General features: G+C 67.4%; 40 protein-coding genes. 13 read left to right on the forward strand and 27 right to left on the reverse strand.

Annotation, left to right across the window (positions count from 1 at the left end; translation table 11 throughout):
- Positions 1-1154 (forward strand): alpha-hydroxy acid oxidase (locus tag CAM01S_RS13835; RefSeq protein WP_066523045.1); only part of this gene is annotated, 1154 nt, incomplete at its 5' end.
- A 10-nt stretch (positions 1155-1164) separates the two neighbouring features.
- Here CAM01S_RS13835 and pnuC read toward each other — a convergent pair.
- Positions 1165-1830, reverse strand: coding sequence for a nicotinamide riboside transporter PnuC (gene pnuC / locus CAM01S_RS13840; RefSeq protein WP_066523049.1), 666 nt, complete (start codon positions 1828-1830; stop codon positions 1165-1167).
- A 68-nt stretch (positions 1831-1898) separates the two neighbouring features.
- Between pnuC and CAM01S_RS13845 the strand changes: the two genes are divergently transcribed.
- On the forward strand, positions 1899-2420 hold the full coding sequence (locus tag CAM01S_RS13845) for a hypothetical protein (RefSeq protein WP_157071593.1): 522 nt from the start codon (positions 1899-1901) through the stop codon (positions 2418-2420).
- A gap of 16 nt (positions 2421-2436) precedes the next feature.
- Here the strand turns inward: CAM01S_RS13845 and CAM01S_RS13850 are convergent, their stop codons facing one another.
- Both CAM01S_RS13850 and CAM01S_RS13855 read right to left on the reverse strand, forming a co-directional pair.
- Entirely contained in the window at positions 2437-2700 is a 264-nt protein-coding gene (locus CAM01S_RS13850) for a type II toxin-antitoxin system RelE family toxin (protein WP_066523053.1), read from the reverse strand.
- Positions 2697-2957, reverse strand: a complete 261-nt coding sequence (locus tag CAM01S_RS13855; RefSeq protein ID WP_066523054.1) for a type II toxin-antitoxin system Phd/YefM family antitoxin — start codon at positions 2955-2957, stop codon at positions 2697-2699. The genes CAM01S_RS13850 and CAM01S_RS13855 overlap by 4 nt, the downstream gene beginning before the upstream one ends.
- 68 nt (positions 2958-3025) lie before the next feature.
- On the opposite strand from CAM01S_RS13855, the gene CAM01S_RS13860 reads away from it, so the two are divergent.
- The 3 genes from CAM01S_RS13860 (at position 3026) to CAM01S_RS13870 (ending at position 5034) form a co-directional block, all read left to right on the forward strand.
- Entirely contained in the window at positions 3026-4321 is a 1296-nt protein-coding gene (locus CAM01S_RS13860; protein ID WP_066523055.1) for a GNAT family N-acetyltransferase, read from the forward strand.
- Positions 4322-4456: 135 nt separating this feature from the next.
- A complete protein-coding gene (locus CAM01S_RS13865; RefSeq protein ID WP_066523059.1) occupies positions 4457-4648 on the forward strand; it encodes a hypothetical protein in 192 nt (63 codons plus the stop codon).
- Positions 4645-5034: a type II toxin-antitoxin system death-on-curing family toxin gene (locus CAM01S_RS13870; RefSeq protein WP_066523063.1), complete on the forward strand. Its 390-nt coding sequence runs from the start codon at positions 4645-4647 to the stop codon at positions 5032-5034. Before CAM01S_RS13865 ends, CAM01S_RS13870 begins: the two co-directional genes overlap by 4 nt.
- 16 nt (positions 5035-5050) lie before the next feature.
- Here CAM01S_RS13870 and CAM01S_RS13875 read toward each other — a convergent pair whose 3' ends face one another.
- The 7 genes from CAM01S_RS13875 to cofD form a co-directional block, all read right to left on the reverse strand.
- Positions 5051-6049: an ABC transporter permease gene (locus tag CAM01S_RS13875; protein ID WP_066523070.1), complete on the reverse strand. Its 999-nt coding sequence runs from the start codon at positions 6047-6049 to the stop codon at positions 5051-5053.
- On the reverse strand, positions 6046-6999 hold the full coding sequence (locus CAM01S_RS13880; protein ID WP_066523071.1) for an ABC transporter permease: 954 nt from the start codon (positions 6997-6999) through the stop codon (positions 6046-6048). Before CAM01S_RS13880 ends, CAM01S_RS13875 begins: the two co-directional genes overlap by 4 nt.
- Positions 6996-8672 (reverse strand): dipeptide ABC transporter ATP-binding protein, encoded by a 1677-nt coding sequence (locus CAM01S_RS13885; protein ID WP_083528080.1) that lies wholly within the window; start codon positions 8670-8672, stop codon positions 6996-6998. The genes CAM01S_RS13880 and CAM01S_RS13885 overlap by 4 nt, the downstream gene beginning before the upstream one ends.
- Positions 8669-10333, reverse strand: coding sequence for an ABC transporter substrate-binding protein (locus CAM01S_RS13890; protein ID WP_066523074.1), 1665 nt, complete (start codon positions 10331-10333; stop codon positions 8669-8671). The genes CAM01S_RS13885 and CAM01S_RS13890 overlap by 4 nt, the downstream gene beginning before the upstream one ends.
- 93 nt (positions 10334-10426) lie before the next feature.
- Positions 10427-11026 carry a 2-phospho-L-lactate guanylyltransferase gene (gene cofC / locus CAM01S_RS13895; RefSeq protein ID WP_066523083.1) on the reverse strand — a complete coding sequence of 200 codons (600 nt, stop codon included), beginning with the start codon at positions 11024-11026 and terminating at the stop codon, positions 10427-10429.
- Complete coding sequence (gene cofE / locus CAM01S_RS13900; RefSeq protein ID WP_066523085.1) at positions 11023-11796, reverse strand: coenzyme F420-0:L-glutamate ligase; 774 nt, start codon at positions 11794-11796, stop codon at positions 11023-11025. The genes cofC and cofE overlap by 4 nt, the downstream gene beginning before the upstream one ends.
- Positions 11793-12791, reverse strand: coding sequence for a 2-phospho-L-lactate transferase (gene cofD / locus CAM01S_RS13905; protein ID WP_066523089.1), 999 nt, complete (start codon positions 12789-12791; stop codon positions 11793-11795). Before cofD ends, cofE begins: the two co-directional genes overlap by 4 nt.
- 116 nt (positions 12792-12907) lie before the next feature.
- On the opposite strand from cofD, the gene CAM01S_RS13910 reads away from it, so the two are divergent.
- From CAM01S_RS13910 to CAM01S_RS13920, 3 genes are all read left to right on the forward strand, one after another.
- Positions 12908-14563 (forward strand): DHA2 family efflux MFS transporter permease subunit, encoded by a 1656-nt coding sequence (locus tag CAM01S_RS13910; protein ID WP_066523091.1) that lies wholly within the window; start codon positions 12908-12910, stop codon positions 14561-14563.
- A gap of 54 nt (positions 14564-14617) precedes the next feature.
- Positions 14618-15253: a TetR/AcrR family transcriptional regulator gene (locus tag CAM01S_RS13915; RefSeq protein WP_066523093.1), complete on the forward strand. Its 636-nt coding sequence runs from the start codon at positions 14618-14620 to the stop codon at positions 15251-15253.
- Positions 15254-15340: 87 nt separating this feature from the next.
- The gene (locus CAM01S_RS13920) at positions 15341-18004 is read left to right on the forward strand and encodes an MMPL family transporter (RefSeq protein WP_083528082.1); all 2664 of its coding nucleotides are present in this window, start codon (positions 15341-15343) and stop codon (positions 18002-18004) included.
- Between the two features lie 68 nt (positions 18005-18072).
- Here the strand turns inward: CAM01S_RS13920 and CAM01S_RS13925 are convergent, their stop codons facing one another.
- The 7 genes from CAM01S_RS13925 to CAM01S_RS13955 all read right to left on the reverse strand — a co-directional run bounded on the left by CAM01S_RS13925 (position 18073) and on the right by CAM01S_RS13955 (position 26927).
- Positions 18073-18807: a class E sortase gene (locus CAM01S_RS13925; protein WP_066523097.1), complete on the reverse strand. Its 735-nt coding sequence runs from the start codon at positions 18805-18807 to the stop codon at positions 18073-18075.
- A gap of 95 nt (positions 18808-18902) precedes the next feature.
- The gene (locus tag CAM01S_RS13930; RefSeq protein ID WP_083528088.1) at positions 18903-21413 is read right to left on the reverse strand and encodes a phosphoketolase family protein; all 2511 of its coding nucleotides are present in this window, start codon (positions 21411-21413) and stop codon (positions 18903-18905) included.
- A gap of 14 nt (positions 21414-21427) precedes the next feature.
- Complete coding sequence (locus CAM01S_RS13935) at positions 21428-22153, reverse strand: DUF4396 domain-containing protein (protein ID WP_217999748.1); 726 nt, start codon at positions 22151-22153, stop codon at positions 21428-21430.
- A 41-nt stretch (positions 22154-22194) separates the two neighbouring features.
- Positions 22195-23694, reverse strand: coding sequence for an arabinosylfuranosidase ArfA (gene arfA, locus CAM01S_RS13940; RefSeq protein ID WP_066523103.1), 1500 nt, complete (start codon positions 23692-23694; stop codon positions 22195-22197).
- A gap of 10 nt (positions 23695-23704) precedes the next feature.
- Entirely contained in the window at positions 23705-24598 is an 894-nt protein-coding gene (locus CAM01S_RS13945; RefSeq protein WP_066523104.1) for a carbohydrate ABC transporter permease, read from the reverse strand.
- Positions 24598-25620, reverse strand: coding sequence for a carbohydrate ABC transporter permease (locus tag CAM01S_RS13950; protein ID WP_066523105.1), 1023 nt, complete (start codon positions 25618-25620; stop codon positions 24598-24600). Before CAM01S_RS13950 ends, CAM01S_RS13945 begins: the two co-directional genes overlap by 1 nt.
- A gap of 8 nt (positions 25621-25628) precedes the next feature.
- A complete protein-coding gene (locus CAM01S_RS13955; RefSeq protein ID WP_066523151.1) occupies positions 25629-26927 on the reverse strand; it encodes an extracellular solute-binding protein in 1299 nt (432 codons plus the stop codon).
- 166 nt (positions 26928-27093) lie between these two features.
- On the opposite strand from CAM01S_RS13955, the gene CAM01S_RS13960 reads away from it, so the two are divergent.
- Positions 27094-28137, forward strand: coding sequence for a LacI family DNA-binding transcriptional regulator (locus tag CAM01S_RS13960; protein WP_066523113.1), 1044 nt, complete (start codon positions 27094-27096; stop codon positions 28135-28137).
- A 20-nt stretch (positions 28138-28157) separates the two neighbouring features.
- Here CAM01S_RS13960 and CAM01S_RS14465 read toward each other — a convergent pair whose 3' ends face one another.
- The 6 genes from CAM01S_RS14465 to CAM01S_RS13990 all read right to left on the reverse strand — a co-directional run bounded on the left by CAM01S_RS14465 (position 28158) and on the right by CAM01S_RS13990 (position 35186).
- Positions 28158-29789 (reverse strand): inositol monophosphatase family protein, encoded by a 1632-nt coding sequence (locus CAM01S_RS14465; protein ID WP_083528084.1) that lies wholly within the window; start codon positions 29787-29789, stop codon positions 28158-28160.
- Positions 29786-30874, reverse strand: coding sequence for an ABC transporter ATP-binding protein (locus tag CAM01S_RS13970; protein ID WP_083528085.1), 1089 nt, complete (start codon positions 30872-30874; stop codon positions 29786-29788). The genes CAM01S_RS14465 and CAM01S_RS13970 overlap by 4 nt, the downstream gene beginning before the upstream one ends.
- A gap of 67 nt (positions 30875-30941) precedes the next feature.
- Positions 30942-31811, reverse strand: a complete 870-nt coding sequence (locus CAM01S_RS13975) for an ABC transporter permease (RefSeq protein ID WP_083528089.1) — start codon at positions 31809-31811, stop codon at positions 30942-30944.
- Entirely contained in the window at positions 31808-32827 is a 1020-nt protein-coding gene (locus tag CAM01S_RS13980; protein WP_245631656.1) for an ABC transporter permease, read from the reverse strand. The genes CAM01S_RS13975 and CAM01S_RS13980 overlap by 4 nt, the downstream gene beginning before the upstream one ends.
- Positions 32824-33990: an extracellular solute-binding protein gene (locus CAM01S_RS13985; RefSeq protein WP_066523121.1), complete on the reverse strand. Its 1167-nt coding sequence runs from the start codon at positions 33988-33990 to the stop codon at positions 32824-32826. Before CAM01S_RS13985 ends, CAM01S_RS13980 begins: the two co-directional genes overlap by 4 nt.
- Positions 33991-34145: 155 nt before the next feature.
- Positions 34146-35186 (reverse strand): LacI family DNA-binding transcriptional regulator, encoded by a 1041-nt coding sequence (locus CAM01S_RS13990; protein WP_066523127.1) that lies wholly within the window; start codon positions 35184-35186, stop codon positions 34146-34148.
- 68 nt (positions 35187-35254) lie between these two features.
- On the opposite strand from CAM01S_RS13990, the gene CAM01S_RS13995 reads away from it, so the two are divergent.
- Complete coding sequence (locus tag CAM01S_RS13995; RefSeq protein ID WP_066523128.1) at positions 35255-36181, forward strand: cation diffusion facilitator family transporter; 927 nt, start codon at positions 35255-35257, stop codon at positions 36179-36181.
- Positions 36182-36831: 650 nt separating this feature from the next.
- Here the strand turns inward: CAM01S_RS13995 and CAM01S_RS14000 are convergent.
- From CAM01S_RS14000 to CAM01S_RS14010, 3 genes are all read right to left on the reverse strand, one after another.
- Positions 36832-37686 (reverse strand): metallophosphoesterase family protein, encoded by an 855-nt coding sequence (locus CAM01S_RS14000; RefSeq protein ID WP_066523129.1) that lies wholly within the window; start codon positions 37684-37686, stop codon positions 36832-36834.
- Between the two features lie 119 nt (positions 37687-37805).
- Positions 37806-38735 (reverse strand): hypothetical protein, encoded by a 930-nt coding sequence (locus CAM01S_RS14005; protein WP_157071594.1) that lies wholly within the window; start codon positions 38733-38735, stop codon positions 37806-37808.
- Positions 38736-39698: 963 nt separating this feature from the next.
- A complete protein-coding gene (locus tag CAM01S_RS14010; RefSeq protein WP_083528086.1) occupies positions 39699-40856 on the reverse strand; it encodes an IS3 family transposase in 1158 nt (385 codons plus the stop codon).
- A 1435-nt stretch (positions 40857-42291) separates the two neighbouring features.
- On the opposite strand from CAM01S_RS14010, the gene CAM01S_RS14015 reads away from it, so the two are divergent.
- Positions 42292-42783 carry an HIT family protein gene (locus tag CAM01S_RS14015; protein ID WP_066523141.1) on the forward strand — a complete coding sequence of 164 codons (492 nt, stop codon included), beginning with the start codon at positions 42292-42294 and terminating at the stop codon, positions 42781-42783.
- On the opposite strand, the gene CAM01S_RS14760 is transcribed toward CAM01S_RS14015, so the two are convergent.
- Positions 42773-43670, reverse strand: a protein-coding gene (locus tag CAM01S_RS14760) for an IS5 family transposase (protein ID WP_157071595.1) whose coding sequence is annotated in 2 segments (ribosomal slippage) — positions 42773-43318 and positions 43320-43670 — 897 coding nt in all. Because the reading frame shifts where the segments join, the coding sequence is not laid out codon by codon here. The genes CAM01S_RS14015 and CAM01S_RS14760 overlap by 11 nt on opposite strands.
- Positions 43671-44346: 676 nt before the next feature.
- Between CAM01S_RS14760 and CAM01S_RS15325 the strand changes: the two genes are divergently transcribed.
- A complete protein-coding gene (locus CAM01S_RS15325) occupies positions 44347-45018 on the forward strand; it encodes a helix-turn-helix domain-containing protein (RefSeq protein WP_217999750.1) in 672 nt (223 codons plus the stop codon).
- Positions 44982-45410, forward strand: coding sequence for an IS30 family transposase (locus CAM01S_RS15330; RefSeq protein WP_373277716.1), 429 nt, complete (start codon positions 44982-44984; stop codon positions 45408-45410). The genes CAM01S_RS15325 and CAM01S_RS15330 overlap by 37 nt, the downstream gene beginning before the upstream one ends.
- Positions 45411-45513: the final 103 nt, after the last annotated feature.

Raw genomic sequence — 45513 nt, forward strand, 5'->3', positions numbered from 1 at the left:
GGCTCGACAACGCGTTGACGATCTGGGACCTCCGCGCGATCGCGGCGCGACGCACACCGCGCGCCGCGTTCGACTACACCGAGGGCGCCGCCGAGGCAGAGATCTCGCTTGCGCGCGCCCGGCAGGCGTTCGAGGACATCGAGTTCACCCCGGCGATCCTGCGCGACGTCTCCAACGTCTCGACATCGTGGGATGTCCTCGGTGCACCCGTGGCGTATCCGTTCGGAATCGCGCCGACCGGGTTCACCCGGATGATGCAGACCGAGGGGGAACGCGCCGGAGCGCACGCGGCCGGACGCGCGGGTATCCCGTTCGCGCTGTCCACGATGGGCACCACCGCGATCGAGGACGTGCGCGATGCGAATCCGCACGGCCGGAACTGGTTCCAGCTCTACATGTGGAAGGACCGCGAGAAGTCCATGGCGCTGGTCTCCCGCGCCGAGAAGGCCGGGTTCGACACGCTCCTCGTCACCGTCGACGTCCCGGTCGCGGGGGCGCGCCTCAGGGACAAGCGCAACGGCTTCTCGATCCCGCCGGCCCTCACCCCCAAGACCATCATCAACGCGATCCCCCGGCCCTGGTGGTGGTTCGACTTCCTGACGACGGAGCCGCTGGCGTTCGCATCGCTCGACCGCTGGTCCGGTACCGTCGGCGAACTGCTCGACGCGATGTTCGACCCGACCGTGACCTACGAGGACCTGCAATGGATCCGGTCGCAGTGGAAGGGGAAGGTCGTCGTCAAGGGCGTTCAGTCGCTCGCCGACGCCCGGCGCCTTGCCGACGCGGGCGTCGACGGGATCACGCTGTCGAACCACGGAGGCCGTCAGCTGGACCGCGCGCCGGTCCCGTTCCATCTCCTGCCGCAGGTCGTGCGGGAGGTCGGGTCCTCGCTCGAGGTGCACTTGGACACCGGCATCATGTCCGGTGCGGACATCGTCGCCGCGGTCGCGCTCGGCGCACGGTTCACGATGGTGGGCCGCGCCTACCTGTACGGGCTGATGGCCGGCGGCGAGGCGGGCGTGGATCGGATGATCCAGATCCTGTCGGAGCAGATCGAACGCACCATGCGCCTCCTGGGCGTCGCGACCCTCGAGGAGCTCGAACCCGGGCATGTCACGCAGCTGGCGCGACTCGTGCCGCTGCAGGGGCACTGAGTCCGCGGGGTCAGCCGACAGTGACGACGGCGGGCGTGCGCTCCCGTTGCGTCCGCATCCAGACGAAGAACCCGGTCAGCGTGAACGCGCCGTAGAACACGTACATCAGACCCGACGCGTAGTACCCGGCGGAAAACAGGAGCGGCACGCCGACGATGTCGACCGCGACCCAGATCAGCCAGAACTCCACCCACCCCTTCGCCATGCCGTAGGTGGCGAGGAGTGACCCGACGAAGATCCACGCGTCGCTCCAGACCGGGGCGTACGAGCCGAGGGCTCGGAAGATCGGCGTCAGGATGAGCGTGCCGCCGACCATGCCGACGGCGAGGAGCACCCGCGTGCGCCACGATGCCCAGCGGATCTCGACCGCGGGCGCGTCCGCGTCGGGGCGGCGGGTCCAGCGCCACCATCCGTAGACCGACACGATGATGAACATGACCTGGCGGCCGGCCTGGCCGAGCAGGTTCACCGGGTTCGGCGTGCCGAACACGGCCCCGAGGAACACCGTGAACAGCAGGGCATTGCCGACGATGCCGACCGGCCATGCCCACACCTTGCGTCGCATCCCGCCGAGCGCACTGAGCAGGCCGAACACGTTGCCGATGACCTCGCGCCAGAGCACGGTCTGGTGACCGATGACGATCTGCGCGTTGAACAGCCACTCGATCACGTTCATACGCCCATGCAACCGTATGAAGAGGGCGATGCATTCCCAGCGACGTCGGATCGTGCACGATGGGTGATGTGAGCGACGACCCAGGAGTGCAGGCGGCGCGTGCGCTCCTCGGCGCAGCGGCCGCAGCGCTCGCGGACGCGGACGTGCGCGACGAGGCGCTCGGCGTGTACGAGTCGGCCAAGACCCGCCTCGGCGTGCGGCGCGACGCGATCATCCGGCAGACGGGTCGGGTCTGGAGGCTCGGCGCGCTCCTCCTGGACCGGTCCGGCTCCGTCTGGGCGACCGCTGCGATCACGCGCGTCACGGATCCCGGCCGATCCCAGTTCGTGGCGCGCTCGATGGAGCTGCGCCGCGCCTACCGCGCCGCAGCGGTTCGCGGGCGAATCCCTTTCGGCGACACGGTGAATCACGGTGCGGTTGCGATCCCGCTCGACGACTCGCTCATCGGCGCGACCGGACCGCTGTTCGTGCGCGACGGTGCGCCGTACGTGCGATGGAGTCCCACGTCAGATGTCGCGGTCCCCCTCGCCGACTACCTGCGGGATCGGGTCGAATTGCTCCTGCATCCGCCGCAGGGATCGACGGACTGATGCAGGAACGCGGCATTCAACGACGGTCTTCGTAAACGCTGCGACGGTGCCCGGCGTCGACCACCACGATTGTCAGCCGCTCGTCTTCGATTCGGTAGAGCACTCGGTAATCGCCCGAGCGCACTCGCCATTCCGGCCGAGCGATGAGCTTTCGGGCCGTCGGAGGTCGAGGATCGGTCGCCAACAGTTCGATCATGGCTTGCACCCGCCGTTTGCCTTCGGGCGGTAGCTTCTTGACCGAGCGTGCCGCGCCTGGCAGCAATGCGACCTGATACGTCATGACAGACCCAGGTCGTGCTTCACCTCATCCCACGGAACAGGCAGCTCGCTCAGGCGCTCTGCTTCTGCCCACGCCGCGTCGACGGCACGGATGTCGGCGAGTTCCTCGGCGTCCTCCATCAGATGGGCGAGCAGATCTACGTCCACAATTGCAGCTACGGGTCGATGGTGCTTCAGCAGGTACACCGGCTCGCGATGCGCATCGTCGACGATCGTGGAGAGCCTGTTACGGGCGTCGGTCAACGCGACTTCGGACATGAAGACAGTTTAGCCAAATGTTCCAAAAATCGGTGAATTGTGCATTCGCGTGGGGATAGGGTCGCAGGGTGAGCGACGCCGACTTCGACGCACGATACGAACTCCGTTGGGGCGCTCCCGCCCTTGATACGACCGGCAAGCCCGACGCGGCGACGATGGCCCATATCGAGGCGATCGCGCTCGGGTTCCTGCAGGACGCCCCCGACCGCGATGCCCTGGCCGCCGACGTCCGCGATCACATGGAGGAGCACGAGGTCACGCTCGACGTGTTCCGCCGCGAACCGGCCCCCGATTCGATGGACGCTGCGGCACCGGTGGGCACCTTCGGTGCGCTGCCGAAGCCGATGAGCTGGGGTGACGGCACAAGCGTCGACACGTTCGCGATCCGCGCGGTCACGGTTCGGCCGACCGAGCGGCGCCGTGGGATTCTCCGCCGAATGATGACGGACGCGCTGCAGTATGCAGCCGCGCAGGAGTTTCCGCTCGCGAGCCTGACGGCGAGCGAGGGCACGATCTACCGGCGCTTCGGCTTCGGTCCGGCGATCCGGGAGCGCAAGGTCACCGTGCAGCGATCGAGGGCGCTCCCGCTCCTCGTCGCGCCGCGCGGTGAGGTCGTGGTGGTTCCGCCGGCATCGCTTCGCGATGGGCTGGCACGGGCGGTGTTCGACCGGTTCCACAGCCGGACGCTCGGTTCCATGGTGCGCAATGTGGGCGCGTGGGGGTCGCTGCTCGGCCACCGCCTCAGCGATCCCACGCCTGACCGCTCGATCCGCGCCGCCGTTCACCGGCTCGATAGCCACGTCGACGGATACGTGACCTACCGCGTGCACGAGCAGGACGGGTCACCGACGACTGTCGAGATCGTCGACCTCATCGCCGTGGACGAGCAGGCTTACCTCGGTCTGTGGGAGTTCCTGCTCTCGATCGACCTGACCGACCGCGTGATCTATCCGTTCGCTCGTATCGAAGATCCGCTGCCCCTCGTCCTCGCAGACACCCGGGCCTTCGACATCGACCATGAGGAGGACCATGTCTGGCTCCGCATCCTCGACCCCGCGGCAACACTCGAATCCCGACCCTTCGCCGCGGACGGATCGGTCACGCTGCACGTTCACGACACGCTGGGATACGCCGACGGAACCTATCGGCTGACCGTCCTGGGCGGCCGTGGGCGCGTCGACCGGATCGAGGGCGCCGGCGAGCTCGAGCTCGATGTCTCGACGCTCGGCTCGCTCCTGCTCGGCGCGGTGGACCCGGTCGTGCTGCACGATGTCGGCTTGGTCACCGGCAGCGCCGCAGCGGCCGAGACCCTCCGCTCCCTGCTGCGGCCAGCGCGAACGCCGCACGGGATGACGTACTTCTGAGCGTCCCATCCCTGGGGGTTCTCACCCGCTCGTGCGCCAGGGCGGTCCGGAACAGCGCGTGGGACTCGGTCCCTCGGGCCGCGCGACCGAGTCATCGCGGTACCGATCTTGGTACTCACTCCGTAAGCTAGGAGTATGCCGTCCCTCAACGTCACCTTCACTGAGGCCGAGCTGGAGGAAATCCGGACGGCATCCGCGGAGCAGTCCCTGAAGTCCTACGTGCATGACACCGCTCTCAACGCGGCTCGCAGCCGAAAAGCGCTGGTTGCGCAGTTGGCGCAGCGGGTCGCGGCAACCTCGGCCGAGCTGAACGCTCGCTTGGCGTGACCTACTTTCTGGATCGCGATGACGTCCTGACTGCCGCAGCTGCCGCCTTTGGGAGCTCGGTGTCGGTGCGTGACGTTGGCTTGCTTGACGCAGCCGTCGCCCGGCCCCGGAGCAGCGTTTTCGGCGTGGACGCGTATCCGGATGACTGGCAGAAGGCAGCAGCCCTGCTGCATTCTTTGGCGCGAAATCACGCTCTGATCGACGGCAACAAGCGTGCCGCCTGGGCTGCGGCATGGGTATTCCTCGGCTGCAACGGCGTGGAACTCCGGCCGAACTTCGATGTGGACGCTGCATTCAATCTCATGATCGACGCAGCTACCGGGCGCGCGGACGTTCCACAGATCGCCCGGGCGCTGGCCCAATTTGGCAGCACCAAGCTAGCCTGACAACTGGGTCGGATGGTTACGCTCGCCGCCGCACCCGCGGATCGACGACGCTGTAGACGATGTCGACGATGACGTTCGCGACGACGATCAGGAATGCGGCGAACACCGTGAAGCCGACGACGACCTGCAGGTCGAGCGAGTGCACGGCGTCGATGAGGAGCGCGCCGAGACCCTGCATCGAGAACACCTTCTCGGTGATGATCGCGCCGCCGAGCAGCGACCCGAGGTCAAGGCCGAACAGCGTGACGACCGGCAGGATCGCGGTGCGGAGACCATGCCGTACGACCACCTGACGTTCACTGATGCCCTTGGCGCGCGCGGTGCGGATGAAGTCCTGCCCCATCGACTCGAGCATCTCGCCGCGCGTGAGCCGTGCGTAGATCGCGCCGCTGACGAACGCGATCGTGACCCAGGGCAGGATCAGATGCGTGAACCAGGCGACGGGATCCTCGGTGAACGGCACATATCCGCTGGCCGGCAGGATGTGGAGCACGAACCCGAACAGCAGGATCAGCAGCAGCCCGACGAGATAGGTCGGTGCGGACACTCCCGCGACCGCGAACGTCATCACCGAGCGGTCGAGCGCGCTTCCTCGTTTCAGGGCGGATGTCGTCCCCCCGGCGACGCCGACGACGAGCCACAGCACCGCGGCGCCGACGGCGATCGAGGCCGTGACGGGCAGGCGGGACAGGATGAGCGTCGTCACGCTCTCGTGCAGCTGGAACGAGTACCCGAAGCACGGCGCGCCGCATACGAGCGCCGAGGAACCGGTGCCGAATGACCGGCCCGCGAAGATGCCGCCGAGATAGGCGAGGAACTGCATGATCCACGGCTTGTCCGTGCCGAGGAATGCCTTGACCTCCGCCAGCCGGTCCGGCGTGCACGGCTTGTCGCAGATCGCGCGCGCCGGGTTGGTGGGCAGGAGCGTGAACAGCGCGTACGTCACCGCGGCCACGATGAGCAGCACGAGCAGTGCACCGAGGATACGAACGACGATGAATCGGGCGAGCGTCAAGCCGGGCCTCCCGTCCGGGTCGGGCGACGCGGATCGATCGCATCGCGCAGCGCGTCGCCGAGCACGTTGAACGCGAGCGTGATGATGAACAGCGCCGCGCCCGGGAACACCAGGTACATCGGGTCGGTCTGCACCCACGCGATCGCGTCGCCGATCGTTCGGCCCCAGGAGGGGGTTGGCGGGGTGACACCGACACTCAGGAACGAGAGCGCGGCCTCCGCTCCGATCATCGACGGGATCGAGATCGTCGCGTACACGGTGATCGTCGCCGCGAGGTTCGGGAGCAGCTGCGTCCGCATCACGTGCCACGCGCCGGCACCCATCGCGGTCGATGCCACGACGAAATTGCGTTCGCGGAGCGACAGCGTCTGCCCGCGGATCACCCGCGCCACGCTCGGCCACCCGAAGAAGCCGATCACGAGTACCACGAGAATCGGCGCCGGGAACGTGCGCGGCACGATCGCCGTCAGGGCGATCATGAAGATCAGCGACGGGAACCCGAACAGCACGTCGACGACGCGACTGAGGATGCGGTCGTACCAGCCGCCGAGGAATCCGGTGGACACACCGACGAGCACGCCGATGACGATCGACAGGATCGTCGCGGCGACTCCGATCCCCAGCGAGGTCCGCGCGCCGTAGATGACGATGGCGAACAGGTCGCGCCCGCTGAGCGGCTCGAGCCCGAACCAGTGCTTCGGACTGATCCCGCCGCCGGCGCCGGTCGGGGCCCCGAAGCCGTTCAGCGCGTCGGTGTGGTACGAGTACGGATTCTGGCCGCTCAGCGCGCCGATGAGCGGTGCGAAGATCGCGACCACAGCGTAGACGCCGATGATGATCGCCGCCGCCAGCGCCCACCGGTCCTGGAACACGCGCCGAAGCACGGCACGGAGGCCCGTGGTCCGAGGGGCCGCGACCGCCGGTTCGTCGAGCATGTGCGTCGTCGTCATGCTGCCGTCTCCCCTGCCTGCTCGTCGGCTGCGAACGCCTGCCACGCCTCCCGGCGCTCGGCTTGACGCGCCGGGTCCGCGACCGGTGCGGCGGCGAGGAGCATGCGCGTGTACTCGCTCGTCGGCTGCGAGAGCACCTGCTCCGTCGCGCCGTGCTCGACGATGCGCCCCTGACGCAGCACGACGACCTCGGTCGCGAGCGAGCGCACGACGGCGAGGTCGTGACTGATGAGCAGACACGCGAACCCGAGCTCGGCCTGCAGAGCCCGAAGCAGGTCGAGCACAGCGGCCTGCACGGTCACGTCGAGGGCGCTCGTCGGCTCGTCCGCGATCACGAGCGTCGGTCGGAGCGCGAGTGCGCGAGCCACCGCGACGCGCTGCCGCTGCCCACCCGACAGCTCGTGCGGAAATCGCGTCGCCATCGCCGGGTCGAGCTGGACGGCCGCGAGCAGTTCGGCAACGCGCGCGCGGCGCGCAGCCTCGTCGAGGTCGGTGTGCAGCGTGAGCGGCTCCGCGATGCTCCAGCCGATCGTCGCGCGCGGGTTCAGCGACGACGCGGGATCCTGGAACACCAGTCCGACGCGACTGCGAATTGCGCGCAGCGCGCGTCCGCGGGCCCGCGCGATGTCCTGACCGCCGACCATCACCGTGCCGGACACGACCGGCACGAGGCCCGCGAGCGCCCGCCCGATCGTCGACTTCCCCGAGCCGGACTCCCCGACGAGCCCGAGCGTCTCCCCGGCGCGGAGCGTCAGGTCGATGTCCGCCACGGTGGGCTCGCCGGTCCGCGCGTAGCGGATCGACACATGCTGGAGGCTCGCGGCAGTCGATCGCGCGACCGCCGGTTCACCAGCGCCCGCCGTGTCGGAGCCGGGACGCGCCTCCAGCTCGGGAACGGCGTCGAGCAACGCCCGTGTGTAGGCCTGCTGGGGGTGTGCGAAGAGCGCGTCGACAGGCTGATGCTCGACCTCGACTCCGCGGCGCATGACGAGCACATCGTCCGCCACGTCGGCGACAACACCCATGTCATGCGTGATGAGCAGGACCGCGAGGGACCGCTCACGGCACAGCCTGCGGATCAGATCCAGGATCCCGGCCTGGACCGTCACGTCGAGCGCGGTCGTGGGTTCGTCGGCGATCAGCGCGACCGGGTCCCCGGCGAGCGCCATCGCGATCATCGCCCGTTGCAGCTGGCCGCCCGACAGCTCATGCGGAAAGGACCGCATGACGCGCGGGATGTCGGCGATCCCGGCCGCATCGAGCAGCGCGCGAACCCGATCTGCCACGCCTTCGCGGTCGAGGTCGGTGCCGTGGGCCCGAACCGCCTCGGCGATTTGGGTTCCGATCCGGAGCACCGGGGTGAAGGACGCCATCGGCTCCTGGAACACCACGCCGATCCCAGCGCCGCGAACCGCCTGCAGCGACGGCTCGGGTGCCCCGATGAGTTCATCGCCCCGGAAGCGGACGCTGCCGGTCACGTGCGCCGTTCGCGGGAGCAGCCCGAGGACGCTCATCGCGGATACCGATTTGCCGGAGCCGGACTCGCCGACGAGGGCGAGCACCCGGCCGGGGGTGAGGGTGAACGAGACATCGTCGACGACGGGCTCCGCGCGCCCGAAGGCAACGCGGAGCCCGTCGACGACGAGGATCGGCTCCTGCGCGGAAGAGGTCACTTGGCCAGTGTGATCTTCAGGTAGTTCGGATAGGCGGGGAAGTCCGCGATCTGGAAGTTCTGCACCTTGGAACCGTGCAGGAAGGACTGCTTCGCGTAGGTGAGCGGCACGATCGGCGCGTCGGCCATGATCTTCTTGTCCGCCTCGACCCAGAGCTTCTGCGCCTGCTGCTGGTTCACCGCGCCGGTCGCCTGCTGGATGAGGGCGTCGACGGCGGGGTTCGAGTAGTGCGAGACGTTGTATCCACCGTTGCCGATCTGGCTCGATGCGTACAGCGGCTGGATGTTCGCGTTCGCCGATGGGAAGTCCGGCTGCCAGCTGAACAGTGCGAGGTCGTAGTCGTCGTTGTTCGTGGCGTCCGTGTAGAAGGTGTCGGTGTCTTCCGGCTTCAGCGTCACGGTGATCCCCGCGCGCTCGATGCCCTGCTGCAGCGCCTGCGCCTCGGCAAGGGATGACGAGTCGTTCTGAGTGATCAGGGTGAGGTTCAGCCCGGAGACGCCGGCCTGCTTCAGCAGCGCCTTCGCCTTCGCGACGTCACCGGTGTCCGGCGCCGGGTACAGGTTGTACTGCTGGCGGCCGGCGATCCCGGGTGTGATGAGCGTCGACGCGTAGGTGCCGGCGAGCGATCCGCCCGCCGCGAGACGGAAGGACTGCTTGTCCACGGCGTACTCGAGCGCCTTGCGCACCGTCAGGTCCTTCAGCGACCCCTTCGAGGTGTTGATCGCAAGGTAGTTGATCGGCCCGGCCTTGCTCGTCGCGAGGCGGCTCTGCGCGTCCGGGTTGGCGCGGACCTGGTTCAGCTCGGCCGCGCCGAGGTAGCTCGCGTCGAACGAGGTCTGCGCGCTCCCGGCATCGGCGATGAGCGATTGGGTGACGGTCGAGGGGTCCTGGCTCTCCTGGTAGACGATCTTGTCGGGGCCTGCGGTCCGGACGCTGTCGGTCTTGGCGCTCCAGTACTTGTTCCGAACGAGCGTCAGCTGGGATCCCTGCTGGTTCGACTGCACCTGGTACGGGCCCGACGACACCGGGTTGCTGTCGTAGGCGGCAGTCGTCCCCTGGCCGACCGGAACCGGCGCGAACGCGGGCATCGACACGAGCCACGGCCAGTCACCGTACGAGGTGTTGAGGTGGAACACGATGGTCGAGGCGTCGGGCGTGTCGATGCTGGAGAGCGACTGCCCGGTGAACGGCCCCTTGTAGGTGTCCCCGCCGATGAGGAGCGACTTGTGGTAGCTGAGGCCGCCGGTGAGTGTCGGCGCGAACGACCGCTCGACGCCCCACTTGATGTCCTGCGCGGTGATCTCCTTGCCGTTCTGGAACTTGATCCCGCTCTTCAGGTGATACGTCCACGTCTTGCCGTTGTCGGAGGAGACCCCGGTGTTCGTCGCCAGGTCCGGAACGACCTTCGCGGGCTTGCCCGGCTCAATGTCCCAGGCGGTCAGGCGACGGACGATGAGCCCGAGCGTGGTGATGGCGAGGTTCTCGCTCGTCGCCGGGTCGAGGTGCACCGCCGATGCCGGTGTGAGCACGGTCAGCGTGCCGCCCGCGCTCGACCCGCTTGCCGATCCGCTGGGAGATCCGCCCGTCGACGAGCACCCCGCAAGAGCGAGGGCGGCAACGGCAGCGATGGCGGCGGTCTTCAGCGCGGTGAGGCGTTTCATCCGGGGGGTTCTCCTTCACGAGGTTGTCGATGCAACCAACGCGTCAATCCTTGCACTCGCTATGAATCGCTGCGAATCCGCCGTATTGCAGCGTCACAAAACGGATCGCGGTCGGATCCCGAACGCTCGAGCCGTGCGCTCCCCCACCCGACCGTCGACCCGCACAAGATCCGCCGGTGTGTCGACGTCCTGCCGCAGCCCGTCGATGTCGGAGAGCGCAAGGCGGACGAACGCCGCCCGCTCATGCGCACGCGCCGAGTCGATCCCGAACATGGGCGTGATCGCGTCCGCTCGACGGGCAGTGAGCAGGACCGTCCCGGTGCCCGATGCGTCCGGCACGATCGCTCGCTCGTACCGCCCGGCCGCGGCGAGCGCGCGCCGCAGTTCGTCTGGGCGGAGCGCCGGCAGGTCGCCCTGGAGGCACGCCGTCGGCTGGTCTTCCGGCATGCGTTCCAGCCCCCACCGGAGCGCCGCGTTGAGCCCCGCGATCGATTTCGGCTCGGTGAGCACCCGCGCTCCGAGGGGTCGGAACAGCGCCGGATCGGCCGCCGTGACGACGACGACATCGGCAACCGGAACCGCAGCAGCCACGGTGTCGAGGGCGATCGCGAGCGCCTGCTCCGCCGTCGCGCCGAGGCGCCGCTTCGCGGCAGCGGTTCCCTTCACCGGAATGAGCACGGTCCAGGCGGTCACGGCGCGGCTGACGCCCGCCCTGCGGCGAAGCCAGCGCGATACGCCTCCTCCGACCCCTGGCGGAACCAGTCCCGATCGGCGGGGTACTGCAAGGATCGTGCGCCCGGCGCGGCGTCGTCGAGCAAGTGCCCGAGCCCGCGGAGCACCGCCACCGGCAGCCCCGACGCCTTGCCGAGGACGAGATCGGCCGCTGCGGCGATCTCATCGCCGACCGCGGGCGCGGTCACCCCGAGCGGGCGTCCACCGGCGTCCGGTGTGCCAGCAAGGTTCAGCAGCACACGAACCCCAGCTGCTCCGATCACGACGTCGGTCTGGCCCTGCCGCCAAGCCCGGCCGAGCGTGTCGGTGACGACCACGCCGAGACGGCAGCCGAACCGTGCCTCCAGACCGGAACGGAGCCAGGCCGCGCTGGCGTCCGGATCGACAGGGAGTCGGAGGATCGTGCCCGGCGCCGTGTTCGACCCATCGACACCGGCCGCGGCACCGACGATGCCGAGCCGATTCTCGACGATCCGGGTGATTCGCCCGTCCGGGCTGGTCCGCTCCGCCACGATGCGGACCGTCTCTTCGTCGATGACGCGGCTTCGCTCCGACGCCGGTGCAGTTCGGCCCTCGGCTTTCGAGACCACCTTGCTGGTGACGGCGACGATGTCGCCGTTCGTGACCCCGTGCGGATCGCGGGCGAGCGCGTCCCCGATCACCACAAGCAGATCGGTGCCCGCGTCGATCTCGGGGATCCCGGTCGGCGCGAACACGAGCAGGTCGCTCACCGGGCGGGCTCGACGAGGGGCCGGAATGAGGCGAGTTCGACGGCGGCGGCAGCAAGGGCGCGCGTCGTCGTCGCGTCGCGCATCCAGAGCGGCACGGACCGGGCATGGATTCCGCCCATGGCGAGCGGCCCGATCGCATCGGCGTCGACCGTGTCCACCATCCAGCCGTCGAGAATGCCGCCTGCACTCCGAGCCCCGTAATACAGGCCGACGCCCTGTGCGGTGGCGGGGACCCCGACGACCGCACAGCACTGCTCGGCCATCCCGCGCACCGCGTGGCCGCCGATGATCGGCGCGACACCGATGACGCGGCCGCGACTGGCGCCGATGGACTCGCGAACGCCCGGGATCGCGAGCATGGGCGCGATCGAGACGATCGGGTTCGAGGGCGCGATGAGCACGATGTCGGCATCGCGGATGGCCTCCGCTGCCGCAGCGCTGATGCCCGCCGCTGCGGCGTCCTCGAACACGAAGCCGTTCGTCGGAATCGCTGCGCGGTGGCGAACCCACCACTCCTCGAAGTGGATGCGGGCCGGGTGGCCGTCCAGTTCGACGTCGACGAGGGTCGGAACCTCGGCGTCCGTGACCGGCAGCACGGTTGCCCCGAGTTCCCACCGGCGGCTGAGCCGCTGCGTCGCTTCGGTCAGCGTGGTGCCGCTACGGAGCAGGGCGCTCCGAGCGATGTGCGTTCCGAGGTCGAGATCGCCGAGCGTGAACCACGAGGTGTCCATGCCGAACGCGGCCATCTCGGCACTGACGCGCTCGCTCTCGCCGGCGCGACCCCAGCCGCGTTCGGAGTCGTTGACGCCCGCGAGCGCATACATGACGGAGTCGAGGTCCGGGCAGACGCGCAAGCCGGCGAACCACATGTCGTCACCGGTGTTGACGACGATCCGGAGGTCCGCATCCTGATCCGCGAACAGGTCCCGCACCCCGCATGCGAACCGGCCGCCGCCGACGCCGCCGGCGAGCACCGTGACCCGCTGTCTTCTCATTGCTCGATCCTGCCCGGAGGCGCGCCCGCTGTCCCCAGATTCGGGTCGCCAGCGCCGGTTTCCGGACAGATAGGTAGGCTAGTAGTAAGCATGCTGATAGCAGTCGAAAGGTGAACATGGCCGCCGAACCGAGCACGTCGTCCGACACCACCGTCAACCCACGTCGATGGATCGGACTCATCTTCATCAGCCTCGCCGTGGCGCTGATCATCGTCGACTCGACGATCGTCAACGTCGCGATCCCGTCCATCGTCGACGATCTCAAGGTCAGCTCGACCGGGGTGCAGTGGATCCAAGAGAGCTACACCCTCGTCTTCGCCGCACTGCTGCTCGTGTTCGGGTCGCTCGCCGACCGCGTCGGACGCCGTCGCCTCCTCGTGATCGGGGTCACGATCTTCGCGCTCGCGAGCATCCTCGCCGCGCTCGCGCCGAGCGGCGGCCTCCTCATCCTGTCCCGCGTGGTGCAGGGCATCGGCGGCGCAATGGTGCTCCCGACGACACTCTCGCTCGTCAATGCAGAGTTCCAAGGCCGTGAACGCGGCATCGCGTTCGCCATCTGGGGCTCGACGATCGGCGGCATGGTCGCCGTCGGCCCGCTGCTCGGCGGCTGGCTCACCACCGACTTCTCCTGGCGCTGGGCATTCGGCATCAATCCGGCGATCTCGATCGCGATCATCATCGGCGCACTCACCGTCGTTCGGGAGTCTCGGGACCGCGATCATGCCGGGCCCATCGACAGTGTCGGCGCCGTGCTGAGCATCGTCGCCAGTGCATCGCTCGTCTTCGGGCTCGTCGAGGGGCGCACGTACGGGTGGTGGTCGCCGAAGGAGCAGTTCACCGTCGGCGCCTGGTCGTTCCCGGCCTCGTTGTCGCCGATTCCGTTCGCGTTCGGTCTCGCCGTGGTCGCGGCGATCGCATTCGTGTGGTGGAGCCGTGCGCGCGCCGCGCGCGGCCGTGCAACGCTGGTCGCACTCGATCTGTTCACGATCGCGTCGTTCCGCAACGGCAACATCGCGGCGATGATCGTGTCGCTCGGCGAGTTCGGCATCGTGCTCGCGCTCCCGATCTGGCTGCAGAACGTGCTCGGATACTCGGCCTTGCAGACCGGCTTCATCCTGCTCGCGCTCGCGATCGGCTCGTTCGTCGCAAGCGGCTTCGCCGCCACCGCCGGTCAGCGCATCGGTGCACTCCCGATCGTCCGTATCGGGATCGCTGCCGAGATCGTCGGTGTCGCGTCGCTCGGATTCGTGATCTCGGCGAGCACGCACTGGTGGGCCGTCGTGCCGTGCTTGTTCGTCTACGGGTTCGGCGTCGGACTCGCGACAGCCCAGCTCACCGGCGTGGTGCTGAAGGACGTCCCCATCTCCCGGAGCGGGGAAGGCTCCGGAACGCAGAGCACCGCGCGGCAGATCGGATCGGCCCTCGGCATCGCGATCCTCGGGACGATCCTCTTCGGCCTGTCCGGCTCGCTGCTGCAGACGCGGCTCGAAGACCACGGCGTGCCTGCAGCGGCCGCGACATCGGTGGCCAACGCTGTAGTGAACTCGTCGGGCGGGGCGATCGCGGGCCTCCGACAGCAGCAGCCGGAGGCCGCAGCCCTCGCCGCCGAGTCCTTCAGCGATGCGACGCGGGTCGCCGCGTGGTCCGCCGCGGGGTTCCTGGTCATCGGACTCCTCGCGACGCTTCGGCTCGGGCGCGGCGAGTCCGCACCCGAGTCGGGCGCGGACGCGTCGGTCCGGCGTGGGACATCGGCAGCACCGGAGCGCGCCTGAGCCTTTACTCAGTGCAACATTGCACCGAGTGCAGCAGAGGCGTACAGTGCTCCCGTGACCACCACGACCGATCGGCGCAGGGCTCTCCGTGCGCGGCACCGCGAAGCAATCGTCGCGGCCGCACGTGCGCTGATCGCAGAAGGGTCGAACGAGTTCAGCGTGGACGAATTGGCCGAGCGCGCCGATGTATCGCGGCGGACGGTGTTCAACCACTTCCGGTCGCTCGACGAGATCGTGGTCACGGTCGGGACCGCCGAACTGCAGGTGGTCGTCGACCAGTTCCTCGCCGCGGCCGCCGCGACGCCGGTCGGTGACGGCAGCCGCGCGGCGATGTTCACCGAGCTCGCCGAGACCCTCCGGGCAGCCGAGCTGGGCGCGGCGATCAGCCGGGTCTCATCGATCCTCGGAGGACACGAGCACGACGACCGACGCGGCGTGGTCATGACACAAGAGGCGTTCGCCCGAACCGCAGCGAGCCTCCAGGCCGAGGTCCAGCGTCGCAATCCCGGCGCCGACCCGCTCGACGTGGAGCTCCTCGTCACCGGGCTGTTCAACGGCATCGTCGTCATCGCCAAACGCTGGCTGCTCGAAACCCACGGCGAGCGAAGCCCCGCAGCCGACCAGCGCTGGCTCGAGCTACTCAGCAGACTGCTTGAGAGCATCCGCTCCGGGTACCTGCCCGAGTCCTAAGACCACCCGTCACCCACCCGGGGTCCACCGACGCACCCCGATCCAAACCACGACGCAACCACAGCAACGGATCGGAGCACGCAAACCATGGCAGGCCTCCTCTATCGACTCGGGCGCTTCTCCGCGCGCCGGGGCGCCTTCGTCATCGTCGCCTGGGTCGTGATCCTCGGCCTCGCCGGAGGGGCGTACGCAGCCTTCCACGGGGCGCTCTCCTCATCGATCACGATCCCCGGGACCAAGACGCAGCAGGTCAGCGACCAGCTGGCGAAGCAGTTCCCGAAGGCGTCCGGCGGCAGCGGCACGATCGTCTTCGAGACGAAGAACGGCAAGCCCTTCACCGCCGCCGAGAAGACCGATGTCGGCAATCTGCTCACGTCGATCGGCAAGTTCAGCGGTGTGCGCGCCACCACAAATCCGTTCACCACCGAACAGCAGATCGCTGACGCGGGCAAGAAGCTGAGCGACGCGAAACAGCAGCTCGCCGATGGCAAGAGCAAGCTCGCGTCGGCGCAGCAACAACTCGATCAACAGAAGACCCAGTTGCAGCAGGCACAGCAGCAGCTCGATGCGGCGAAAGCGAAGGCAGCAGCAGCCGGAGCCGCCGCGCAGGCGGCTGCCGCCCAGCAGCTTCAGGCCGAGCAGGCGAAGATCGACGCGGGCCAACAGCAGATCACGAGCGCGCAGCAGCAGATCGACGCGAACACGAAGAAGCTGAACAGTGAGTCGGCGACGCTCTCCCTGAACCAGAAGAAGTACGACCTGTCGACCAGCACGAAGTTCGTGTCGAAGGACGGGTCGGCCGCCGTCGGCACCGTGCAGTTCACGAAGGGCACCTTCGAGGTCCCTGCGTCCTTGAAGGATCGGGTCATCTCGACGGTGCACGACGCATCGCTCCCCGGCGTGTCCGCGTACGTATCGAACGACATCGCGCAGACCGTGCCGAGCGTGCTCGGGCCCGGCGAGATCGGCGGTCTGGTGATCGCCGCGATCGCACTGTTCGTCATGCTCGGCACGCTCATCGGCGCGGGCCTGCCGATCCTCTCCGCGATCATCGGCGTCGGCATCTCCGCGCTCGCGACGCTCGCGTTCTCGGGCATCGTCGACTTCAACTCGACCACTCCGGTGCTCGGGGTCATGCTCGGGCTCGCGGTCGGCATCGACTACTCGCTCTTCATCCTGAACCGGCACCGTGCGCAACTCCGCCAGGGCATGTCGGTGCACGAGTCGATCGGCCTCGCGAACGGCACGTCGGGCAACGCGGTGGTCTTCGCCGGGTCGACGGTCGTCGTGGCGCTCGCCGCTCTGAACATCACCGGCATTCCGTTCCTCGGCCTGATGGGGACGGTCGGCGCCGTCGGCGTGGCAGTCGCGATCCTGATCGCCATCACGTTCACGCCCGCGATCCTCGCGCTCGTCGGGCAGCGAATCCTCCGCAAGAAGGAGCGCGCCTCGATCGGCTCGACCGGGGCCACCCGCGTCCCGAGCAAGCCGATGTCGACGGTTCGCGCGATCATCACCCTTGTCGTCGGCGTCGCCGCCCTGCTCACCATCGCGATCCCATCGCTCTCCATGCGCCTCGGACTGCCGAACGGCGCGTCCGAACCGACATCGAGCGACCAGTACAAGGCGTACAAGGTGACCGAGGCGAAGTTCGGCGCCGGCGTGAACGGCCCGCTGCTCGTCGTCGCGAACCTGCCGAGCGCGAAGACCGGTGACGCGCTGACCCAGCAAGAGGTCCAGATCGGCGACAAGCTCGCGTCGCACTCCGACGTAGCCTCCGTCACCCCGATCGGCGCTTCCAGCGACAACAAAGTCATCGCCTACGAGGTGATTCCGAAGTCCGGCCCGTCGAGCGTCGCAACGGAACAGCTCGTGCGGTCGCTCCGAAACATGTCGCCGATCTCGGGCAACATCGATCTCGGCGTCGCGGGCACAGCCTCCGGCAACATCGACGTATCCGACAAGCTCGCCGCAGCGCTCCCGCTCTACCTCGTCGTGGTCGTCGGACTCTCGCTCATCATCCTGATCTTCGTGTTCCGATCGTTCCTGGTGCCGCTGACGGCGACCGCCGGGTTCATCCTGTCGCTCTTCGCGGCATTCGGAGGTCTCACCGCGATCTACCAGTGGGGGTGGCTCGGCGCGGTGTTCGGTGTGCACGACCCGCAGCCGATCCTGAGCTTCCTGCCGACGATCGAGGTCGGGGTGCTGTTCGGGCTCGCGATGGACTACCAGCTCTTCCTGGTGTCCGGCATGCGCGAGGCATATGCGCATGGCGCATCGGCCCGGGTCGCGGTGCAGCGCGGCTTCCATGCCGGACGCACGGTGGTCGCGACGGCGGCGATCATCATGACCGCCGTGTTCGCCGGGTTCATCTTCTCCGACTCGTCGACCATCCAGCCGATCGGGTTCGGACTCGCCTTCGGCGTGCTCGTCGACGCCTTCGTCGTCCGGATGCTCCTCATCCCCGCTGCAATGCACCTGCTCGGACGATCCGCCTGGTGGTTCCCCAAGTGGCTCGACCGGATCCTGCCGGACGTGGACGTGGAAGGCGCAAAGCTCGAGCGCTCACACCCGCTTCCCGGCCAGCATGAGGACGCAGCGACCGCGTCGGCATCCGACGCCGATGCTCGGGCCGTCGCCGACCACCCATCGCGGAGCGCGCACGCGGCGACCGATCGCCCCGTTGACGACGTCGGCGCGGCAGAACAGGCCGCGGAGCCGGACGACCGGCATCCCGCACATCGCGCCTGATCCGATCGAACGGCCGTCATCCGGAAACGGATGGCGGCCGTTTCGGCATCCGCACTCACGCGTGCGCGTCAGCGCGACACGACCTCCGCCGGCGTGCCGTCGGCGGCGTCCATCCAGAAATCGAAGGATGCCTGCGTCACGTACCGCTCCGCGGCCGACCACTTCGGGTGGCAGGCCGTCAGGGTGAGCAGACGTTCGTCGTGCATGGGTGCACGCGCCGGATCGGTCGGCACCGGCGCGATCACATCGACGTCTGTCGGTGCGACGACCCGGCTCGCTGTGACCCGGTAGACATACCAGGCATCGACGCCCTGCTCCGGGGCGACGACCCGGATGATGATCGGATCCCCCGCCTCGAGCTCGGCAATATCGAACAGCGGGCGACCATACGTCACCCGGTGACCGGCGATCGCGACGTTCCCCGCGCCTCCCGGCAGTGCCGTCCCCGGATAGTGGCCGAGGCCGACCGTGTTCAAGACCGTGCGGCGATCGACCCCCTCCGCGATCGGACGGACGTAGTCGGCGCCGAAGCGGGGGACGCGCATCGTTGCGAATACCGAGCGGTCGCCGGGCGTCGCGACGACCGGCGGCGCGGACCGCCGTATCGCTCCGGGCTCGTGCTGTAGCGGCGGCTCGATGGCGGCGAGCATCGTTCGCTGATCGGACCGCGCGAGGACGTCGGTCCACCAGCCCGTCCAGACCGCGAATAGCGCGCAACCGATGCCGGCGATGATGAAGCCCTCGGCCGCGAGCGCTCGGAGTCGGCGCCCGAGCTCCAGTGCCGCTCGGCGTCCACCCGGCATACCATCCCTCCCCCGATCGAACAGTGGTAGGAGAATATCAAATGCCACTTCGAGGCGGACGGCTCTCCACAGGACCTGGCGGTCGGCTGGGTGGCTCAGCGCTCGGTCTGCGAGTCCTCGCCGCTCCCGGCTCCCTCGACGCCAGGGCTCCCGGCCGAATCGGTGGACTCGGCCTCCGGAGCCGGCGAGCCCGACGCGTCCGCGTTCGGTTCACCGGCCACACCATCCTGCGGCCAGCCGGCGAACCGCCAGCCACCGACCGCCGGGTGGTCCTCGCCGTTTTCGTACGCGAACGCGCGAGCGGCACCACGCGCGTCGGTCAGCGCGCCGAGCAGATCGCCGAACCGCTCGGTGCCGTCCGGCAGCCGGGAGAGCGCATCGTGGGCGAGCGCGAAACGGTCCATCTCGTTGCGCATGAGCATGTCGAAGGGCGATGTCGTCGTTCCCCGCTCCATGAAGCCGTGGACATGGAGGTCGTCATGGCCGTGCCGGTTGTACGTGAGCTGGTGCACGAGCGACGGGTAGCCATGGAAGGCGAACACGACGGGCGTGCCGGGCAGGAACAGGGCGTCGTACTGGTCGTCGTCAATGGGGTGCTGGTGCGATCGCGGGTCACCGAGGGACAGCAGGTCCACCACGTTGACGACACGGACGGCGACGTCGGACGCGTGCTGCCGCAGAATGTCCGCCGCCGCGAGCGCTTCGACGGTCGGGACGTCGCCGGCCGCTGCCAGGATCACGTCGACCTCGTCCCCGCGCGGAGCCGTCCCGGCCCAGTCCCACACGCCGACCCCGGCGGCCGCGTGCGCGACAGCATCCTCGATCCCGAGGAAGACGGGCTCCGGGTGCTTTCCGGCAACGATCACCTCGATCCGTTCGGTCGTCTCCATCGCGTGGGTCGCCACCGCGAGCAGGGTGTTCGCGTCCGGCGGGAACTTGAGACGCACGAGATCCTGCTGCTTCGACGCGACGACATCGAGGAACCCGGGATCCTGATGCGAGAAGCCGTTGTGGTCCTGCCGCCAGACGTGCGACGACAACAGGATCGTCAGATTCGAAACCGGAAGGCGCCAGTCGATCTCGGCACTCGACTCCAACCACTTCGCGTGCTGTCCGACCATCGAGTCGATGATGTGGGCGAATGCCTCGTAAGTGTTGATGATGCCGTGGCGACCGCTCAGCACGTAGCCCTCGAGCATGCCCTCGAGGAGCTGTTCGGACAGCACCTCCGTCACGCGGCCTTCCAGCGCGAGGTGAACATCCGTGTCCACGGTCCGGGCTCGCCAGACGCGCTCAGTGTCCTCGAACACCGCGTCGAGCTTGTTGGACACGGTCTCATCCGGCCCGAAGAGCCGGAACGTCTCCGGGTTCCGGCGGATGAGGTCGCGCAACCAGGGGCCGAGCGTCGCTGTCGACGACGCCGTCGTCCATCGTTCGTCGTCGACAGGGGCCGCGTAGGGCGCGAGGTCGGGACGATCCAGCGGAACCCGGATTCGACCACCGTTCGCGTACGGCGTCGCGCTCATCCGAGCGTCGCCATCCGGACGGATCGCGTCAAGGACCGGGAGCGGCTGCGCATCGGCGTCGAACAGCTCCTCCGGCCGGTACGAGCGCATCCACTGTTCGAGCTGCGCGCGGTGCTCCGCGTTCTCCCGGACGCCGGGCAGCGGCACCTGATGCGCGCGGAACGTGCCTTCGACCGGGAGGCCGTCCACCTCCTTCGGCCCCGTCCATCCTTTCGGGGTGCGGAGCACGATCATCGGCCACCGCGGACGCACCACACCGTTCCCGACCCGTGCAGCGTCCTGGATGTCCTCGATCCGGGCGAGCGCTCGCCGCAGCGCGCCGTCGAAGAGTGCGTGGACGGCGAGCGGATCATCGTCGACGCGCTTCGAGTCCACGATGATCGGCTCGTAGCCGGTTCCGCGGAAGAACGACACCAGATCGTCCTCCGGGATCCGAGCGAGGATCGTCGGATTGGCGATCTTGTAGCCATTGAGGTTCAGGATCGGCAGCACGGCGCCGTCCTTCACCGGGTCGAGGAACGTGTGCGCCTGCCAGGAGGCTGCAAGCGGCCCCGTCTCGGCCTCGCCGTCTCCGATGACGCATGTGACGACGAGATCGGGATTGTCGAGCGCAGCGCCGTACGCGTGGGCGAGCGAATAGCCGAGCTCGCCACCTTCGTTGATCGATCCCGGCGTCTCGGGCGCTGCATGTGAGGGGATGCCACCGGGGAACGAGAACTGTCGGAAGAACTGCTGCAACCCGCGGACGTCGCGGGTGATCGCGGGATAGAGCTCGCTCCAGGTGCCATCCAGCCACGCGTTCGCGTTCATCGCCGGTCCGCCGTGGCCGGGGCCGCAGACGTAGAGCATCGACGCTCCCCGCTCGGCGATCCACGCGTTGCAGTGCGCGTAGACGAGATTCAGGGCGGGCGATGTTCCCCAATGCCCGAGGAGGCGCGGCTTGATGTCGCCGGGGTCGAGCGGTCGTTCCAGGAGCGGGTTGTCGAGCAGGTAGATCTGCCCGACGGTGAGATAGTTCGCTGCGCGCCACCAGGCGTCGACGACCCGGATCCGGTCGGCGGGCGATTCGATGCGTGCCATGCGCATCACCGTAGTCACATCGCCTCCTTCACGCCGATGCGAATGAGCCACCAGTTCACCGGGTAGGCGCAGGCGAAGCCGGCGATCATGGCAACCTGCATGGCGACCCAGAACTCCGGGGTGAGCACGCTCGCGCGCCCTGCAAGCCATGCCGGGAGCAGGACGAACTGCGCGAGCGCCATGAATCCGTACATGCCGACCTGCCATGAGGTGATCGACAGCGTGTCCGCCTTCAGCGCGGCGCCGACACCCTTCCAGAACGAGAGCCCGCGCATCGGCACGATCGAGAAGTACTGGAACACGACGCCCGCAATGAATGCGATGACGAAGTCGATGATCCAGCTTGCGAAGATCTTGTCCGCATAGAGGCTGTGCAGTCCCACGAGCGCGCCGAGCGCAGGGACCGCGACCAGCGCGAACTCGCCGACCAGGTCCCCGATCGCGCATCCCGCTCCGCAATGGCTCGCGCCGACTGCGACACTGACGGGCATCCTCCGCTTCCCCTTGTCGGCGTGATCACCCCGGGGCGCGGCCCGACCGGATCGGAAGTAGAACGCGAGCCAGAGCACGCTGCCGAACAGCATGGTGAGGGGCCACACGACGTTCATGACGGCCATCCGCTGCGGACGGGCCAGCACGTCTACGGTCGCGACACCAGCACAGGCCACGGCGAGCGCGATGAGCATCCAGCAGATGACGGTCAGGGTCGTCGGGAAGTCGGAGACGGCGAGTTCGCGCATCGTTCCAGCCAACCGGAGCCCGAGTCAGCGCGCTTGGAGCCTCAGCAGAGCGCGATCGCGGTCCACGACACCGGCGGCAGGTCGATCGTCAGCGTGCCGCTGTCGAACGCTCCGCTGACGTTGCGGCGCGGGACCACGCGCTCCGGGTCCGCTCGGGTGTTCTTCGCGTGCGGGTCTGCGTCGGCGAGCGTCGTCGCCTCGGCGATGCGGGAGCATCCGAGGCTCCGAACGTCGATCGAAACCTGCGCTGATTCATCGAGGTTGCGGTTGACGAGGAACACCGCCGCGCGGTCGTCGTCGACCGTGACGATGGCGTCGACCTCATCCACGTCGCCGTACTTCCCGGCGTCATAGCGCTCGCTCTGCACGACCGGTCGAATCACGGTGCCGGTCGCCAATCTGCTCATGATCGCGAACGGGTAGAACGTGGTCTGCCGCCAGGAGGCCCCTCCCGGCTCGGTCATGATCGGCGCGATCACGTTCACCAGCTGCGCGAGCGACGCCGAGACAACGCGATCGCTGCGCTTCAGCAGCGTCATGAGCAGATTGCCCACGACGACGGCGTCCGCCACCGTGTACACGTCCTCGAGCAGCCGTGGCGCATGGCGCCACTCGCTCAGGTCGGGTGCGGCCTCCTGGTGTTCCTTGAGGTACCACACGTTCCACTCATCGAAGGAGAGGTCGATGCGCTTTCGCGAGCGCTTCTTCGACCCCACGTGGTCGGCGGCAGCAGCGACCGTGTCGATGAACGACTCCATGTCGACCGCCGACGCCAGGAACGGCGCGAGATCGCCGTCGTACTCCTGGTAGTAGGCGTGACACGACACGAGGTCGACGTAGTCGTAGCTGTGCTCGAGCACGATCCGTTCCCAGTCCCCGAACGTCGGCATCTGTGACCCGGAGGACCCACAGACGACGAGTTCGAGGTCGGGGTCGGCGGTCTTCATCGCGGCCGACGTCCGAGCGGCAATGCTGCCGTACTCATCGGCACTCATGAAACCGGTCTGCCACGGTCCGTCCATCTCGTTGCCGAGGCACCACGTCCGCACGTTGTGCGGCTCGATCGTCCCGTTGGCGATCCGCCAGTCGGACAGCGCCGTGCCCGACGGGTGGTTCGCGTACTCGAGCAGGTCGAGTGCCGGGAGGATGCCGCGCGTCGCAACATTGACGGCGAGCATCATCTCCGCTCCGACGAGGTCGAGCCAGCGTGCGAACTCGTCGAGGCCCACCTCGTTCGACTCGAGCGAGTGCCACGCCAGGTCGCGCCGGACCGGACGCTTCGCACGCGGGCCGACCGAATCCTCCCACCGGAAACCCGACACGAAATTGCCGCCGGGATACCGGACCATGCTGATGCCGAGCTCGCGCACCAGTTCGATGACGTCCGTTCGAAAGCCGTCCGCATTGGCCAACGGATGGCCGGGCTCGTACAACCCGTCATAGACGCACCGGCCCAGGTGCTCGACGAAGCCGCCGAAGAGGCGCCGATGGACTGGTGCGATGGTTGCTCGACGGTCGACGTCGATGCGAACGTGCGGCACGGGGCTCCTCTCAGCCCTTCACAGCGCCGGTGAGCCCACCGACGATGCGCTTCTCGAAGATCGAGAAGAAGATCAGCGCGGGCAGCATCGCAAGCGACGTGAACGCGAGGACTTTCGCGGTGTCCGACGAATATTGCGACGAGAACGCCTGGACACCTAACGGCAGTGTGTAGTTCGCCTGTGAATTGAGGATGTACAGCGGAAGGACGTAGTTGTTCCAGCTCCCGATGAACGCGAGGATCGCAACGGTCACGACGCCGGGCACCGACAGCGGGATCACCATGCGGAAGAAGAACCCGAGGCGGCTCGCGCCATCGATGGCTGCGGCCTCCTCGATCTCGTTCGGGATCGCCCGGAGGAACGGCACCAGGATGATGACGGTCGTCGGCAACCCGAACGCGATCTGCGGAATGACGAGCCCGAAGAGGTTGTCCACCAGCCCGAGGTCCTTGATCACGATGTAGAGCGGCGTGATCGCGATCACCATCGGGAACATCAGACCGGCGGCGAACAGCGAGTACATCGCGCCCTTGAGACGGAAGTCGTACCGCGCGATCACGAAGCTCACCATGAGCCCGAGCACGACGATGCCGATCGTGCTCAGCAGCGCGACGATCACCGAGTTCGCGAACTCGCCCCAGAAGGTCACCGAGGTCAGGATCTGCGCATAGTTGCCGAATACCCACGGATGCGGCCACGCGGCCGGGTTCGTGGTGATCTGCGAGCTCGTGCGGAACCCGCCGAGCACGATGTACAGGACGGGCGCGATACAGACCGCGATCAGCAGCAGTGCAATGAAGTACGTGACCGGGCTGCCCCACTTCTCGGGGCGGTCGCGGCGATCACGTTTCACGGGTCGGTTCGGCGTCTTGCGCAGCCCGAGTCGCGCTGAGGTCGTGCTCATCACACGGCTCCTTCGGTCACAGCCCCGCGCAGGTCACGGCGCAGGACGAATCGCTGGTAGATGAGGGCGACGATGAGCGAGATGAGGAACATGACCACGGCGACGGCGCTGCCGTACCCGTAGTTCCCCGCGTCGCGACCCTGCGCGACCATGTAGATCGCCATCGTCGAGGTGCCGGCGGTCCCGGACACGTACTGGCCCCAGATGATGTAGACGAGGTCGAACAGCTGGAGCGAGCCGATGATCGACAGGAATGCCCAGATCCGGATCGTCGGCCCGAGGAGCGGCAGCGTGATCCGCCGCTGAATCTGCCAGTAGGAGGCACCGTCGATCTGTGCCGCTTCGAACAGCTCGTCCGGAATCGACTGGAGGCCGGCGAGCATCAGGATCACGGCGAACCCGATGTACTTCCAGGAGATGATCCCCATCAGCGACCAGATCGCGATGGATGGGTTCGCGAGCCAGTCGGCCTGCAGGAACCCGAGCCCGACATGCTGGAGCAGGTCGTTGACGGCGCCAGTCCTCGCGAGCATCAGGCTCCAGCCCGTGCCGACGATGACTTCCGAGATCACGTATGGCACGAAGATCAGGACGCGGATGATCGAGCGGCCGCGGATCTTCTGGTTGAGCAGGAGCGCCAGGAGGATCGCGAGCGGGCCCTGGAAGACGAGCGACAGCACCATGATGATGCCGTTGTGCCAGAGGACTGCCTGGAACGCCGGATCGGTGAGGATCAGCTTGTAGTTATTCAGGCCGACGAAGTCGGTGGGTGCTCCGTAGCCCTGCCACCGGTAGAACCCGTAGAACGCGGCGAGGACCACCGGGAAGATGACGAAGGCCAGGAACATCAGGATCGCGGGTCCGGACAGGATCGCGATCTCGAGACGCATGCGGCCCCGTCCGCGGCGACCCGAGGTGGGCCGCCGCGAAACCGGGGGTGCGGAACGGCCCGCACCCCCGGCTCGAACGGTGCCCTGCGTCTGCCGGCCGATGGCCGAATCAGTACTCAGGGTGTTGCTCATCGGTCGATTCAGCCCTTCGCAGCCGCGGCGTTAGTTTGCGCAACAATGCCGGCGGGATTCGTCTGGCCGGCCATGAGGGCGACGACAGCCTGGTTGAGGGCGTTGCCGACGTTCTGCCCGTACTCGGTGTCCAGGAACTGGATCGCGTACGCGGCCTTGTTGAAGGCCTTCAGTGCCGAGATGTTGTACGGCTGAGTGACGACGCTCTGTGCGGCGGTGTTGACGGGGATGGTGTCGAACGCCTTCGCGTACGCCTCCTGCTGCCCCTTCGTGGTCAGGAACTCCAGGAACTGGAAGGCCGCAGGCGGGGCGTTCTTCGACAGCGAGTAGCCGTCGACGCCACCCATGATCGCGCTCGGGTCACCCTTGCCACCCGACACGGAGGGGAACGGGAACCAGCCGAGGTCCGGCAGCGGCTTCTGGTCCGGGGTGAGGCTCGCGATCACTCCGGGATCCCAGTTGCCCATGAGCTCCATGCCGGCCTTGTGGTTCGCGAGCATGCCTGCGGATGACCCCGCGCCCTGCTGCGACGAGGTCGTCAGGAATCCGGTCTGGAAGGGGCTCACCTTGAGGAACGCGGCCAGGTCCTGACCCGCCTTGGTCCAGCACGGGTCCGTGAACTTCAGCGTCTTCGCGGTGTCGACCATCGTCGAGTGGCTGCACTCGCGGAGCGCGAAGTTGTAGTACCAGTGCGCGGCGGGCCACGCGTCCTTCGCCCCGACGGCGATCGGTGCGACGCCGATGGTCTTCAGCTTCGCGACGTCGGCCTCGAGCTCCGACATGGACGTCGGCGTGCTGGTGATCCCGGCCTGCTTGAACAGGTCCTGGCTGTAGTAGATCCCCTCGGGCTGCGTGTCGATGGGCATGGCGTAGACCTTGCCGCCGATCGACTCGCTCGCGATGGCCGCGGTGCCGGTGTTCGACTTGTCGGTTGCCGTCAGATTCAGCGGCTGGAGCTGCCCGGCGTTCACCATCGCCTGCATCTTGCCGCCGCCTCGCTGCAGGAAGATGTCCGGCGCCGAGTTCGAGTTGAGCGCGGTCTGCAGCTTGCCGTCGAAGTTCTCGTTCTGGATGGACTGCAGCTTGATCGTGACGTTCGGGTGCGCAGCGTGGAACGCCTTGGCCGCGTTCTGGAAGAACTGCACGCCGGGTCCGGTCGTGGCGTTCTCCCAGAGGGTCACGGTGACCTTGCCGTTCGACCCCGAACCCCCGCTCGCGGTGCTCCCGCCGCCGCCGGCACAGCCGACGGCCGCGAGCGCGACGCCGAGTCCGATCGCGACAGTCGCTGCCGCGCGCGTTTTCCTCATCATCGTGGAAACTCCTCGTTTGTCTTCGTTGACTCGCTGGTGCAAGTTGCGCAAAAGAATTGCTGCTCTGAGCGCAAAGCACATGGTTGCATCCGGATCGCGTTGGCGCAACCGATAATTTTTCCGAAACTTTCGAACGGGCGAGTTCCGCCGATATGCTCTGCTCATGCCGCCACGGCCTCCCGCCACCCGTCCCACGCTGTCCCACGTCGCACAGACCGCGGGAACGAGCGTGCCCACCGTTTCGAAGGTGCTTCGCGGCGGCACCGACGTCTCTGCGGAAACCCGGGCCCGCGTGATGCAGGCGGTGCAGTCGGTCGGCTACACGCGCAAGTCGATCGCGGGCCCGGAGCGCCCGATCGAGGACCGCGTCCCCGCCAGCGTGATCGACCTCGTCGTGACCCATTTCGAAGGCTCCTGGGCGAACCTGACCCTTGCCGGCGTCGGCAGGGCCGCGACCGCCGCCGGACTCGACCTCGTCGTCACGCTCGCCGAACCCGGCACGGACTGGGTCGCGCGCGTCCTGCGTCGGCGGTCGATGGGTGTCGTCGTCGCGCTCGTCGATCCGACGTCGCACGAGTTCGCCACCCTCACCGCGGCCGGGCTCCCCGTCGTGCTCATCGAATCGCAGGGGCGACCGCCGCGCGGTGCCGCGAGCATCGGGGTTGCCAACTGGGACGGTGGTCGGCTCGCCGCCGAGCACCTGGTGGGCCTCGGTCACCGGCACCTCGGCGTCATTGCCGGGCACCGTTCGCACATCTACAGTCGAGCCCGCGTCGACGGGTTCCGGGCCGCAGCGGAGGCTGCGCTCGGCACTGCAGCGTCCGTGACGGTCCGCCACGGGGCATGGGATCCCGATCGCTCGGCGGAGGCCACCCACCAGCTGCTCGACGTCGACCCGGCGATCAGCGCGATCTTCGCCTGCTCCGACCCGATGGCGCTCGGGGTCTATGCAGCACTCGCCGACCGCGGGTTGCGCATCCCGGAGGACGTCAGCGTCATCGGATTCGACGACCTTCCCGAAGCGCACTGGATCTCCCCCGCCATGACCACCGTGCGGCAGCCCACCGCGGCGCTCGGCACCGAAGCAGTCCGGATGCTCCTCGAGCTTGCGCGGGCCGAGGACACGAGCGTCCATCCGCGAGCCAGGATGGAACTCGCGACGGAGCTCGTCGTGCGCGCGTCAACTGCCGCCGCGCGCTCCGAGTGAGGGATCGGCGCGCCGCTCGTTCATGACCCGAGGGACGCCGACCACACCGCGAACAGCTCGTCCGCCACGGACGGGTGTGCGACGAGCACCGGAGCGCCGAGCGGCGGGAACCCGGTGACCGGTCCGCCTGGCTCGAACACGCGCCCTCCCGCTTCCTGGACGATCAGGACCGCCGCTCCGTGATCGATCGGGTTGAAGGCGGAGACGCAGGCGCCGACCCCTCTCCCCGCAGCGACCTGTGCCAACGTGAGCGTGCCCGACCCCATGATGCGGAGGGTGCAGGAGCGGGCGACCAGCGCCTCCAGAAAGTCCGCGAAGCCTGGCCACGGACGGTGCCCGTCGAGCTCAGTCCCGACCACCCCGCCGACCAGCGATCGAGCATCGTCGAGGAGCACGAGCGAGCGATCACGAACGACGGCACCGCGGCCGGCTCGCGCTTCCAGCACCTCACCCCGCCACGGATCGGCCACCACGCCGACGATCGGCCGCCCACCGCGCGTGAGGCACAGCGACATGCTCGTCCACGGCACGCCGTTGACGAGGTTGGTGGTCCCATCCACGGGATCGAGATACCAGTGGTACTCATCGCCCGGTGCGACGCCGTACTCCTCGCCCGTGAAACCGTGCGTCGGAAACGCGACGCGAACCTGCCCGCGCACGAACTGCTCGACCTGCCGATCGACATCGGTCACGAGGTCCGCGGCGTGCGCCTTCGTCTCCACGGCGCCGAGCGGGTGCTCGCGCGTGAACGCGATGATCTGATGCGCGATCCGATGAGCGACGGTCTGTGCGCGCGACGCGACCACCGCCTCCGGAGCGCGTCGCCTGCCCGCCGAGGACGGCGCATCGAGTGCGGCACGGACCGTCGGAACGTCGTTCGTCGTGATCGAGTCGACGCCGAGCGCCGCCGCCCACACGGCGAGATCGGGGTCGTCGACGGTCCAGCAGGACACGGTGAGACCGAGCGCGTGCGCCGCCCGCACGGTGCCCGGCGTCAGGAACGCGACGTCGAGATTCAGTGTCGACGGGCGCAATGCGACGAGGTCTTCGGGCGTCGGTGGGGTCAGCGACGTCCAGGCGAGCCAGACGTCGGCGTCAGGGATCACCTCGCGGACCGCGCTCATCGCCTCCGGCGAACCGCACCACTGCACCGGCACAGCACGGTCGCGGTTCGTGAGCACGGTGCGAGCTGCGACGAGCGCATCGTCCCGGTCGGTGAGGTCGATCACCAGCAGGATGCCCTCGCCATCGAGGCGGTCGAGCACAGAGTCGAGCCTCGGGATGCGGTCGAGATCGTTGCCGAGACGTGCGACGTCGCACCAGGGCGTCGCATCGACGCGCCGCGGGTCTCCCCACATCCGACCGAGCGTCTCGTCATGCAGCAGGACCGCGACACCGTCGGAGGTTCGGCGAACGTCGATCTCGATGGCTGCGGCTCCGAGGGCTTCTGCCGCTGCGACTGCCGGCATCGTGTTCTCGCGTCGGGTGCGCGGGGACCCGCGGTGCGCGACGAGCCGAACCGAGCGCCGACTCCGCTTGCGATCGGGGGTTGCGTGCGACGGTGACGCCGACGGTTGCGGAGGCGCGGACGCCTGCGACGGTGACTGCTGCTCCGGTTCGTCGTGGCTCGGCACCCGGATCGCCGTGCTCACGATGCACCGCCGACCAGGAGGCCGTCGCGGTAGACGAGCACCCGGTCGACACGAACGCCGACCACGGAGCCGACCTCAGGCGGGCGGCCGACGAAGGCGTGCAGCCCGTCGTCGAGGACGACCTCGGAGAAGTGCCCGCGCATGAGCACCCGCTCGACCCGCATGAGTCGGCCCTCCGTCGGCGCGACGATGTGCACGGACTCCGGACGAACGAGTACCTCGTCGCCATCGCGCAGGCCACCGTCCACATCCGAGCGCGTCAGGAGCGCGTCATCGATGAGGCCGCGTGCGGAGCCGTCGAGCGCGCTCGTCGACCCGATGAACGACGCCACGAACCGCGTCGCCGGGCTGGCGTAGAGCGTGGCCGGCGCCGCGACCTGCTCGATGCGGCCGTCGTGCATGACGGCGATGCGATCGGACACGCTCAGCGCCTCGTCCTGGTCATGGGTGACGATCACGGTGGTGATCCCGAGCCGCTGCTGAATGCGTCGGATCTCATCGCGGACCTCGACACGGAGTTTCGCGTCGAGGTTCGACAGGGGCTCATCGAGGAGCAGCACGTCTGGCTCCTGCACGATCGCCCGTGCGAGGGCGACCCGCTGCTGCTCGCCGCCCGAGATCGCGGTGGGCTTGGACCGGGCGTGATGCGTCAGGTTCACCAACTGCAGCGCCGCATCGACGCGCTGATCGGCAACGGTCCGGTCGACGCGCCGGGTCCGGAGCGGGAAGGCCACGTTCTGCTGCACGGTCATGTGCGGCCAGAGTGCGTAGTTCTGAAACACCATCGCGCTCGGTCGCCGTTCGGGGCCGAGCGCGGTGACATCCGCCTCGCCCATGCGGATCGAACCGCTGTCTGCGTCGAGGAACCCTGCGACCATCCGGAGCGTGGTGGTCTTGCCGCAGCCGGAGGGGCCGAGGAGCGAGACGAGCTCGCCCTTCGCGACGTCGAGATCGATGCCGGCAACGATGTCGCGTCCGCCGAGCGTCTTGCGAAGCCCCCGGATCTGGAGGCCCTGGCCCCTAGTCGTGGTGGTGTTCCCGCCGCGATCGGTCGCCATCACCGTGGCGGGAGGTGTCGTGGTCATCGGCGGACCCCTTTCTGATGGCATCGGTCGGTCATGGCGCATTCGTCCGTCATCCGGCGTCCGGCGCTCATCGGATCTGGAATCCGTCCGCGAGACGTCCGCCCATGATGTGTTTGCGCGCGAGGGTCATGAGGACGACGGATGGAATGCTCAGCGCGATGGAGAAGACCGCGGCGACCTGGCGCGGATAGTTGAGCACGAGCGTGTACATCTCCGTGGGCATGGTCATGTACGCCGGAGCCCCGACGAGGTAGGTGCCCTGCGACTCGTCGAACGACGCGAGGAACGACATCACCATCGCCACGAGGATTCCGGGCCACGCCATCGGGAACGTCACCGACCAGAAGGTGCGCCATTTCGACGCCCCCGCGTCCCGCGCCGCCTCCTCGAGGCTTCGCGGCACGGACGAGAACGCGGCCGCCGGAAGCCAGGTCATGAAGACGATCGCGCCGAGCAGGTGCACGATCAGGATCCCGATGACGGTCTGCATGAGATTCATCGCCGTGAACAGCGCTGACATCGCGACGAACAGGCCCATCTTCGGGAACGCGTTGGTGGCGAACAGGCCGACGAGCACGACCCGGCGACCGGGGAATCGGATCCGACTGATCGCGTACGCCGCGGGCAGGCAGATGACCATCGCGACGCCGACCGTCATCGGCGCGAGGACAAGCGAATTCTGGATCGCAGTGCCGAGCGTCGGATCGTCGAACACCACCGACCACCAGTGCAGCGTCCACCCGTCCGGATAGAGATGCGGGTACGTCCAGGTCGTCGCGAACGCGCGCACGGCAAGCCAGAGCAGCGGACCGACGATGAAGATCGCCAGGACCACGACGGTGGCCCAGACGAGCGCGGATCCCGCGGCCCGCCGTGCCGTCAATCGCGATGTCGCGCCGGCCGTCGTTCGCGACACGCGGCTTCCGAGAGCGGTCATCGGTCCTCCTCGAGCGCGCTCCGGTTCGAGCGCACGGTCGACCACAGGTAGAAGATGCTGGCCAGCGCGGCGAATCCGAAGATCACGAATGCCTGCGCCGTCGACTCTTGCGGCCGGTTGAACGATTGGAAGTACTGCACGATGTCCACGCCGAGCATGGTCGGCGCATTCGGCCCGAGAAAGTACGGCACCGTGAACGAGCCGAGGACGCCGATCACCGTGAACGTCGTCGCGATGACGATCTGTGTGCTCGCCATCGGCAGGAGGATGCGCCAGATCACACGCCACGTCGACGCGCCGGCGTCCCGCGCGGTCTCGATGAGCGCGTCCGGCACGCTCTGCAGCGCTCCAGCGACCATGAGGACCGCGAACGGGAGGCTCGTCCACACGCTCCCGATGACGACAGCGACGAGCGTGTATCCCCAGGTCGGGAAGGCGAGCCCGACGCTCGCGAACACGCTGCGGAGAAATCCTGTGCCGTCGTAGAAGGTCAGGATGGCCCAGCTCGCGATGACCACGGGCACGAAGATCGGCATGACGGCGAGCACGGACAGCGCGGAACCGACGCGGCCGCCGCGCAGCCGGAGGATCGTGGCGACCAGGAGGGCGAGCACGAGCGTGATCCCGGTCGAGAGCACGGTCACGCCGAGCGTGGCGACGACGTCGCGCACGAACGTCGGCGTGCTGAACAGCGTTGCATACACGGCCCCGGAGAACCCGTGCACGACATCCTGCCCGATGAGGGACAGCGCCTCGTTGATGCCACCGGTGTAGCCGACGCTGAACGCGAACGCGTCCACCACGGGCACGCCGACGAACACGATGACGACGAGCACCGGCGCCGCGACGAGCGCCAGCCCGAGTGCGGCGCTGCGTCGGCGCGCCGCACGACGTGCGCTGGCCGTCCGTCCTGCCTGGTCTGCCCCGTCACTGCCGGACGGTGGAAACGCGGCCTGGAGGCCCGTGGCACTGCCGCCACGCGCCTCCAGTCCGTGATCAGGACGGGTCACCGTCACTGCGGCACCTCGGCGCTCCACGCCTGGTTCATGTCCGCGGTGAACTGCGAGGAGAACGGGAGGCGGAGTTGCGACGGGTCGGCGGCCTGGAACTGCTCGCGCACCGAGGCCGGCAGGGCCGACAGCGGAATCACAGGGAATCCGGACACTGCCTTCGCGATGTCCTGCTGTCCGGTCGAGGAGAGCACGAAGTTCGCGAGCTCGAATGCGGCCTGCTTCTTCGCGGCGGGCTCGGTCTTCGGAATGCCGAGGAACGACGCGCTTCCGGTGAACGACGGGTTCGAGATCTGCGTGTACTTGACGTTCTTGCCGATCTGTCCCGTCGATTGCGCGGTGATGAACTGGTCGCTCCACACGGGCGCCATCGAGATCTCGCCGGATCCGAGCATTTGCAGAACCTGGTCGTTGCCGTTCGGGTACACACCGTGCTGGTACATCGACGGCCCGAGCGCCTTGAGCTCAGCCCAGCCCTGCGACCATTCCGACTCCAACGACTTGTCATACGTCGTCGCCATCGTCTGCTGCTGCGCCTTGGTCATGTACTTCGACAGCACGGTGGTCACGAATGAACCGCCCGAGCCTCCGGATGCCGGCGAGTTGTAGGCGAACTGGCCCGGGTTTGCCTTGATCCATGCGAGGACGTCGTCAAGCGTCTTCGGCGGGTTCTTCACCTTCGTCGAGTCGTAGGCGAGGAGGACGCTCGATGCGCGGTAGGGGATGCCGCCGGTGCCGCCCTGGGCGATCGTCGCGGCCGGCACCTGCTTGAGATTGGGAATCTCGGTGTTGTTGATCTTGGTCAGGAGGCCCGCCTTGCCGACCGTCGAGACCCAGCCTGCGTCGACGAGGTCGTACCCGACCGTCTTGTCTGCCTTGACGGCTGCGGCAAGGTTCGCCTGCGTCTGCGCGTCGTGCTGGCCGTGGAGATCGATCGTGGTCGACACGGTGACGTTCGGGTACTGCTTCTCGAACGCCGGGATGAGCGACTTCTGCCAGAGGTCCTGGACGTTCGTGTCGCCGGAGATGAACACAGTCAGGTGTGCGGCCTTGCCGGTCGCGTTGCCTGACGCGCTGCCGGTCGCAGCGTTGCTGCTCTGGACACAGCCGGCCAGGCCGATCGACGCGACCGCTGCGATCGCGAAGGCGGTGAGTGCACGGGTTTTCACGAGGGTTCTCCTGACGCAAGAAGCGGGACGGGGTCGTCGTGGACGGTTGCGGGAACGTTCCCGCAACGTGCCTCAGTGTTTCGTGGCGCGGTGAACAACAGGTTCCCAACGGCCGTGCGGCCGGTGAATTCGAGCGAGTCGCGGGCTGACGCGGCTCAGCCGCGCGACGCAGGAACCGCCCGGGGACCGACGGTCCGGCCGTGGAGCACCGTGCCTCGGAGCGCGCGGTGCTCCACGGGCAGCGACGGGTCATCGATGCGCGCGACGAGCAGGTCGATCGCCTCAGAGCCGATGCGTTCGATCGGCTGCTGCAGGGTGGTCAGACCGATCCACGGCGAGTCCAGCGGGAACACACCGTCGAATCCTGTCACCGAGACATCGTCCGGGATTCGCAAGCCGGCCTGCATGAGCGGCGTGCAGACGTCGAGCATCATGCGGTCGGTCGGGCACATCGCCGCGGTGATGCGTCCGGCTCGAGCGAGGTCGACGACCTCTGCCGCGACCGATGCTGGCGCCCGCGAGAATCGTGCATCGACCGGGATCACCTCGACTCCTCGTGCGCGCAGTCGCCGCGCCATCGCAGCAGTTCGGGCATGCTGCGTGATCGCGAAGTCTTCGGGCACTTCGAGCACGGCAGCCGCGCGATGGCCGGCGTCGGCGACAACGTCCGCGATGCGTTCGCCGCCCTCGACCTCGTCGCAGAACACGCTCGCGAGCGACGGGTGCCGCTCTGGCCGCCCTGCGACGACGGTGGCGATCCGGGGCGCGAACTCCGCGATCTGGTCTGCCGGCAGCAGGCCACTGCAGACGACTAGACCATCGACCCGCATCGAGACGAGCGCGGCCAGCGCGGATCGCTCGTCCTCGACGCGTCCGACACCGGTCGTCGTCACGAGGCGGTAGCCGAGATCGCTCGCGCGCCGCTCCATGACGGCGTGCAGCGCGGTGTAGAGCATCGATGACGCGTCGCGCACGAGCATGCCGATCGTCTGCGTTCGCCCGGAGACGAGGCCGCGGGCCATCGCGTTGGCGACATACCCCAGTTCGACGACCGCGGCCTCCACCCGGAGGCGGGTCTCGTCGGAATACCGACCGGTCCCGGAGAGCACGCGACTCACCGCCGACTTCGACACACCGGCACGGGCTGCGACATCGACGATGGTCGGCTGGCCCGCGGAACGCGGCGTCGTGTGCATGCCTGCAGACTAGTGACCTGCCCGCGGGCAGCGTTGCACCCCGTGCGCCGCTGTGGAACCGTTATGCGGTGACGACCAGCCACAACCACGACCACGGCTCGGGCGGGGCGGATGCGAACCGAACCCGGCTGTCGGTCGCGCTCGCGATCACCGTGGCGATCCTGCTCGCTGAGATCGTCGGCGCGCTGCTGACGAACAGCCTCGCGCTCCTCGTGGATGCCGCGCACATGCTGACCGATGCTGGCGGCCTCGGGACGGCGCTGCTCGCGGCGCACCTCGCGGCGCAGCCTGCGAACGCGAAGCGCACCTGGGGGTTCGCGCGGGCGGAGGTGCTGTCGGCGACCGCACAGGCGGCGGTTCTCCTCGCAGTCGGACTGTTCGTGCTTATCGAGGGAGTGCACCGGCTGATCGCACCGCCGTCGGTTGCTTCGTCAGGCCTGCTCTTCTTCGGCGTGATCGGACTCGTCGGCAACGCCTGTTCGATCGCCGTTCTCGCCGCGGGTCGGTCGGCGAACTTCAACCTGCGGGCCGCATTTCTGGAGGTGCTGAACGACGCGCTCGGTTCGCTTGCGGTGATCGTCGCTGCGGTGGTCATCGCGCTGACCGGCTGGACCGGCGCCGACGCGGTCGCTGGCCTCCTCATCGGTGCGCTCATTCTTCCTCGGGCGTTCACCCTGCTCAGGGAGACGGTCAGCGTGCTCCTTGAGTCGACCCCGCCCGGGCTCGATCTGGACGACGTTCGTCGTCACCTGCTCGAACGGCAGGGCGTGGTCGAGGTGCACGACCTGCATGCGTCGCAGATTGCAAGTGGTCTTCCGGTTCTCACCGCGCACGTCGTCGTCGAACGCTCGCTGTTCGGCGACGGGACACTCCCCGCGCTGCTCGACGACCTGCAGTCCTGCGTGGCCGAGCATTTCGCAGTCAGCGTCGAGCATTCGACGTTCCAGTTGGAGCCAGCGGGCCATCGCGGGCACGAGCACATCGATCACGCGTGAGGTGCGATGGTGGCGTGCCGGCGGGGATATGCGCCAGCGGTGATTGGCACTAGCGGGGATTGGCGCCAGCGGTGATTGGCACTAGCGGGGATATGCCAACGGCGGCCAGAACCAGATGGTTCGTGGCCGCCGTTGGGTCACTGTCTCAACACAGTGTGCGCTCGAAGGGACTCGAACCCCCAACCTTCTGATCCGGCGTCAAGTGATGACGCACGCTGGCTTATCTAAAAACCCGGGCCCCGCAACGACGATTACACGCCACGGAGCACTCCGTGGACGCACGAGCGCATCCACGCATCACGGCGCGTCACGATGAAAACGCGTACCAAACCGCGACGCCACAGCGTCGTTCCGGTCGGTCCACGAGATCACCCGACGCCAAGAGGGCCGCCAGCGACGCTGATGGCATGACGCCCGCTTTCCGCCTGCAGCTAAGCAGGCTCAATACGGGCAAGCTTGTGGACGGCGACGGGCTCGGTCACTGCGCGAGCCAGTGGCGAGTAGGCGACGCCCATTTGCTCGACCTTGCTCAGGAGCGAGAATGAAACGCCCATGACCTCTTGCATGAGAGTGAACAAGTGCGCCTTGGATGAGTTGCATGGGCACCGCGGACGCCGTCACCTACGAGGAGACGACACGGTCGAGTACAGCTAGCCCATCTCCAACCAGTCGAATTGGAGACGGTCCAAGTCGAGAAGTCCGGCGTTCCGACCCGAAGCGCCCGGGGCGTGTCGGCTTACGTCAAGACTGAGGGTGCTCGATCCGTCGGCCGAGGTGGCACAGCCCTCGACGTGGATGTGTCCATGGAACGTGAGTCGCGGCCGCGTGTGATGCTGCAACTCAGTAATGCGAGCGCGCGATTCGGCGGATAGCGCCAGCCTTTCTGCATTCCACGCACCCCTGCCGCGCCGGATCACGTTCTCGACCGGTTCGACCCCCGCGTTGGGAGGCTCGTGGGTCAGCAGCACCTCGACCGGTCCACCTGCGGCGGCAGCGTTGACGTCGGTGTCGGTGGGTGCTTCTTCTGGTGGGGCGTCTTTGTCGACGGAGACGGCGCCGCCGAAGGAGAGGAACGAGCGGCCGTTGAGGGTGAAGCGGTAGCCGCGGGGCAGTACCCAGATCCGTGGGGTGAGAAGGTAGGGCTGGTCGGGGTGCTGCGCGAACCGGGGGGCGAGGAGTTTCCAGTCGTCGTGGTTCCCGGGCGTGAGGAGGAGCCGTTCGATGCCGGCTTCGCCGAGTTTGGTGTCGAGGTTGGGGATGAATCCGCCGTGTAGCCAGATGCGTTTGCTTGACCCGGTGAGCCGGACCGGTGCGTTCACGGTGAGGTCACCGAGATGCAGAATCGTCGACACGTCCGGCGCGGTCTGGGCGATCCGGTCGACGATCGCGAACGCGGACGGTTGATGCGCCTCCCAGTCACCGGCGATGGCGACGCGCTTCTCGCCCGGCAGCGTCAAGTCCGCGCCCGACGCAAGCGCCTGCCTTCGAGCTGCATTCGCTCCCACCGACTCTCCCTTCCTGTTGTCGGTGCCCGACGAGACCGTCCCCGATGCTCGAACCCGGAGCCATGCGAACGGTCGCCGTCGACGATCAGCGGCGGCATCGGCCGGTTGGCTTCCGTCCGTTACAGTTCAGCAGAGCCGTGCGTGTCCGACCCGGGGGGCGCGTCCTCGGACGTCATGCTCTTGAACGCTTCGGCCCGTGGGGTTGCGAACTGGCTCCAGTAATGGGTGAAGGAGCGGTTGGGTTGCGCGGGCCAGCCGCCCGCCTCGGCGACGAGGTTGTCATACAGCTCGTCCGGATCCCAGAACTCACGCCCGTCCGCGCCTTCTGCGGCGGCCAGGCGGTGGAGGTTCCGTCGGAGCGCCGCAGGATCGAGCGGGTGGTAGTGCCACATCGCGTCCACGAGCAGTTCCGCCGTGTTTTCGATGTCTCCCCAGTTGGCCAGGTACTCCACGATCGTTGCTTCAACACTGAGGTAGGGGATGTTCCACGTCCACCGAACATCATCGATCGGAACGTCACGAACCTGCACCGTCGTGTTCTCCGTCGGCTCGACCATCGGATGGGACGACGGCAGGTACAGCACGGCCGAACCCGCGCTCCGGTCAAGCTCCCAATGCTTCAACGCCGCACCGCCCCCGATCACCGCGATCGACGTCGCCGACGCGCGATCACGCCAACTCCGATCGACCGCGGTCTCGTGCGGGTCCAGCGACAGCCACAACGCAACCGCATCCTCGAGTTGGTACGTCGGCAGGTACGCCGCGTGCCGGAACACCCCGGGAATGAGTTCCGTCAGCTCGCCTGTCCGAACCATCTCCACCAAACCAGCGTCCGCCAGCCGTCGGCCGACCCGCGACTGCACCTGCCCACGCGTGACGTGAGCCTCCTGCTGCGGCGCGAGATCATGCACAACGTCTCGCACCCGGCGCAACCGCTCGGCCGCAGAGGACGACTGACCGCTGGCAAGCGAGCGTTCACGCAAAGCCGCGAGGCGTCGCATGGTTCGCGGCCCACCATCGCGGAGGAATCGAGAGACGTGGTGGCTCATGCAGGCGAGCATACGGCGAGCCGGAGGTTCGGAGACCAAACCCGAAAGACCGAACCCGAGTCAGGGCGGTCGGCGCTGAGGAATCATTTACGCATTCCACGCCGACCCTTACGTCACGACTCGGAAACCAGGGTTGTGGGCTACATCATCGCCGATCAGAACGGTCCCGAGCGCCCAACTTCCTCGATGCACGAGGCGGCGGAGGGTTCTTCCGTCCGCGAAGAGATAAGGACCCGCCTGCTAAGAGACTTTTGGCTTCTGCACAGCCGAGCCTGGTCACAGGACTGGTACCGAGTTGTGCTCACGCGGGACGAACGCGGTCGCCGCGAGGCAGGTGTGGAGTACTTACCGCGAGCAGGCCACGCAGAGCTGAGCCGGTGTTGAGCCCACCGCGTAACGACAGCCCCTCGGATGCCTTTCGATCTATAAAACAAGCCAATCTATAATCTCTATAAACTCTATAAACCCCGTCCCTGCTTGACAGGAGCGCGGCTGACGATCGACCTGCGTCCGCGACTCGCTCCATGCTTTCGACTATGGCCTGAGCGAAGAAGCCAGTCGAGCCGCAGGAGCGCCCGGCGATGGTGCGCCGAGGAACGCACCTACTGGTCACCGAACTAGTTCAGCCAAGTGCGTCGCTTGCGCCGTTGGAGGGATGTGATCGTCGCGTAAGAGGCCACCGGCGTGGGGACCGCGGTCGCCAAACCACACCCAGTTGCCCTGATCAGCATCTCGCTCCCGCTACGGATCGCGGTCGTGAACGACGGCACCGGCGCGCAGCTTTTACGGATGTGAGGAGAAAGGTGAGGCCGGACGCCTCTGGAACGCGGCACCATCCTCTGTTCCCAGGCCGCCACCCGGTTGGACGGCCGCTAGCTCACCCACTTGCCACCTCAGCCCTGATATCCATGCACGTTCTCAGGGGAGCTTGCCCCGGTTCCCCGGACAAGTTTCTTGTGGTGATCATGCCGCGGAAGCGACGGTGGTGTGCTGGTTCTCGAACTCGATGGGGCTGAGGAAGCCGAGGCCGGAGTGGCGGCGGCGGGGGTTGTAGAAGCCTTCGATCCATTCGAAGATCGCGGAGCCGAGTTCGGCCGGGGATTCCCAGTCGCGGCGGTTGAGCAGCTCGCGCTGCATGGTCGACCAGAACGATTCCATCAGCCCGTTGTCGACGCTGGACGCGACCCTGCCCATCGATCCGAGGAGGCCCGCTTCGCGGAGTCGATGGCCGAAGAGCCAGGACGTGTATTGCGATCCGCGGTCGGCGTGGACGATGGTTCCTGGTTCGGGACGGCGTTGCCAGCGGGCCATTTCGAGCGCGTCGACGACGAGTTCGGTGCGGATGTGGTCGGCGATCGACCAGCCCACGACGCGGCGGGTGAAGCAGTCCAGGACCGCGCAGCAATAGACCTTCCCAGTGTTCGTGGGGTGCTCGGTGATGTCGGTGAACCAGAACCGGTCTGGACGATCGGTGGTGAACTGCCGCTTCACGAGGTCGTCGTGCGGCGCCGGCAACGGGCGCGGCTTCCCGCCTTTGCGGCGGTGGCTGATGCCTGCGATGCCGGCCAGGGACATGAGCCGGGCGACGCGCTTCTTGCCCACGTGCCGGTCACGAGCAAGCCGCAGCTCGGCATGCACCCGCGGCGCCCCGTAGTTGCCGCGGGACTCGTAGTGGATCCGTTCGAGCACCATAGTCAGCTCGCCATCGCCGGTCTCGCGGACCGATGGCGGTCGGTCGCGCCACCCGTAGTAGCCCGACCGGGAGACACCGAGGATCCGGCAGGTCACCGCGACGGGGAACCCGTCGGCGACGAGTTCGTGGACCAACCGGAACCCTATTAATGGGAGGACGTTTTCCCTGGCGGAGTAAGCGCTGACGCGCTTGAGGATCTCGACTTCCATCTCGAGCACTCGGTTCTTGCGCCGCAGCTCGACCAGCTCACGCTTCTCCGCGGACGTCAGCCCCTCCGCTTGGCCGGCGTCGACAGCGTCCTGCCCCATCCAACGGCGGAGGCAGGACTCGCTGATCCCGAGGTTCCGCGCGACGTGGACAACGGGCTCACCCGACGCGACCAACTCGAGCGCACGACGCCGTAACTCCGGCGGCTTGGCAGCAGGCATCTTTCGGACTCCTTCCAGAAGCGATCGTCTCGCTCCAGATCAGGTGTCCGGAGAACCGGGTCAAGCTCCCAGGTTGCTTGCATAACGCTTACGCCCCACGCGATACTCGCGAGCAACCGCGCGGTCGGCGGATGCAATAGGTTCCAGGCTTCCATGCTGCTTCACGGCGGCTGGTCAAGATGAGTGCGCCAACCTCGCTCGTTGCGCTCGGTCGACGCCCGGCAAGAGCGGCTACCGTTCCAAGATTCGGTTCGTGCTTCCGATCGACTGGCCGATGGCACTGCTTGATGACTGGGGGATGCCCCGTGACGAACCCTGTTCGAAGCCCCGTCGATGCTCTGCTCGATGCGCGGTCGATGCCCTGTTCGATGCGCGGTCGATGCCCTGTTCGATGCGCGGTCGATGCCCTGTCGCTCTGGACAGGGCATCCTCCGAGTATTTGCTGGTGTTTCCTGCCCTCTGCATGGTCCCCTCAGTGCCCACAATGGTCGGATTTCGACGCTTCGAAGGACGCGATCGAACAGGCTATTCACCGACCCCAACAACGCGCCGGTACCGTTCGGCCTCCGAAGGCGGTCAGGTCAAAGCCTTTGGAAGCGGCTGGCGCGCACTAATCGCGATACGACCACGGAGCGATGACGCGAGATCCACACCGCTATAACCATCCGCGGTCCCTTCATCCGAGATGAGTCGTCAACGCTCCTGTCTAAGCTCGGGACCGCAATCACTCGTCTCGTGGTCGAAAGGGTGTACAGATTGTGCATCACGGTTGACGCGCGGTAGCCCCAATCCGCGGGGCAGAATTACCGGAAGCGTGGGATCCGGCCGGCATCGTGGAAGGCGGGATGTGGCGGCCGGAGAGGAACCGCCATCGGTTAGCGCGCAGTCAGCCCTCGTTATGCCTGCAGTTCGTCATCTTCGCAGCGCTTGGCGTCCACTTGCTGTTGTCAATTGGGTCGGATTCCGCTCCTTTGGGCGCCGTTCTGCGCCGGCTGGTTCGTGTCTCCCATCCCCGACCCTCTCCATTTGCGAGCGCCTCATCCTCGGCTCTGTCACGAGCGTCGCGCGGAACAGCGGGAGCGAGGAATTTAATTCGCTCGACGCTTCTCTTGTTACTTGCGGTCTTCTCCTTGCCCGCGTTCGCGTCGCGGGGGTATTGAGGGCGTGCTGGGTTGTTGGGTGCGGAGCGAAGCGGAGTACGCAATAACCCAGCACGCTCTCCTGCGAGGCGAACGGGGGCAAGGAGAAGACCGCAGTACCTCATGACCGGACGGCCACTCGTCAGCGACTATCTCGTAGACGTGCGCACGTCTTGCCTTCGGTCATCTCTTCTTCTTTGTTCGGGAAGGGTGGGACTCGAAGGACTGCGACGTTGTGAGCTAGGGCGTGTCTCCTTATGACTCACGAGCGCGTGGGCGTTGAGTAGGTTGGGTCCGTGGATTGGCGTGAAGACCGCATCGGAGCGGCACAACGGGGCGAGAATCCGACCGTATTGGCCGAGCTAGAAGGCGGCTTCGCGGTCATCGGGGATGCGCAGTTCCTGCCGGGGTACTGCGTGCTTCTCGGGAAGGATCCATCAGTGACGGCCCTCGCTGAGATGCCGCGAGCTGATCGTGTGCAGTTCCTCGCTGATGCCGATCTGCTTGCTACGGCTGTCGAGCGCGCATGCCGTGCGATCGATCCGGAGTTTCGACGGGTGAACCTTGACGTGCTGGGCAACGCGGACGCGTTCGTCCACGCCCACATTTGGCCCCGTTACGAGTGGGAGCCTCCGTCGTTGGTGACTCGTCCGGTCTGGCTCTACGAGCCCGACCGGTGGCGAGACCCGCTGACCGCGCTCAGCGCCGAGCACGCGGAACTGCGCGCTCGCATCACGACTGAGCTCGGCGTTCTGGCGAACGAAGACACGGTGCGCATCAGCGGATGATGCCGGTCAAGTGGCGACTCCATGCGATGACGGCGTTGAGGACGACCGCGGCGCGGTAGACGATTGCGAGTTTGTCATACCTGGTTGCCAGGCCTCGCCACTGCTTCAACCGGCAGAAACCGCGCTCGATTACATTCCGGTTCTTGTAGTCGGCCGGGTCGTACGAGACGGGCCTGCCACCACGGGAGCCGCGACGTTTCCGATGGCCCTGCTGGTCTCGTGGCTCGGGAATCACCGCTTCGATCCCGCGGCCGCGCAGATGGGCTCGGATGGCTCGGGACGAATACGCCTTGTCGCCGCGGACTCGGTCCGGGCGGGTGCGGGGCCTGCCGACGGGTCGTGCAACACGTAGTTCGGCCAAGAGTGGCAGGAGCATCGGGGAGTCACCGGCCTGCCCGGGAGTGACCAGGGTGACTAATGGCAACCCGCGCCCGTCGACGAGCTGATGCACCTTCGTGGACAGGCCGCCGCGGGAGCGGCCGAACCCGTGGTCAGGCGGCTCGAGCCCGATCTTCATGTAATTCGACTGTCCCCCCCGTGGTGCGGGTGATGTTCGTCGCGTGCTGATGCGCCCTGGCGATCGTGGAGTCCACCGACAGCGACCAGTCCACCGCGTTCGCCTGGTCAGCTTGGGCGGTCAGCGCGGACAAGACCCCGTCCCAGGACCCGTCGCCAGCCATCCGGCGATGCCACTTCCACACTGTCTGCCACGGCCCGAACACGTCCGGAAGGTCACGCCACGCAATTCCAGTCCGGTACCGGTAGATGATTCCCTCGACCATCGTTCGTGCGTCCGAGAACGGCCGCCCCGCGCGCCCTGTCCGCACCGGCAGGAACGGACCGATCAACGCCCACTGATCATCGGACAGCAACTCGAACCGCGACACGTCTCCCAGACTGGCAGCTGGCACCGGGACCGATTAAGAGACACGCTCTAGGTGTAGACGTAGATCCTTTCGTCCCGCTCATCGAACGTTGCGCCGGCTTCATTGGTGGACCAGGTGCGGCCGCGGCGCTTACGGTTCGGGGACCGGCACACAATCGCTTTGCTTCCTAGTTCCGGACTCCCGCGTACGGTGGCATCCACCGCGCCGCTTCAGTCGTTCGGACTATTCCTCAGCCGGCGGCGCTCCCGGTTGGATCGAGAACGGGCTACCGGGAATTCCATGGGAACCTACCCTGGCGTGCGACGCTGATGAGCCCAGGGGATGGCGGATGATCATCGCGCAACCTCCGATTTTGAGCGGGGGGGCTAAAGAGCCTGTTCTGCGCGTGGACGTACGTGACTCGCCGGCTCCTGTCGACGCTCTTCGAAATGTGAGCCGGTTGTGCTCGGGTGGTTTCTAGTGCTCGTCGCAACACTTCCGGAATTGTGGAGGTTGTGTTGTCGAGTCGTCGTGTGAAGAAGGGGCCGGGACGGTGCCCGCTGTCGGCCAAGCGTTAGAAGTTCATGGAGCTGCGCGATCGAGGTTGGAGTATCCGTGCGGCAGCTCGAGAGGTCGGTGTGTCGAGGGCCTCGGGAAACAACTGGGCATCGGAATGAAGGTGTATCGGAAGGGTCAGGTGGTCGGCTTCGTGCCGCCACTTGACCGTCTGTTCGTGAGTTCGATCAGTGCGCGCTTTCTGTCGCAGGACGAGCGCATCGAGATCGCGGATCTTCGCCGCGCGGGTCATGGTATTCGTCAGATCGCCGCGGTGCTGAACAGGGCGCCATCGACGGTCTCGAGGGAGCTTCGGCGCAACTGTCCGCGAGGGGCCAGTACCGGCCTTTTGACGCACAGGAAGGCGACGGCCAGGCGAGCCCGGGATCACGGCCGCCGCATCCACCGGGAACCCGGCCTCCAGAGTGACGTCGTCGACCGGCTGCGGAAGCGGTGGAGCCCTGCGCAGATCAGCCGTCACCTGAAGCGGATCTTCCCGGGCCGTGCGGCGCTGCATCTGTGTCACGAGAGCATCTACCAGCTGCTTTACGAGCCCGGTTCCTCGTTCCTGCGGCCATCTCGTCTCGCGCCGCATCGCCGGTCGCCGCTTCGAACAGGACGAGACCACCGGCGCGCCCACATGGACCTGAGACGGCGCCGGCCCAGGTTCCAGCAGCCGATGCTGACGATCCACGACCGCCCCTTCGAGCCGGAGTATCAGTCCGAGGCGGGCATTCGGAAAGCGACTTCGTCGTCGGCCGCGGGCAGGGTTCGGCGATCGGGACGCTCGTGGAGCGCCAGACCCGACTGTTGATCGACTTGCATCTGCCGTGCCGCGACGGCGAGGCCCTCCACGACGCTCTCGTCAGACGGCTCGCGGGCCTGCCCCAAGGTCTTGTTCGCTCGATCACGTGGGACCAAGGGACGATGGCCCGGCACCTAGACATCGCAAAGGGCCTCGGCGCGCCGGTGTTCTTCTGCGACTCCCACTCACCCTGGCAGCGAGGCTCAAACGAGAACATGAAGGGGCTGCTGCGCGACTACTTCCCCAAAGGCACCGACCTCGCAGTCCACTCGCCGGCACACCTGCTCGCCGCGGAGAACGAGATAAACCGACGCCCCCGGAACGCCCTCGCCGACCGCACGCCAGCGGAGCTATTCGAGGCCCTGCTGGCGTCGCAGAATCAGTCCATGTTGCGACATTGACTAGAACTTGCCAGAGTGCCGCTGGCTCACTTTTCAAGGAGCGTCGACAGGTCCGTACTCCAGTCCCGGGGTCCGTACTCCAGTCGCGGAGGTCCGTACTCCA

The sequence above is a fragment of the Curtobacterium ammoniigenes NBRC 101786 genome, from assembly GCF_001571045.1.
In the GTDB taxonomy this organism is placed as follows: domain Bacteria; phylum Actinomycetota; class Actinomycetes; order Actinomycetales; family Microbacteriaceae; genus Curtobacterium; species Curtobacterium ammoniigenes.

What these genes read in the sequence shown, in the direction of transcription:
- pnuC (WP_066523049.1), bottom strand. Translation starts at nt 1,830, where the DNA reads ATGAACGTGATCGAGTGGCTGTTCAACGCGCAGATCGTCATCGGTCAC.
- CAM01S_RS13850 (WP_066523053.1), bottom strand. Translation starts at nt 2,700, where the DNA reads ATGACGTATCAGGTCGCATTGCTGCCAGGCGCGGCACGCTCGGTCAAG.
- CAM01S_RS13855 (WP_066523054.1), bottom strand. Translation starts at nt 2,957, where the DNA reads ATGTCCGAAGTCGCGTTGACCGACGCCCGTAACAGGCTCTCCACGATC.
- CAM01S_RS13865 (WP_066523059.1), top strand. Translation starts at nt 4,457, where the DNA reads ATGCCGTCCCTCAACGTCACCTTCACTGAGGCCGAGCTGGAGGAAATC.
- CAM01S_RS13880 (WP_066523071.1), bottom strand. Translation starts at nt 6,999, where the DNA reads ATGACGACGACGCACATGCTCGACGAACCGGCGGTCGCGGCCCCTCGG.
- CAM01S_RS13890 (WP_066523074.1), bottom strand. Translation starts at nt 10,333, where the DNA reads ATGAAACGCCTCACCGCGCTGAAGACCGCCGCCATCGCTGCCGTTGCC.
- cofD (WP_066523089.1), bottom strand. Translation starts at nt 12,791, where the DNA reads ATGAGAAGACAGCGGGTCACGGTGCTCGCCGGCGGCGTCGGCGGCGGC.
- CAM01S_RS13910 (WP_066523091.1), top strand. Translation starts at nt 12,908, where the DNA reads ATGGCCGCCGAACCGAGCACGTCGTCCGACACCACCGTCAACCCACGT.
- CAM01S_RS13920 (WP_083528082.1), top strand. Translation starts at nt 15,341, where the DNA reads ATGGCAGGCCTCCTCTATCGACTCGGGCGCTTCTCCGCGCGCCGGGGC.
- CAM01S_RS13925 (WP_066523097.1), bottom strand. Translation starts at nt 18,807, where the DNA reads ATGCCGGGTGGACGCCGAGCGGCACTGGAGCTCGGGCGCCGACTCCGA.
- CAM01S_RS13930 (WP_083528088.1), bottom strand. Translation starts at nt 21,413, where the DNA reads ATGGCACGCATCGAATCGCCCGCCGACCGGATCCGGGTCGTCGACGCC.
- CAM01S_RS13935 (WP_217999748.1), bottom strand. Translation starts at nt 22,153, where the DNA reads ATGCGCGAACTCGCCGTCTCCGACTTCCCGACGACCCTGACCGTCATC.
- CAM01S_RS13945 (WP_066523104.1), bottom strand. Translation starts at nt 24,598, where the DNA reads ATGAGCACGACCTCAGCGCGACTCGGGCTGCGCAAGACGCCGAACCGA.
- CAM01S_RS13950 (WP_066523105.1), bottom strand. Translation starts at nt 25,620, where the DNA reads ATGAGCAACACCCTGAGTACTGATTCGGCCATCGGCCGGCAGACGCAG.
- CAM01S_RS13955 (WP_066523151.1), bottom strand. Translation starts at nt 26,927, where the DNA reads ATGAGGAAAACGCGCGCGGCAGCGACTGTCGCGATCGGACTCGGCGTC.
- CAM01S_RS13960 (WP_066523113.1), top strand. Translation starts at nt 27,094, where the DNA reads ATGCCGCCACGGCCTCCCGCCACCCGTCCCACGCTGTCCCACGTCGCA.
- CAM01S_RS13970 (WP_083528085.1), bottom strand. Translation starts at nt 30,874, where the DNA reads ATGACCACGACACCTCCCGCCACGGTGATGGCGACCGATCGCGGCGGG.
- CAM01S_RS13975 (WP_083528089.1), bottom strand. Translation starts at nt 31,811, where the DNA reads ATGACCGCTCTCGGAAGCCGCGTGTCGCGAACGACGGCCGGCGCGACA.
- CAM01S_RS13990 (WP_066523127.1), bottom strand. Translation starts at nt 35,186, where the DNA reads ATGCACACGACGCCGCGTTCCGCGGGCCAGCCGACCATCGTCGATGTC.
- CAM01S_RS14005 (WP_157071594.1), bottom strand. Translation starts at nt 38,735, where the DNA reads ATGAGCCACCACGTCTCTCGATTCCTCCGCGATGGTGGGCCGCGAACC.
- CAM01S_RS14010 (WP_083528086.1), bottom strand. Translation starts at nt 40,856, where the DNA reads ATGCCTGCTGCCAAGCCGCCGGAGTTACGGCGTCGTGCGCTCGAGTTG.